The sequence below is a fragment of the Vreelandella maris genome, assembly GCF_013371085.1.
GTDB lineage: Bacteria > Pseudomonadota > Gammaproteobacteria > Pseudomonadales > Halomonadaceae > Vreelandella > Vreelandella maris.
Window position 1 is genome coordinate 1 of record NZ_JABWCV010000027.1, and the last position, 54,317, is coordinate 54,317.

67 protein-coding genes and 4 pseudogenes are annotated in these 54,317 nt (G+C 55.3%); 14 read left to right on the forward strand and 57 right to left on the reverse strand.

The genetic code is table 11. The features are described 5' to 3' along the window. Positions 1-116: 116 nt before the first annotated feature. The 19 genes and pseudogenes from HUO07_RS17900 to HUO07_RS17990 all read right to left on the reverse strand — a co-directional run bounded on the left by HUO07_RS17900 (position 117) and on the right by HUO07_RS17990 (position 16,335). Entirely contained in the window at positions 117-1,106 is a 990-nt protein-coding gene (locus HUO07_RS17900; protein WP_217908958.1) for a type IIL restriction-modification enzyme MmeI, read from the reverse strand. Between the two features lie 498 nt (positions 1,107-1,604). After that, entirely contained in the window at positions 1,605-1,886 is a 282-nt protein-coding gene (locus HUO07_RS17905; protein ID WP_008958302.1) for a helix-turn-helix domain-containing protein, read from the reverse strand. A gap of 5 nt (positions 1,887-1,891) precedes the next feature. Next, positions 1,892-3,061, reverse strand: coding sequence for a ParB/RepB/Spo0J family partition protein (locus tag HUO07_RS17910; protein ID WP_113270575.1), 1,170 nt, complete (start codon positions 3,059-3,061; stop codon positions 1,892-1,894). Between the two features lies 1 nt (position 3,062). Further along, a complete protein-coding gene (locus tag HUO07_RS17915; protein WP_113270641.1) occupies positions 3,063-3,839 on the reverse strand; it encodes a ParA family protein in 777 nt (258 codons plus the stop codon). 195 nt (positions 3,840-4,034) lie between these two features. Then, positions 4,035-4,742 (reverse strand): recombination-associated protein RdgC, encoded by a 708-nt coding sequence (locus tag HUO07_RS17920; RefSeq protein WP_274542011.1) that lies wholly within the window; start codon positions 4,740-4,742, stop codon positions 4,035-4,037. A gap of 677 nt (positions 4,743-5,419) precedes the next feature. Continuing rightward, a complete protein-coding gene (locus HUO07_RS17925; RefSeq protein WP_113270576.1) occupies positions 5,420-5,770 on the reverse strand; it encodes a hypothetical protein in 351 nt (116 codons plus the stop codon). Beyond that, a complete protein-coding gene (locus tag HUO07_RS17930; RefSeq protein ID WP_052703851.1) occupies positions 5,767-6,225 on the reverse strand; it encodes a hypothetical protein in 459 nt (152 codons plus the stop codon). Before HUO07_RS17930 ends, HUO07_RS17925 begins: the two co-directional genes overlap by 4 nt. A 450-nt stretch (positions 6,226-6,675) precedes the next feature. Continuing rightward, a complete protein-coding gene (locus HUO07_RS17935; protein ID WP_035557923.1) occupies positions 6,676-7,491 on the reverse strand; it encodes a DsbC family protein in 816 nt (271 codons plus the stop codon). A gap of 94 nt (positions 7,492-7,585) precedes the next feature. Further along, positions 7,586-8,149: a hypothetical protein gene (locus tag HUO07_RS17940; protein ID WP_035557920.1), complete on the reverse strand. Its 564-nt coding sequence runs from the start codon at positions 8,147-8,149 to the stop codon at positions 7,586-7,588. Between the two features lie 64 nt (positions 8,150-8,213). Next, positions 8,214-8,555 carry a single-stranded DNA-binding protein gene (locus tag HUO07_RS17945; protein ID WP_035557917.1) on the reverse strand — a complete coding sequence of 114 codons (342 nt, stop codon included), beginning with the start codon at positions 8,553-8,555 and terminating at the stop codon, positions 8,214-8,216. A gap of 153 nt (positions 8,556-8,708) precedes the next feature. Further along, on the reverse strand, positions 8,709-9,170 hold the full coding sequence (locus HUO07_RS17950; protein WP_035557913.1) for a hypothetical protein: 462 nt from the start codon (positions 9,168-9,170) through the stop codon (positions 8,709-8,711). Positions 9,171-9,342: 172 nt separating this feature from the next. Next, positions 9,343-10,518, reverse strand: a pseudogene (locus HUO07_RS17955) (ISL3 family transposase). Between the two features lie 190 nt (positions 10,519-10,708). Beyond that, positions 10,709-12,055, reverse strand: a complete 1,347-nt coding sequence (locus tag HUO07_RS17960) for a dihydrolipoyl dehydrogenase family protein (RefSeq protein ID WP_035557901.1) — start codon at positions 12,053-12,055, stop codon at positions 10,709-10,711. 138 nt (positions 12,056-12,193) lie between these two features. Beyond that, positions 12,194-12,451 (reverse strand): hypothetical protein, encoded by a 258-nt coding sequence (locus tag HUO07_RS17965; RefSeq protein WP_176304693.1) that lies wholly within the window; start codon positions 12,449-12,451, stop codon positions 12,194-12,196. Beyond that, positions 12,452-12,778: a hypothetical protein gene (locus tag HUO07_RS17970; RefSeq protein WP_127059530.1), complete on the reverse strand. Its 327-nt coding sequence runs from the start codon at positions 12,776-12,778 to the stop codon at positions 12,452-12,454. It abuts the gene before it with no gap. 431 nt (positions 12,779-13,209) lie between these two features. After that, entirely contained in the window at positions 13,210-13,659 is a 450-nt protein-coding gene (locus tag HUO07_RS17975) for a glycoside hydrolase family 15 protein (RefSeq protein ID WP_176304694.1), read from the reverse strand. A gap of 219 nt (positions 13,660-13,878) precedes the next feature. Beyond that, positions 13,879-15,513, reverse strand: coding sequence for a mercury(II) reductase (gene merA / locus HUO07_RS17980; protein ID WP_035557898.1), 1,635 nt, complete (start codon positions 15,511-15,513; stop codon positions 13,879-13,881). Between the two features lie 63 nt (positions 15,514-15,576). Continuing rightward, the gene (merP, locus tag HUO07_RS17985) at positions 15,577-15,882 is read right to left on the reverse strand and encodes a mercury resistance system periplasmic binding protein MerP (RefSeq protein ID WP_035557896.1); all 306 of its coding nucleotides are present in this window, start codon (positions 15,880-15,882) and stop codon (positions 15,577-15,579) included. Positions 15,883-15,915: 33 nt separating this feature from the next. Then, positions 15,916-16,335, reverse strand: coding sequence for a mercuric transporter MerT family protein (locus HUO07_RS17990; RefSeq protein ID WP_176304695.1), 420 nt, complete (start codon positions 16,333-16,335; stop codon positions 15,916-15,918). Between the two features lie 78 nt (positions 16,336-16,413). On the opposite strand from HUO07_RS17990, the gene HUO07_RS17995 reads away from it, so the two are divergent. Further along, positions 16,414-16,812 carry a MerR family transcriptional regulator gene (locus tag HUO07_RS17995; RefSeq protein WP_035557890.1) on the forward strand — a complete coding sequence of 133 codons (399 nt, stop codon included), beginning with the start codon at positions 16,414-16,416 and terminating at the stop codon, positions 16,810-16,812. A 605-nt stretch (positions 16,813-17,417) separates the two neighbouring features. Here HUO07_RS17995 and HUO07_RS18000 read toward each other — a convergent pair. From HUO07_RS18000 to HUO07_RS18020, 5 genes are all read right to left on the reverse strand, one after another. Next, positions 17,418-18,200 carry a hypothetical protein gene (locus tag HUO07_RS18000; RefSeq protein ID WP_035557885.1) on the reverse strand — a complete coding sequence of 261 codons (783 nt, stop codon included), beginning with the start codon at positions 18,198-18,200 and terminating at the stop codon, positions 17,418-17,420. A gap of 125 nt (positions 18,201-18,325) precedes the next feature. Next, complete coding sequence (locus HUO07_RS18005; RefSeq protein WP_035557883.1) at positions 18,326-18,904, reverse strand: hypothetical protein; 579 nt, start codon at positions 18,902-18,904, stop codon at positions 18,326-18,328. A 195-nt stretch (positions 18,905-19,099) separates the two neighbouring features. After that, entirely contained in the window at positions 19,100-19,690 is a 591-nt protein-coding gene (locus HUO07_RS18010) for a DUF6927 domain-containing protein (RefSeq protein ID WP_052703853.1), read from the reverse strand. A gap of 236 nt (positions 19,691-19,926) precedes the next feature. After that, on the reverse strand, positions 19,927-20,337 hold the full coding sequence (locus HUO07_RS18015) for a DUF6573 family protein (RefSeq protein ID WP_035557880.1): 411 nt from the start codon (positions 20,335-20,337) through the stop codon (positions 19,927-19,929). Beyond that, positions 20,330-20,686 carry a hypothetical protein gene (locus HUO07_RS18020; protein WP_035557876.1) on the reverse strand — a complete coding sequence of 119 codons (357 nt, stop codon included), beginning with the start codon at positions 20,684-20,686 and terminating at the stop codon, positions 20,330-20,332. The genes HUO07_RS18015 and HUO07_RS18020 overlap by 8 nt, the downstream gene beginning before the upstream one ends. Before the next feature lie 141 nt (positions 20,687-20,827). On the opposite strand from HUO07_RS18020, the gene HUO07_RS18025 reads away from it, so the two are divergent. Further along, positions 20,828-21,670 (forward strand): hypothetical protein, encoded by an 843-nt coding sequence (locus tag HUO07_RS18025; RefSeq protein ID WP_083024693.1) that lies wholly within the window; start codon positions 20,828-20,830, stop codon positions 21,668-21,670. A gap of 243 nt (positions 21,671-21,913) precedes the next feature. Here HUO07_RS18025 and HUO07_RS18030 read toward each other — a convergent pair whose 3' ends face one another. From HUO07_RS18030 to HUO07_RS18040, 3 genes are all read right to left on the reverse strand, one after another. Then, entirely contained in the window at positions 21,914-22,189 is a 276-nt protein-coding gene (locus HUO07_RS18030) for a hypothetical protein (protein ID WP_035557873.1), read from the reverse strand. Between the two features lie 192 nt (positions 22,190-22,381). Next, positions 22,382-22,576, reverse strand: a complete 195-nt coding sequence (locus HUO07_RS18035) for a hypothetical protein (RefSeq protein WP_035557869.1) — start codon at positions 22,574-22,576, stop codon at positions 22,382-22,384. Between the two features lie 415 nt (positions 22,577-22,991). After that, a complete protein-coding gene (locus HUO07_RS18040) occupies positions 22,992-23,618 on the reverse strand; it encodes a class I SAM-dependent methyltransferase (protein WP_035557867.1) in 627 nt (208 codons plus the stop codon). A gap of 705 nt (positions 23,619-24,323) precedes the next feature. Here HUO07_RS18040 and HUO07_RS18045 point away from each other — a divergent pair. Then, on the forward strand, positions 24,324-24,596 hold the full coding sequence (locus tag HUO07_RS18045; RefSeq protein ID WP_035557864.1) for a hypothetical protein: 273 nt from the start codon (positions 24,324-24,326) through the stop codon (positions 24,594-24,596). Between the two features lie 153 nt (positions 24,597-24,749). Here HUO07_RS18045 and HUO07_RS22060 read toward each other — a convergent pair whose 3' ends face one another. Next, the gene (locus HUO07_RS22060) at positions 24,750-24,872 is read right to left on the reverse strand and encodes a hypothetical protein (RefSeq protein WP_268762340.1); all 123 of its coding nucleotides are present in this window, start codon (positions 24,870-24,872) and stop codon (positions 24,750-24,752) included. A 440-nt stretch (positions 24,873-25,312) separates the two neighbouring features. On the opposite strand from HUO07_RS22060, the gene HUO07_RS18050 reads away from it, so the two are divergent. The 5 genes and pseudogenes from HUO07_RS18050 to HUO07_RS18070 all read left to right on the forward strand — a co-directional run. Next, complete coding sequence (locus HUO07_RS18050; RefSeq protein ID WP_157826461.1) at positions 25,313-25,459, forward strand: hypothetical protein; 147 nt, start codon at positions 25,313-25,315, stop codon at positions 25,457-25,459. 287 nt (positions 25,460-25,746) lie between these two features. Continuing rightward, positions 25,747-26,658 carry an MBL fold metallo-hydrolase gene (locus HUO07_RS18055; RefSeq protein ID WP_035558003.1) on the forward strand — a complete coding sequence of 304 codons (912 nt, stop codon included), beginning with the start codon at positions 25,747-25,749 and terminating at the stop codon, positions 26,656-26,658. A 20-nt stretch (positions 26,659-26,678) separates the two neighbouring features. Further along, positions 26,679-27,107: a protein tyrosine phosphatase family protein gene (locus tag HUO07_RS18060; protein ID WP_035557861.1), complete on the forward strand. Its 429-nt coding sequence runs from the start codon at positions 26,679-26,681 to the stop codon at positions 27,105-27,107. A gap of 69 nt (positions 27,108-27,176) precedes the next feature. Next, complete coding sequence (locus HUO07_RS18065; protein ID WP_176304696.1) at positions 27,177-27,350, forward strand: hypothetical protein; 174 nt, start codon at positions 27,177-27,179, stop codon at positions 27,348-27,350. A 110-nt stretch (positions 27,351-27,460) separates the two neighbouring features. Then, a pseudogene (locus tag HUO07_RS18070) lies at positions 27,461-27,826 on the forward strand (YeeE/YedE family protein); the annotation flags it as partial. Positions 27,827-28,454: 628 nt separating this feature from the next. On the opposite strand, the gene HUO07_RS18075 reads toward HUO07_RS18070, so the two are convergent. The 3 genes from HUO07_RS18075 to HUO07_RS18085 are packed head-to-tail and all read right to left on the reverse strand — an operon-like array spanning position 28,455 to position 30,824. Then, positions 28,455-28,982, reverse strand: a complete 528-nt coding sequence (locus HUO07_RS18075; protein ID WP_127059532.1) for an EAL domain-containing protein — start codon at positions 28,980-28,982, stop codon at positions 28,455-28,457. A 9-nt stretch (positions 28,983-28,991) separates the two neighbouring features. Further along, entirely contained in the window at positions 28,992-29,315 is a 324-nt protein-coding gene (locus HUO07_RS18080) for an EAL domain-containing protein (protein WP_101145389.1), read from the reverse strand. A gap of 33 nt (positions 29,316-29,348) precedes the next feature. Continuing rightward, positions 29,349-30,824: a sensor domain-containing diguanylate cyclase gene (locus tag HUO07_RS18085; protein ID WP_127059533.1), complete on the reverse strand. Its 1,476-nt coding sequence runs from the start codon at positions 30,822-30,824 to the stop codon at positions 29,349-29,351. 640 nt (positions 30,825-31,464) lie between these two features. On the opposite strand from HUO07_RS18085, the pseudogene HUO07_RS18090 reads away from it, so the two are divergent. Then, positions 31,465-32,034: pseudogene (locus tag HUO07_RS18090) on the forward strand (recombinase family protein); the annotation flags it as partial. A gap of 445 nt (positions 32,035-32,479) precedes the next feature. Here HUO07_RS18090 and HUO07_RS21830 read toward each other — a convergent pair. The 19 genes from HUO07_RS21830 to HUO07_RS21580 all read right to left on the reverse strand — a co-directional run bounded on the left by HUO07_RS21830 (position 32,480) and on the right by HUO07_RS21580 (position 48,831). Further along, positions 32,480-33,103, reverse strand: a complete 624-nt coding sequence (locus tag HUO07_RS21830) for an RES family NAD+ phosphorylase (RefSeq protein ID WP_232774555.1) — start codon at positions 33,101-33,103, stop codon at positions 32,480-32,482. A 39-nt stretch (positions 33,104-33,142) separates the two neighbouring features. Then, entirely contained in the window at positions 33,143-33,562 is a 420-nt protein-coding gene (locus HUO07_RS18100) for a hypothetical protein (protein WP_035557849.1), read from the reverse strand. A 96-nt stretch (positions 33,563-33,658) separates the two neighbouring features. Continuing rightward, a complete protein-coding gene (locus HUO07_RS18105) occupies positions 33,659-36,640 on the reverse strand; it encodes a hypothetical protein (protein WP_035557846.1) in 2,982 nt (993 codons plus the stop codon). After that, a complete protein-coding gene (locus tag HUO07_RS18110; RefSeq protein ID WP_113270589.1) occupies positions 36,637-37,419 on the reverse strand; it encodes a M48 family metallopeptidase in 783 nt (260 codons plus the stop codon). The genes HUO07_RS18105 and HUO07_RS18110 overlap by 4 nt, the downstream gene beginning before the upstream one ends. Before the next feature lie 9 nt (positions 37,420-37,428). Then, complete coding sequence (locus HUO07_RS18115; RefSeq protein WP_113270590.1) at positions 37,429-40,041, reverse strand: TraG/VirB4 family ATPase; 2,613 nt, start codon at positions 40,039-40,041, stop codon at positions 37,429-37,431. Position 40,042: 1 nt separating this feature from the next. Continuing rightward, the gene (locus HUO07_RS18120) at positions 40,043-40,540 is read right to left on the reverse strand and encodes a TraV family lipoprotein (protein ID WP_035557838.1); all 498 of its coding nucleotides are present in this window, start codon (positions 40,538-40,540) and stop codon (positions 40,043-40,045) included. Between the two features lie 4 nt (positions 40,541-40,544). After that, entirely contained in the window at positions 40,545-42,032 is a 1,488-nt protein-coding gene (locus tag HUO07_RS22140; RefSeq protein WP_101145385.1) for a TraB/TrbI/VirB10 family type IV secretion system protein, read from the reverse strand. After that, positions 42,025-42,717, reverse strand: coding sequence for a TraK domain-containing protein (locus tag HUO07_RS18130; protein WP_176304698.1), 693 nt, complete (start codon positions 42,715-42,717; stop codon positions 42,025-42,027). Before HUO07_RS18130 ends, HUO07_RS22140 begins: the two co-directional genes overlap by 8 nt. Beyond that, entirely contained in the window at positions 42,714-43,271 is a 558-nt protein-coding gene (locus HUO07_RS18135) for a TraE/TraK family type IV conjugative transfer system protein (RefSeq protein WP_035557829.1), read from the reverse strand. The genes HUO07_RS18130 and HUO07_RS18135 overlap by 4 nt, the downstream gene beginning before the upstream one ends. Next, the gene (gene traL, locus HUO07_RS18140) at positions 43,271-43,564 is read right to left on the reverse strand and encodes a type IV conjugative transfer system protein TraL (protein WP_008958346.1); all 294 of its coding nucleotides are present in this window, start codon (positions 43,562-43,564) and stop codon (positions 43,271-43,273) included. Before traL ends, HUO07_RS18135 begins: the two co-directional genes overlap by 1 nt. Positions 43,565-43,581: 17 nt before the next feature. Continuing rightward, entirely contained in the window at positions 43,582-43,944 is a 363-nt protein-coding gene (locus tag HUO07_RS18145; protein ID WP_035557825.1) for a TrbC/VirB2 family protein, read from the reverse strand. After that, on the reverse strand, positions 43,941-44,354 hold the full coding sequence (locus HUO07_RS18150; protein WP_045812323.1) for a lytic transglycosylase domain-containing protein: 414 nt from the start codon (positions 44,352-44,354) through the stop codon (positions 43,941-43,943). The genes HUO07_RS18145 and HUO07_RS18150 overlap by 4 nt, the downstream gene beginning before the upstream one ends. A gap of 10 nt (positions 44,355-44,364) precedes the next feature. Further along, entirely contained in the window at positions 44,365-45,144 is a 780-nt protein-coding gene (locus tag HUO07_RS18155) for a hypothetical protein (protein ID WP_035557823.1), read from the reverse strand. Continuing rightward, positions 45,141-45,785: an OmpA family protein gene (locus HUO07_RS18160; protein WP_176304699.1), complete on the reverse strand. Its 645-nt coding sequence runs from the start codon at positions 45,783-45,785 to the stop codon at positions 45,141-45,143. Before HUO07_RS18160 ends, HUO07_RS18155 begins: the two co-directional genes overlap by 4 nt. Further along, positions 45,785-46,393, reverse strand: coding sequence for a thioredoxin domain-containing protein (locus HUO07_RS18165; RefSeq protein ID WP_035557821.1), 609 nt, complete (start codon positions 46,391-46,393; stop codon positions 45,785-45,787). The genes HUO07_RS18160 and HUO07_RS18165 overlap by 1 nt, the downstream gene beginning before the upstream one ends. Beyond that, positions 46,390-46,698 (reverse strand): hypothetical protein, encoded by a 309-nt coding sequence (locus tag HUO07_RS18170; protein WP_035557818.1) that lies wholly within the window; start codon positions 46,696-46,698, stop codon positions 46,390-46,392. Before HUO07_RS18170 ends, HUO07_RS18165 begins: the two co-directional genes overlap by 4 nt. A 172-nt stretch (positions 46,699-46,870) precedes the next feature. Beyond that, positions 46,871-47,089 carry a hypothetical protein gene (locus tag HUO07_RS18175; protein WP_127062877.1) on the reverse strand — a complete coding sequence of 73 codons (219 nt, stop codon included), beginning with the start codon at positions 47,087-47,089 and terminating at the stop codon, positions 46,871-46,873. 84 nt (positions 47,090-47,173) lie between these two features. Beyond that, positions 47,174-47,959: a hypothetical protein gene (locus HUO07_RS21575; RefSeq protein ID WP_217908959.1), complete on the reverse strand. Its 786-nt coding sequence runs from the start codon at positions 47,957-47,959 to the stop codon at positions 47,174-47,176. An 86-nt stretch (positions 47,960-48,045) separates the two neighbouring features. Beyond that, positions 48,046-48,831, reverse strand: coding sequence for a DUF4942 domain-containing protein (locus HUO07_RS21580; protein ID WP_217908960.1), 786 nt, complete (start codon positions 48,829-48,831; stop codon positions 48,046-48,048). A 169-nt stretch (positions 48,832-49,000) separates the two neighbouring features. Here HUO07_RS21580 and HUO07_RS18185 point away from each other — a divergent pair, with 169 nt between their 5' ends. Beyond that, on the forward strand, positions 49,001-49,318 hold the full coding sequence (locus tag HUO07_RS18185) for a hypothetical protein (RefSeq protein ID WP_127062879.1): 318 nt from the start codon (positions 49,001-49,003) through the stop codon (positions 49,316-49,318). Between the two features lie 95 nt (positions 49,319-49,413). Here HUO07_RS18185 and HUO07_RS18190 read toward each other — a convergent pair whose 3' ends face one another. Genes HUO07_RS18190 through HUO07_RS18205 form a run of 4 tightly spaced genes read right to left on the reverse strand, consistent with a single transcriptional unit; the run spans position 49,414 to position 50,803 of the window. Continuing rightward, the gene (locus HUO07_RS18190) at positions 49,414-49,782 is read right to left on the reverse strand and encodes a hypothetical protein (RefSeq protein ID WP_127062880.1); all 369 of its coding nucleotides are present in this window, start codon (positions 49,780-49,782) and stop codon (positions 49,414-49,416) included. A gap of 7 nt (positions 49,783-49,789) precedes the next feature. After that, positions 49,790-50,272 carry a PH domain-containing protein gene (locus HUO07_RS18195; RefSeq protein ID WP_052703859.1) on the reverse strand — a complete coding sequence of 161 codons (483 nt, stop codon included), beginning with the start codon at positions 50,270-50,272 and terminating at the stop codon, positions 49,790-49,792. Positions 50,273-50,277: 5 nt separating this feature from the next. Continuing rightward, complete coding sequence (locus HUO07_RS18200) at positions 50,278-50,598, reverse strand: hypothetical protein (RefSeq protein WP_035557806.1); 321 nt, start codon at positions 50,596-50,598, stop codon at positions 50,278-50,280. Next, positions 50,582-50,803, reverse strand: a complete 222-nt coding sequence (locus HUO07_RS18205; RefSeq protein WP_035557803.1) for a hypothetical protein — start codon at positions 50,801-50,803, stop codon at positions 50,582-50,584. Before HUO07_RS18205 ends, HUO07_RS18200 begins: the two co-directional genes overlap by 17 nt. A gap of 259 nt (positions 50,804-51,062) precedes the next feature. Between HUO07_RS18205 and HUO07_RS18210 the strand changes: the two genes are divergently transcribed. Further along, a complete protein-coding gene (locus tag HUO07_RS18210) occupies positions 51,063-51,563 on the forward strand; it encodes a hypothetical protein (RefSeq protein ID WP_052703860.1) in 501 nt (166 codons plus the stop codon). 50 nt (positions 51,564-51,613) lie between these two features. Then, positions 51,614-51,835, forward strand: a complete 222-nt coding sequence (locus tag HUO07_RS18215; protein ID WP_101145380.1) for a hypothetical protein — start codon at positions 51,614-51,616, stop codon at positions 51,833-51,835. Positions 51,836-51,960: 125 nt separating this feature from the next. Here the strand turns inward: HUO07_RS18215 and HUO07_RS18220 are convergent, their stop codons facing one another. Further along, positions 51,961-52,230 carry a hypothetical protein gene (locus HUO07_RS18220; RefSeq protein ID WP_157826458.1) on the reverse strand — a complete coding sequence of 90 codons (270 nt, stop codon included), beginning with the start codon at positions 52,228-52,230 and terminating at the stop codon, positions 51,961-51,963. Between the two features lie 4 nt (positions 52,231-52,234). Between HUO07_RS18220 and HUO07_RS22290 the strand changes: the two are divergent. Continuing rightward, positions 52,235-52,562: pseudogene (locus HUO07_RS22290) on the forward strand (IS1595 family transposase); the annotation flags it as partial. A gap of 98 nt (positions 52,563-52,660) precedes the next feature. On the opposite strand, the gene HUO07_RS18230 reads toward HUO07_RS22290, so the two are convergent. Continuing rightward, on the reverse strand, positions 52,661-53,125 hold the full coding sequence (locus HUO07_RS18230; RefSeq protein ID WP_101145378.1) for an RES family NAD+ phosphorylase: 465 nt from the start codon (positions 53,123-53,125) through the stop codon (positions 52,661-52,663). Then, complete coding sequence (gene parS, locus HUO07_RS18235) at positions 53,122-53,574, reverse strand: type II RES/Xre toxin-antitoxin system antitoxin (protein WP_101145377.1); 453 nt, start codon at positions 53,572-53,574, stop codon at positions 53,122-53,124. Before parS ends, HUO07_RS18230 begins: the two co-directional genes overlap by 4 nt. Positions 53,575-53,786: 212 nt before the next feature. On the opposite strand from parS, the gene HUO07_RS18240 reads away from it, so the two are divergent. Further along, on the forward strand, positions 53,787-54,314 hold the full coding sequence (locus tag HUO07_RS18240; protein ID WP_101145376.1) for a hypothetical protein: 528 nt from the start codon (positions 53,787-53,789) through the stop codon (positions 54,312-54,314). Positions 54,315-54,317 lie beyond the last annotated feature (3 nt).

A 54,317-nucleotide genomic window follows, 5' to 3' on the forward strand; every position in this document is an offset into this window, starting at 1 on the left:
TAATCGGGTATTACAGCCAGCTTAGGCCTCACCAGCATAACGGTGGTATGAGTCCGAACCAGGCAGAGGAAAAGTACTGGGTTAACTATAAAGCGGTGGCCAGTTTTACTTGACCACTACATCTCAAGCTCTGTATAAAGTTTGTCGAGGAAGAGAGGCTGGATCACTTTCATGATGTTGGAGACAGAGGTGTAATGCTGCCCCAGGCTTCCCCGTTGTTCTTCGTCAATGACCGCCTGGAACATTGAGCCAAAAATGTCTGGATTGATCTCAGACCAGTCCATGCTCCCGCAATCAATCAAAAGTCGTCGAGCTTTTCTTCCAAATTCTGGAATGGGCTCATCCGCCTCAAAGAGGCCGCCATTGACGTAAGGGAACTCCTGGAAGTGAGCAGCCATAGATGCTCGCTCAGGAGCTTTATCATCCAGATTCAAGACAGTGAAGAGATCTGAGAAAAACTGATCTACGTCAGAGCCATCTTCCTGTGTCGTTGACTGAATGGCAGATGTCATCTGACCCTGAGCGAAGATGCCGGTGTCTTCGGCGTAAAAGCAGAACAAGAGGCGGGTAAGGAAAACGTTGAGAGCGTGAATGTCCTCAGGCTTCGAGAGGTCATTGCGCTCGCGGATCAAATCAAACAGCCGACCCATCTTCTCAGAGGCTTTAACGTCAGCTGGATGCTCTGAGTACATTACTGCCTTCTCGTATCCGGCCAGCGGGAGGAAGAAGGCATATTGCTTATCCAGCTCATCCATCGTAGTTTCAAGGCGCTCTTCTGCCTTGAGATCTAAGGCAACCAGGCTCTTAAAGTCAGTGACGATGACAAAGCGGATATCGTTCCGTGGCACGACCTCGCTTGCCTTGAGCGAGTCGGCTTCAGTATTCAAATCCGTCCCCTCTGGAACAGATCGGAAATAGAGCTTCTTCTTCAGCCCAATATCATCACCGCTGGCAACGTTTCGGCTATCGTCACCTTTGCGAAGGCGGGTTATGGTGCTCTTCGGAAATCCGTAAGCATCTAGGAAGGAGAAGATGAACTCATCCGGATTGAGGTTGGAGCAGGCCTGCTCCATGGATTCGATAATGCGTGCCTGACTAATCGCCATGTTTCCACTCCTGGCCAGTCGTTCGTCGAGCCTTCGACTATGTGCGAATTCTGACGACAGAATACACACTTAGTTCCGGTTTAGAAACTCAATGATACGACAGAGGCATCACACACGCAATTCCGGTTTACGGGTTCGGTGACACACTGTAGGCTGGAGTGGAATTACACACTGGATTCCGGATACCCGTTTAAAAAAGGTATCAGCACAGCTATTAATGAATCTGGGTGTAGTGCGCAGGTTCCTCGATCATTGTCCACTATGTCATTAAGCAACGGTTGCCCAATTGTCTTACGTGCGTATCTATCCAGCTCGACCTTAAAAGTAGCAAGCTCTTTAACTACGTCTTCATGACCAATTGAAACAGGTTGCTTGATGAGATTCAGTGGGGGATGGTCGGGTTCAGGCACTGCTGATGACTCCGTGTTGACTGGCTCAGAAAGGTGGGGCTGGTTTGACATAATTCGGGGAGCTATTTGCTCCCCGGGTGTCAGCTGGCTAGGAAGTGCTGTCTCCAAAATGCACTCGAAAGGAGTTTGGGTCCAAGATTCCCCAGCCTTCAAGTGCGTAATAGCCCATTGCACCTTCAGGTGAGCTAGGGTCACGAATAAAGAGGATTTTTACCTTAAACTCTTCCCGGATCGAAGTCAGCTGCCGTTTAACCGTGCCAGCCGGGATGCCCGTAGCTTCAGAGATGTCCTGAAGGCTTGGGCGATCCATGTGGTCAATAGCACGGATAATGTCGTATTTTCGCTGTGTGTCACGCGATAGGCTCGGCATAGAGGTCAGTCCTCACCCTCGACACCAAGTAGCTGAACGTCAGAGACTCTTACCCTCAGTGTGTCTTTTTCATCATTATCTAGTCGAACCCAGCAATAGCCAGGCTCATGATCGATACGATCAGTCTGTAGCATGCCACTACGTTGTGCGCCCTTCACGGTAACGCCTACCACGACCCGAGCCCGGGTGGGCTCCTTTGCCATTACTGGCGCTGGTGTATCAAGTTCGGCGCCAGCAGCCTTTTTAGGCTGGGGTTGCTCAGTATTAGTGGCCGATTTAGGTCTCGGTGGCTTTTCCTGTGCAACATCCCCCTTACCAAGAGAGGAGTCATCTTTCTCGTTAAACTGGGGCGGCATTGCGGGCTGGACATCATCAACAGTGTTCCCCATGCCAGAGTTTCCAGCGGAGGGGGATGAGTCGAATCCGCTCAGTGGTGGCTGGTCATCATTCGTCCCTAGAGCTGGCGCTGGAACCTGAGCCTCCATGGGAACTGTTTCAGGGTCTTCAGCCAGAGTGCCACCCTTTGCCTGTTTCAGCAGCTCACGGCAGGCTTTTCGGCTGATTCCGTCTACTAAGGCCTTTTCGCAAATGCGTTCAGCCTTCTCTGGCGCAATTTGATAAATCTGCCTGAGCGAATTCAGCGATTCGGGGTCAGCCGTGACATCTTCCTCGTATAGCTTCTGTACGCATTCGGGGAGCTTGAGCAGCGATAGGTGCTGCGAGATATAACCACGCGATTTACCTAGACGCTTAGCCACATCGACGGCCTTCCACTTAGCGTCAATGAATTTCTGAATCCCCTTGGCGATTTCCATCGGAGTCAGGTTTTCCCGCTGAATGTTTTCAATCAGCTCGCCGGCTGTTTCGTCCAGCTCCTCCTGGTCCTTTTTGTTGACGATCGCCTCAACCGGCACACCGGCCAGTTTACATGCACGCCAACGGCGCTCACCTTTCTGAATTCGATACTTACCGTTAGCATCCTTAGGAGATACGATGATCGGCTGTTCCTGGCCATGCGACTTAATTGAGTCGGCTAGCTCCTCAATACCGCCGAATTTCTCTCGGACTTGGCCATTTTTCGGCACCACTTCAGCTGTATCCAGCACCAATACTTCCTTGGCGCCTTTAGAGCGGCGTGAGAGGCTTTGCAGGTTGTCTAGTTGTCCTAATGCCATGTCAGCCCACCTTTTCCATGAGTTCTTCGATAACTGCACGGATCTCTTTGCCAGCCTCTCGTGCCGATGTCTTTTTTATGCTCCAAACGGGTACGCCATTGAGGTTGGCCACGTCGAGTTGCCCTCTAACGCCAATCTCAGATTTGTAGACCAGATCCGGCACCGCCTTGCGAAGCTCATCTCGCGTGATCATGTCCTCCTCGAAACCGCGTTTGAGGTTATTGATCACCATCCCGGTGTTTTCCAACTCGGGATTCAGCTCCTCCTGAACGCTTATGATCGTGTTCAGCAGACCCTCTACGCCATCCAGTGCGAAACCACTTACTTGCACCGGACAAATGACATGAGTGGACATAGTGAGTGCAGCTACTAGCTTACGGCCCAAACTAGGGGGGCAGTCGACAAGCACGTAATCGTAATTATCCAGTATGCCGCTAGCCTTCAGGTTTGTGATCGGGTTGACCACACAGTTGAGCGGTAGGGACTCAATCTCAGATAGCTCTGGATCGTTCTTGGTTGTCCAAATCAGATCCATTCCGCGCACGCACTTCATCGGCTGGATTTCATGCATGTTCTCATCGAACAACCGGACTGATGGTGTGCCTGTATAGGTTGCCTCATCGCTCTGGCTCAACCGGCTAGATGTGTTGCCCTGTGGGTCGAAATCAACTGCTAGTACGCGATAGCCCGCCTCCACGAGGTAGAAGACTGTTTGAAGGCAAATGGTCGATTTTCCGACCCCGCCTTTCTGATTGGAGAAACTGATTATTTTGGTCATGGAGTTCCCGGTAGCCGACCTGGAAAAAGACAGGTTGAGAATGTCCTTGTGCAAACGGCGGCGATCCTTGCCAAGTTACGCATGCGAAACATGATAATCCACATAAACTGATACGGCAAATAGTATAAACCGATCTATCTAGCGCATAAAAAAGGCCTGGACAGAGCCAAGCCAAAGACAGGATATGAGTAGGGTTCAGGCTGCTTTAGATGCCTGAACAGCATCCTCAGGGGTATCCTCTAGCGTAGGGACTGATTCACCCCCTAGTAGGGTTATCAGCTCCTCGACAACGGCCGCAAGAGCTGGGATGTGAATATGGGCATCCGCATCAAACCTTGATGCTTCATCATCACCCGAATCAGCATGCTCAAGCAGTGCATCATCGAATTTGATCTTCTTTAGGCCTAGATCATCCTGAAGCTGCATCGCCAGTTGACCTGTCCGAGCAATCGAAAGGGCTGAACAGATGCGGCCTCCATCAAGGTGCTGCTGTATCTCGTCACTATCGAGATCGACCTCCGAAACCTTAATCACACCATCATTGCCAGAAGGCGATTCGAGCTGGCAGAACTCTCCAAGAGCCCAGCCTTCAGCACGCTCAGTCGAGGCAGCCAACCAACGGGTCATCAAAGCTGTTGGACGATCGCTAGTTGCCATTGGCGTGACTTTGAGCGATCCCAGTGTAAGGCGCAACAGATCGAGTGCTTCTTCTGCTTTCTTACGACTGGCAGCGTCAATGAGTATCCATTTACGCCTGATGTCGATAGCCATCAGAAAATGCCCGGTTCGCTTCAGGGAGGTGGGCAGTAGCTCTTCGTATACCTGCTCTTTGAGCAATTGTTTCTCCGCACGGCGCAGGTGACTTCCTGAGGCCTTCTCCATTTCAGCCGCCCTCTCCTCCACCAGCTATTTGACCGCGGCTACTGGGAGCAAACGCTGCTACTGCCGAAAGCGAAGAATGAGATATTGAGACTGGAGTGTGTATGCCAATACTTCACCGCAAACAGCCGACCACCCTACCCTTCGAGCCTCTGTGGGCGCGCAGGCCCTGGAAAGTTTTTTTCGATGAGGCTGGTCATTTCGTCAGCCCCAAAGAATGAGCTATGTGCCCTATATGACAGTGCGTTGTCGAACACGATTAGGCCCTACGATCTTATTATTTTAGGCAAGGGAGCATGGTATTTAAATGGTGAAATAATAGATAACGGTATAACTCCCCCCCTCCCCTAGGCGCTATAGTAAACTGGCCAGTCATTTACCTCGGATAGTCAAGCGCTTCAACACCCAAGGCCTCTCGGAGAAAGGTGTTGGCTGCCCTCCTCCCAACGTTATCTCTTTGCGGATAGTCGCTGATTCAGCCGCATTGTTCCAACACAGCTGGTATGCCGCGAGGACGGGTTGGTAGTCGACCACTCCGCCCTCACGGAGGCAGCGGAGTATGAAGCGCTGATCTTCTTTGGTAAGGGGAAGCTCATTCAGCTGGTCCAGTCGGTTATCATTGCTATCCATATTATATCTATGCCAGACGACGAATTATATTAAATTCAAGCAGAATGAAACATTTAGTGTTTGCCACTTGACTAAGGGATGTACAACCGTTGCCCATTGCCACTATAGCTGGCGCTTATAGTCTCCCGAGCTGTATGGCCATAATCCACGACACCATGAACCGCCTCTTCCATCCGCCAGTGATTTCCATCCCGCGGGGCGAGGCTAACTCTCGCCAAGCCAGGGGGAAGCCTTACAGTGAAACAATGTAGATGGATGTCATCCAGGCCTTCAATCATCTTGAGATTGATCTCATCAATCTGATCCGTCTCGACCGCATACACTGTGTAGCTCCCATCCAGGCCAAGCTGTTCCTTGGCCACGGTGGTCAGCAATTCATCGAACTTCAGAGGGGCATCTGAAATGACCTTGGTATCAATCATCCTTCACCTTGTCCCCACTGAGTGCCACCGTTCGGGCTGTTTATGCGATGGTCTGTCAGCAAGCATAGGCGCCGCCCATCGACCCATAGCTCTCGAAAAATACCCTCGTGGGTATACACACCTACAAGCACATCTAAAGGCTCTTCGTAGTACGTGGATGAAGGTGCCAGGGTGCTATCGTTGAATGGCTCTTGACGGACTTGTAACGCTACAGCAGTTTGCCTGGCCAGCGGCACGCTCTTGTTCTTCATGCCCCATTTCCATGAGACACGATCTTTAGGCTTGAAACGCTCGTGCGATTGCTCTTCGTTTAGGAGATCCAGTGCCAGGCTAATTGTCATCTTCGTGATAGCTGGGTCACTTGGATCAACTTGGTCAGCATCCATCGACTGCTTACGCAGGCCGGATATTACGCGCCCCAAAGAGGCGAGCCAACTTTTGTTGCCTTGCTTCATGCATCTATCCTCGGAGTCTTTCTATTCCGCCCGACAGCCACGGCCACACCTATTAATGTCCATGCAGCAAGTAGCGTAAAACCTAAGTGGAGGAATGCTCCGTAAGGCGGTCCCAATTTGACAGAGAGATAAAGAGACGCACCAAACGCGATGAGCCACCGGAACCAATAATCAACTGACCTACTTGCGACCCAGCGCGCCTGCTCAAGCGTCAGAGGACGGTGCAGCCAGCGAAAGGGGTAAAGGGTCTTCTCCCGTGTACCACGGCCTACCTTGAGTGGCTGACGTGGAAATAGACGGTTCACGGCGAACTGCGGAAACATTCCTTCGATTGCTCGCCGCATAATACTAACAGTGCGTTGGTCTTGTAGAGACATGGGGTGCCCTCTAGCTGGGCGCCCGGACTGCCGGAGAGGGAGCCAGGGCGCATTTCTTCAAGGTGCAATAAGGTTACAGGCTACGGATTTCAGCCGCACGAAGAGCACCACGCATGATATGAGCTTCACCGTTCTCATCCTTGTAGAGCGTATTCGGTGTAGACCGGATACCCAGCTGCTGGATCAGGTTGCTGTTCTCACTCACGATGTTCATAGCTTCGGCGCTCGGGGAGCCAGACACACTGCCGCCTCCCTCAAATGTGGCCAGCACTTCGGTAGGGTTCTCGGCGTCGACTATTTGTGCAGCCTGGTGGAGCGAGCCCTCGCCCATGAAGCCTACCGGAATCCAACGGATGGTGACTTCATCCAGAACCGCCCGGGACTCTTGATACATTTTCTGGCAGTAACCACATTGAGTATCAAAGACGACATACAGAACCTTGTCGCCGCTCCCCTCTTCAACGTAGAAGGCATTTTCCTCAACTTGCGCAAGCGCTGCGGCCTCATCCTCATCTGTAAATCCGTTGTCCTGAGAGGCAGCTCGCTTCGGCATGCTGGCCAGCGGGCTATTCTCCATGTGCTGCTCCATGTGAGCCTGCGTCAAGTTTTCGCCACCCTCGCCCAGAATCATCCCGATAAAGGCATGCGTACCATCCTCAGTGGTATAGATCACATTAGTGTCGTTCTCGACACTAATAACCCAGCCATTGATGCCATCTAGGCCGGTATCGAATGTTTTGTCGACCTTGGCTCCAGGGATGCCCAAATCGGACACGGCCTTGGGAAGCTCTAAGCTGGAGCCGGCATTGTCGTCATTGGCGACGGTAGTTCCCGCGAAAAGTGCGGAGGCGACTGCAACAGCGGAGGCGATCAGGGTAAGGTGTTTCATCAATAAGCTCCTTGAGCAAAGTTAAGCGCCAGTGGTGCTGGCGTAGTCTTCGCCATGCAGGGCATGGCCACATCAGGTTCTAATCATCTGCTGTTTATGGCAGCAGCTCTTCAATTCCCGCCTCGCGCTGCGAATCGGCACGCTCACGCGCTTGCTGGTTAGCACGACTGACCAGCTCTCGAGCCTCCTCATAAAGGTTCGATGCGCTGTAAGTGGTGTCTCCATGACGATCAAGACTTGTCTCGATCGTGGGGGCATCTGTTGGCAGGCCTAAACCAGCCAGTACGGTGTCAGTGATGTCAGGAATAGTGCCGTCCAAGACGGCTGCTTGACGGACGATGACCAAAGCGCCATCTGCTGCATCAACGATCGCTGGGCGAACGCCATTGTCGACGCGAGCCAATGTGGATACGGCTGAATCTCTTGCCTCACCGTCCCCTAGCAGCTCACTGGCTGCTGCACGGCGAGCATTAACGTATTTGGCCGTATCGAATGTCACCACGGCTGGTGATTCAGCGTTTGACGAGGCCCATGGGAGGTCTAAGGGAATGACGGTTATAGCGAACGCCATCGCACCCAGCACACCACCTGCCAAAGGCAATACCCTAGCCAAGGGGTGCTGAAATCGGGATCTGGTTTTTTGGTCTGTCTCGCTCATGTGCCTGCCTATCGTCTACGCATGAAAAAGCCCCAGGAATAAACCAGGGGCTGTGAATAGAACATCAAAAGGGAAATTCCACTCCTTCGTCTCCATCACCTGCAGCACCAGCGCTACGCGGATCACGGAGGATGCGGCAAGTGTCCACCATAAGGTTGGTATACACAGTGCCGTTATCAGCCTTACGGAAGGACAATTCGCCCTCGACAAAGACCAACTGACCGCGCTTCAAGCGATCCTTCATAACCTCGGCGAAGCGACCACCAAGGATGCAGTTAAGCCACATCGGATCATCACCCACTTTCTTGGCCATGTTGATACCGAACCGAACGTAAGTTTTGCCATTGCCGTTGGTCCGAACTTCTGGTTCGCCAATGTGACCAATCTGTAGAGTCTGTCCCCACATGTTCAAATCTCCTCTCTCTCACATTCCCAACGTAATGGGTCTCGTTGGGGGATAGGGGCGCTACTGACACTAAGGAGCGAACCTGGGCGGTTTATTTTCCTAACGCATGAAAAAGCCCCCTGACTCAGATGAGTCGAGGAGGCTTTGAAGTGGTCACCTCGGGAGGTGACGAACGATTCTTGCCTTGGGCTGGAGATAACTCCAGTGCGCCAAGTTAAGGAGGAAGTTACCAAAAGCTCTCTTGGTGAAGCTCACAATGAATGTATCTTCGGCGCTCTCTATGGCCTGTAAAGTGCTTTCCCGATGCAATTTGCGATCAGGGCGACGCACCTGGATGACAGGTCCATCCTCGACAGAGAAAGCGAACCCCTCAAGCTCACCAAGCGAGAAGACCTCGAAGGCCACATTCACATCCGTTCCCAAGTCAGCCATTTGACGTGGCGTTGGCTGGCGCCAGCGGCGACCGGCCTCACGAGGCAGAATGAAAAGAGAGCCTTGCGCTGAGTCGATGGCAAACGCCACCTTATCAGCACGGAGGTCATCTAATTGCAGCCCGCCGAACTCACGACCAAAAGCTATGGCATCTTCTTGATTAATAATCAGCTCAATATTCATGTCGCTCTCTCCTCTCATTCCTGCGATGCAGGTCTCAAAAGGAGATAGGGCGGGGACTGCCATAAGTGGACAGCTAGAGCGCCTGTAAAATGTTTCGCATGCAGAACATCCCTAGGCTGTAGAGGTAGTTTTTTACGGGGTTAAGAAAGGGCAAGCGACAGAATAAAAAAGTTCATCGCATTTTGCCGGGATATGCGACTTTGATCTTCAGAAAGAAATACGCCGTGTCCCGGTAGCCGTAAGCCATTCGCTTGATGACTTTGATGTGATTGTTCATTCCTTCCAGGGCGCTGGTGTTGAGTCGATAAAGGGCACTGGCAACGATACCTTCTAGGTGCTTGGCGAAAGCAACCAGCGACTTGAGCCCACTGTCGATGGCCATTCCAAACTACGCTTTACAGCGTCGGCGGGCCTCGGCTTCACTAGGTGCGTACCATAGCTCTTTGAGTTAGCTCTTAAGCAGGTAGACCGTGGTCAGCGGCTCTTTGGCGGCTAGCAATACATCCAACTTGACGGCCTGCTCAGGGTCCAGGTTGGTGCGGTTGCGCAGGAGCAACCAGCGACTGCGCTTGATCACACGCCGGCCAGCATGGTTCTCGCGTAGCCGGTTTGCCTGATAGACCCGCACCCGGTCGATCACCTCGCGACCGAACTTGGCGACCACGTGAAACAGGTCGTAAACGACCCTGGCTTTTGGGCAGTGTTGCTTGGCTTCCATGTCCATTGCCGTATTCATGCCCATGGCGACCGCTTCTTTTTGCTGACAGGTATCCCTGTCCAGCCATTCGAAGGCAGCGCATGCGCATGAACGCCCCTCGCCGACCCACAGGACTTGCTGTGTGTCGGCGCAAATAGCCACCATGGCATAGTGGTTCCCCTTGTGCAGGACAAACTGACGCCGCACCCGGGTCAGGTCTGCCTGGGCTGTCTCATGACTCAGGCGCCGATGATCCATAGTCTTGACCGTATACCATTGAAGCCCCACCAGCTCGGCCACATGCTTGATAGGTGAAAGTCGAACCAGGGTTTCGACCCAGCTCACCATGGCGCAGGTCAGTGGCTGACGTCCGGCTAGCCAGGCAATACGCTCTCATCGGGGGCCGCAGGCCGGACGACGTACTCGGCGCACAGGGATGTCTAGCCATACGCGATACTGGAACAGGTCGCGCTCACGCACACGGCGATAACTGACATCATGAATGAGCCAGGTGGATTGGCCACAGCGACTGCAGCAGGGCGGGTGTGAGGCGGTGAGTTTGAGCTTGATCAGCAGGCCATTGGCGCCGAGTGATTCATAGCAAACCAACTCGAAGTCTTCCCAGAACAAGGTAAGCAAACTAGCATCCATGGCACGGCGGTGGTCTGGTTGGGACATTTTTTTGGCTTAAACCTTTCTACCGCCGTCATTCTCGTTTACGGGTGCTATCCTGCAGTGAAACCTGAAAATGGTTTGGAACTCTTATCCTCAGTTGCCAAATAAAGATCTCAATGCTTAGGCATGAGGTCTAGCCATCTCAAGTTGCCGCTATCAGGCTCTCCTAGAGCATCGAGCCTATGTCTGAGGCCCCCGTTGGGTAGGCAAACATTGTCGTATTGAGGTCCGTGGTGGTGAGCCCATGACGAATGGCCAGCGCGAATACGTTGATGACTTCATCCACGTTGGGGCCGACGAGATGAGCGCCCAGTACCTTATCTGTCTCTTCTTCGATAAATATCTTGAAGCCATAGACCGGCTCGGCGGCCTGACGGGCGGTAAACCAGTTGTGTGTGTGTTGACTCGAGACGCGGAATTTCAGCCCTTGCTCACGGGCCTGCGCTTCGTCGAGACCGGCGGAGGCGATAGGCGGAATGGTGAAAGCGACACTCGGCACCCCTTTATAATTCGGTGTGCTACGTTTGCCATCGATCAGGTTGGCGGCCACCACCTTGGCATCGTGACTCGACACGGGGGTCAGGGGCGGCCCCACCTGGGCGGCATCGCCTGCGGCATAAACGGCGGGGTTCGAGGTACTTTGCAGATGCTCATTTAGCGATAACCGCCCCTTCTCGGTCTCGATACCGGCCGCTTCCAGGTTGAGGGCCTTGAGGGCTGGCTTTCTTCCGGCCGCGTGCACGACTAGGTCTACATCAACCGTGCCGGTCTCGCCATTCGAGGAGGTGCGAACACGATAGCCGGAGGCCGTCTTTTCGATGGCGTCCACGTTGGTCTGGGTTCGCACATCAATGCCCTGATCACGGAAGGATTCCATGAGCCAATCGACCAGGTCCGGATCGAAGGGCTTGAGCATCCGCTCGCCGTGCTGTAGGACGGTGACTTGAGCTCCAGCCCGGGCAGCCAGGTGAGAAAACTCTGCGGCAATATAGCCCCCGCCGACCAGGGCAATCCGCGGCGGCAAAGTAGCCAGTTCCAGAAATTGTTCGTTGTCTATGAGGTGTTCTTCGCCTGGAATACCCAGGGTGGCTGGCTCGGCTCCCGTGGCAATCAGGATATGCTGTGCTTCAAGTACCTGGTCCTCAACCTCAAGGCGGTTGGGGCCGGTAAAACGCGCCTGTCCATGGTAGGTATCGATGCCCTTGTCGCTGAACATGGCCTGGTGTTTTTCAGGCACAGGATCGGTAAACTCTCGCTTGAAGCGTAGCAGCTCGGCCCAGTCGATACGGACCTCTCCCTCCACGCCCTTGCCTTGCATGCGGTGAGCATGGTCCAGCGCCTTGGCCCCCTGGATCATCATCTTCTTGGGGTCGCAGCCGCGCAGGGCACAGGTGCCCCCAAAGGGGCGGGAGTCGATGATCGCAACACGCCAGTTGGCGGCTTGGGCACGCATGACGACTATTTTAGCGGCGGTGCCGGTACCGATAGCGACGAGATCGTAGGATGCTGCCATCTTGTTTACTCCTTTGCGTAGCGGCGACTTGGTAGCCGCTAGTCGCCGCGTTGAAGTCATCGCTGTCCAGGCTTCGTTCTACCGTGGCCCGAACAGCGATACCCTGGAAATGCGTTATTCCCCTCTGAACCGTGCCACTTATTCGGGGATCAGTGGCATGTCTTTCGGCTCCACGGTGGGCAAGGGGGCCATTAGCTTTTTCTCTACCGCGATTTCATGGAATGTGACATGCCAGCGGTTGGCCCGGTGATAGTTTCGAATGAAGGCGTCCCGAATATCCGTGCGCTGGCTCATGCTGGCGTAGTTGTGCCAGAGCGTCATGAACGCACGCGCCACGAACCACTGGGCATTCACGATCATCCGGTCATTGGCGACACAGGTATCCTGATCGGGCACCTAGTCAGGGCTCATGGTTTCTTCAAGCGGCGCCGGCAGGGCGTAACCGCCAACTTCCAGAATCTTCTTCATCTCATGGATGTTGGGGTTGCATACATCCTCAAGGTAGGTCTTGATCGCTTCCTTGATTTGCGAGTCTTTCGTCGCGGCGAGGTACAAGTTGCACTGCCCCATGCAAACGACTTCACGCCGAAAGCCCTCGACGACGGCCACGTACTCGCTTGCGGAGAGGCTGTTTCTTCCCGCCCCCGCTTGAGCATAGTAGCGTTCGGCGTAGTCACTGTAGGACGTGCGGCCTTCGGGGCGGCCTATTTCCACTTCAGACATCGTCGTTGCCTCCTTTCATTGACATTGGAGAGCCTCTTGCTCCGATAAATCAACGGCCATCCTGCAGGTATTCATGGGAGCGAGCTGGCAGGGATAGGCCCTCCTCACTCGTTGGCGAATCTGAAAATCCTGACCTTGCTGACTTCAACGTAGACCTGTAGTTATTACAGGGACAAGGTGGTTGTTGTTTATGTCTGGTAACTGAAGAAGCCAGCCTGCCCAAGGTCGACTCGGTAGCCTTGTGGGCAGGGGCAGACTTTGTCTGGCTCGCCTCACTTGCCTGGCCAGGAGGTCGGGTGCAGTTCCAGAACTGTGTCACGAACCCCGGCCTCCTTGACCGAGGCAGCGCCGCCAAGGCGCATTGGTTGCGACCGAGGACAGGCTTGAAGCAGTACGCCGGACGCAATCCGCATGGGTGCCGTCACGCTACCTTATTCGTAGAGCTGTATATGCAGGGCACGGTTGATCAGCGCAAGATGGGTAAAAGCCTGCGGGAAGTTGCCAAGGAACAGGCCCGTCGTCGGATCGCTCTCCTCGGCATAGAGCCCCGCATCGTTGGCGTTGGCGTTGGCGTTGGCCAGTAACCGCTCGAACAGGGCGCGAGCCTCCTCGGCTCGACCAAGCATTAGAAGTATATCGACCAGCCAGAAACTACAGATCAGAAACGCATCTTCGCTGCCGGAAAGCCCATCCGAAGCCAGGTAGCGGTGTACGACATCGCCATGACATAGGTGCTCTTCCACTGCTGCAGCCGTCAGTTCAAGTACGGCCTTGTCGATAGGAATGCCCATCAATGGGATCAACAAAAGCGCGGCATCGAGATCGTCATGACCGAAGGCCTGCGTGAGGTAGCCGCCACTGAGCTTGATCCCCTGAGTCACGATGGCCTGGAATATGCCATCTCATGCCAGTTCCCAGGCGGGCTGAGGACCCAGCAGGCGCAGTGTGCGGTCGAGTGCGACCCAGGCCATGGTATTTGTAGACGTGATGACGCGGTTCCCCACGCATTTCCTAGATCCCTTGATCGGGTTCGTGCCAGTGGGCGGCGACATGATCGGCCATTTCTCGAACAAGGGTCGCCAACGTCACATCAAGGCTTGTCACCCCGCGCAGCAGGACAGTTGTTTGACGTCCTTGGTAAAGGTCTGGGCACAGAGCTTGAGCCCCTCGACCATAGTCAAGTAAGGAAAAAGCTCATCAGCGATGTCTTGTACCGTCATCCCGGCACGCAGGGCCATGACCGCCGTCTGAATGAGCTCGCCGGCTTCGCCGGCCACGGCCTGGACCCCGAGCAGGCGCCCGCTGTCGCGTTCGGCGACGATCTTGATGAAGCCGCCGGTCTCAAAGTTGACCAGCGCACGGGGCACGTTATCCAGGGTCAGGGTCCGGCTGTCGGTAGCGAATCCTTGAGCCTCGGCCTCGGCTTCGGACAAACCGACGGTTGCGATCTGCGGGTCGGTGAAGACCACCGCCGGCATGGCACTCAAGTCCAGGCGCGCCTCGCCCCCCGTCATATTGGTGGCGGCGCGGCTGCCGCCCGCAGCGGCGACATAGACGAACTGCGGCTGGTCGGTGCAATCCCCAGCGGCATAGATAGTGGGTACGGTGGTACGCAGAGAATCATCGACCAGAATCGCTCCGCGGGCAGTCTCTACGCCGATGGCGTCAAGGTTCAGCGTTTCGATATTAGGCGTGCGGCCCGTCGCGACCAGCAGCTTGTCGGCCTTGATGCCCCCCGTGTCCGTCGTGAGCACGAACTCATCATCGGTATGCACCACCTGGCTGATCTGGACGCCTCGTAATACATCAATGCCCTCGGCCTGGAAAGCGGCTTCCAGGGCCTCGCCAATGGCCGGGTCCTCGCGGGAGAACAGGCGGCTACGCGCCAGGATCGTCACTTTGCTGCCCAGCCGCGCGAAGGCCTGGGCCAACTCCACCGCGACCACCGATGCCCCGATCACCGCCAAACGCTCGGGAAGGGTGTCGCTGGCCAGGGCGTCGGTCGAGGTCCAATAGGGCGTGCCAGCCAGCCCCGATACCGGTGGAATGGCGGGACGCGCGCCGGTCCCGATGAAGACACGATCGAAAGCGACCTCGCGCTCGCTGCCATCGTTCTTGTCAACAATCAGGGTCTGGGCATCACGGAAGCGGGCCCTGCCGCGGATAACCGTAATGGCCGGGTTGCCTTCTAGGATGCTTTCGTATTTACCGTGACGTAACTCTTCCACACGGCTCTGCTGCTGGGCCAGTAAACGGCCACGATCAATGGTTGGTGCCGTTGCCGTGATGCCGTCATCGAACGGGCTTTCGCGGCGATGATGGGCAATATGCGCGGCACGGATCATGATCTTAGAGGGCACGCAGCCGATGTTGACGCAGGTACCCCCTATGGTACCTTGTTCGATCAGGGTGACACGGGCACCCCGCTCGACACTTTTCAACGCCGCTGCCATGGCAGACCCGCCACTGCCGATCACGGCAATATGTAGACCCTGTTCGCTGCCTCGGTCACTGCTGGCTCGCTCTGTGGCCTGCGTCAGATCGGCGCCGTAGCCCTTGGCACGGATCGTCTCAAGCAGACGCTCGGTACCCACCTCGCCCGGGCGCATTATTACCGCGCGGCCCTGGTCATAAGAGACCTCAGCCTCGACCCCGGGCAGTGCATTGAGCGCCGCCTGAGTCGAGTCGGCGCAACTCGTGCAGGTCATGCCGGTAACTGTAATCGTGGTTTGCATAAAAATTCCTCGGTAATCCTTTCGCACAACTCCCGCAGCCCTCGATGAACGTGGGCTAGGTGGTTACTGGGCTTGTTTAGTTTTCTCGGAGGCCAGGCGCGACGGATAGCCCGCATTGGTCGTAGCGGCGGTCAAGTCCGCCACGCTCGCCTCGGCATCTTCGAAGGTCACGGTGGCGCTTTTTTCCTCGTAGGAAACCGTGGCGTTCTCCACACCGAGCACTTGATTGAGCGCTTTCTTGACGGTGTAGGGACAGGTCGAACAGGTCATATTGTCAACAGCCAGGGTGACGGTCTGTTGAGCGGCGAAGGCCGTCCCGGCACTTGCCGCGGACAAAAAAAGCGTACCGATCAAGGTGCTAAATTTCATATAAGAAAGACTCCAGGAAAATTTGAAGGTGTATTAGCCAAGGAACAGCGGGGCGATATACGGCCAGGCAAGCACCAACACGACGAGTGCCGTCGCACCCCACAACGCTATCTTGATCACTCGCTCGGCAAGCGGCGTGCCGCAATAGCCATCCACATCACAAGCGTTGGCCCGGCAGGCGCTCTTGGGCTTGCGATAAACCTTATAAAAACCGATACCGAGCATTGCCAGGGTGACGGCGAGAAAGAGCGGCTGGTAGGGCGCAAGCGCCGTGAGATTGCTCATCCAGGCCCCGCCGATGCCCAGTGAGAGAAATACCACCGGCAGAATGCAGCAGGCGGAGGCGAGTATCGCGCCAATGACACTACCGCTTGCCAGTAGGCCTTTGCGCCCTGATCGGCTCGTCGTGGTTTGCTCGCTTCGATCAAGCGTCTGGTCTTTACTGTCTTGCATAGTGATTCTCTTGCAATTTGGGTATTCATAGCTACTGTAGCCCCTGTAGCTACTACAGGATCAAGAGGAAAGTAGGCCATGCCATTACGCCGAGGGGAGCTAGCCAGACGAGCCGGTTGCAACATCGAGACGGTTCGGTACTACGAGCGCATTGGGCTTATGCCGAATCCGCCCCGAAGCGAGAACGGCTTTCGTAGCTATGAAGAGCGCCACCTCACACGGCTGACGTTTATCCGCCGAGCGCGCGAACTGGGATTTACGCTCGAAGAGGTGCAGGACCTTCTACGACTGGTTGATGGCGGGCATTACACCTGCGCTCAGGTACAGGAGCTTGCACTCAGGCATACCGACGATATCCAGCGCAAGATAAATGACCTGCATCGCATGCAACGCGCCTTAAAAGAAATGTCGGCCCAATGCAGCGGAGAGGAAGTTCCCAAATGTCCCATCATAGAAATTCTTTCTGAGACCTCTTAGCCGAATACCTATTACTGCGGTGTGGTTCATCTTTTACCTCTTCGCATCAGAGCGGCTTAAGGCAATCTCTGTGATTGACGTCCTCCTTCTCTTTCTCGCTGATCGGCGAAGAACCATAAAAAAGCCCCTGACCGAAAGGTTCAGGGGCTAGTGAATCATGTAGGTCTAATTGAGCAGCGTGTCACGACAGTCTGGGAAATCCCGCGGTACTCGCCGTGTTCCTTGACTCGCCCCTTCAGTACAACCTTACTCCCCTCAAGGGCCTTACCTGTTTTCCAGACAATGTACCGACCTTCGGGGTCGCAGAATATGTGCTTCCACATCAGCTCCCATCGCGTATCTGATGAAAAGGACCGCTTACGCACAACTTCCATCTCCAACTGATCGCCAGGACCTCCAGCATAGCCGAGAGCCATCATTGACTCGGTGTTAACAGCTGACTCCTCATGTCGATCGTAGGCAGTGACAGCCGCCGTCATAACGCCGACTCCGCGTTTAAGCTTAACCAAGTCGAAACGAGCATGATGAACAATCATCGTCTCGAAATCGTTATGCTCAGTCTGCAGAGGGATCACTTGCCGTGCCCAAGCTATTACCGCATCAGCCTACGCCACGTCCTCAGAGACACACGCCTTCATTCGCTTGCTGACCATCGGGACTGAACGAGCCATCTCACCCACAATTTCTGCTGTGGCCAGGTCGCCAGTTTCTTCTGCTCGAGCACGAGACACGAAGCCTCGCTCCCGAATCTGCCTTACTGCCGCGGCAACCAGCCATCGCAGCTCGACAACAGCATCTGGAGGGCGACCGCCGCATATGCCCACCTCATCGATCTCTTCCATCATATTGATAACAGAGACCAATAGTTGAGCACGGGCCATCATCGACTCAGCGCCTTGGTGGCCAAGATAGTCCTTGAGGCATGTCTTTCCGACCTCTAGGACAACGCCAATTGCCATCTCTTCCATCAGAAAGAGATAACGCCGCTCACGCCGTTTGTTGCAGTGGCTGCAGTCGCCCGTGGCGTCGCCCGATCTGTATGGCTCGGGCAATCGGCTATATGCCCACTCCAAGGGAGTGCCCCGTGCTGCCTGGTTCGCTGCCATGTCGATTCGCGCCAGCAAGCGATACCCGTCCAGCTTCGGAGGTTCGCCACTGACTGCGACTTTCACGGCAACGATCTGCTCCAGCTTAAAGTGCGACAGTCGATCTTCAAGATCCAACTTCTCACGAGCCCAGGGCTTTACAGCCTCTTCCAGCACGTTGATCTCGAAGGACGCCATGCCAAGTTTCTTTGCCTTGCGATCGAGCCGTTCTACCATTTCGCGCAGTGCGGGAAGTTGGCACTTCGGTATCCAGCAGGTGGTCTTGTCTGTCTGTGTCGTCATGATCCTTACTCCTCTCTCATTCCTGCGTAAATGCAGGACTCAAGATGAGGTAGGGGAGTAACTGACGAGCTAAGTGTTTCGCACGCGAAACAAAGAGGGTTCATAGTACTGTCGCTATGGCTGTGTCAGGCAGCGCATTTCGTCCTGTGACGAGAAAGGGTGAGCAACTGCTGTAGCCGAGAGGCCTGCCGATGCAGCCTTTGGGCTGTCGAAAAATTGTCCCATCCTGACTGAAAGCTACCCTCTCGATTCAGCTCCTCAATCTGAACTGCCGTTTCGGTCCATTGGCTAGGAGGCATTGTGTCCACGAGCCAGCCCCCTCGTTCGTAAAGGTCTATAACAACCCCACCACTATTGCAGATACGCATGATCAAAGGCCTAAACAATCCTTCATATACGTCTTCGGCTTCACTCGATGCCTGATAAAACTCAGCAAAACCAGCCTCAGCCAGCTCACGCAGTTTGTAATACTCAGTGTATGGAGGTACAGCCACAGAACGTGAGGTTTCCTTCTCAAAGAATGCGAGCCCTGGCGCGTGATCGTACATGTTCATCTTCACCTCACCCTCAATGGTGATCGAGGCGCCGGTTGCGGGCAGCACATTAGTGCCGAACGCTTGATCAAAATAGCCGGCCAAACTAGCAGCGATATTTTTCTGTAGCTCTCGAAGAAACAAGCGGTCTTCATGCGTTAAGTCAGTCATAACGGCTTCCATTTGGCTAAGGTGAGTTTCAGTATCGGGGGGGAGGGGAGGGTGATGCAAAGGGGCTTCATGAGGTGAACACGAACACGGCCAAAGCCTCAGGAAGTGATAGGGCTTGTGTGTCAGGTGGTATAGCGCGGCTGGCGCCAGCGTGAAAAAGCCCCATGCTGAGAACAGCAGAGAGGGCTTGAAATACTACGCGAGCACTACAGCATCATCCAGGTGGCGGGCCTGAAGCCTTACCAAGCTGGACGAGCCATCTGGCCTGAAAACATTGCGTTTGCGCGGCAAGTCCACCTTGGTGAATGTGTCGCACTCCAGGCCTCCAACGAACCGTACTGTGTACGGTAGTTTTATCCGATCGCCATTTTGCAGACGCACACGCTGCTTTTTCGATTCAGCATGCTTTAGGCATCTCTCACGCCATTCGCTGGCATACTTCAGTCCGACTCCCACTACTACCCCCAACTGCTCCAGCTCCTCAAGCGGAGATAGCAGTTTGAGAATCGATGCAGGGCACTGTGACAAGGCTGGCCCCATGGTTTCATCCATCGACTTGTAGCAAAACTCTCCCTGCGAACAGCTAGTTTTCACGACCGCCGCTATCGTGTACTCAATAGACGCATGATCCGTGGCCTCTCCCCTCCGCTGGACCTTAATCGCAGCGTAATAGGTAGAGCCCACGAAACTCGACTTCAGCACTTCGTTAGATCCATCCTGGTTGGTGTATTCCTTGTCCAGGTAGGCTTTACGGTCGGACGGCTTTGGTACGCATAAAGTACCCATAATCTTACTCCTCTCTCATTCCTGCGGTATTGCAGGTCTCAGGAGGGGATAGGGGTGAAACTGACAGAAAATGTTACGCATGCGAAACATAGCGTCTAGCTCCCATTGCAGTGCCATATAGGATCGAAGCCGCAAAATCATGATCCTGGCTCATGGGCATCATAAATAGAAAAACCCCCAGGCAGCACAAGGCTGACTAGGGGCTTAGAAAGAGGAGTGATAACTGCGCGATCGCGTCAGTCCTCCTCGGGTAGCATGATCGTTATCACAGGCTTAGGGGTATCCCCAGGACCTATAGTCATAACAACATGTTTTGGCACAACGATAGAGCCGGTTTCGGATTGCTCAATCACATCAACGATGAAGTCGATATATCTCTCGTTGCGCTCTCTCGCAGCAGCCTCAAGGGCGACAAGCAATACATCGCCTAACCGCTTATCCTCTTGCTGCTGCATCTCATGAGGGCTTCTACCGTCATGCCACGCCACCAAAGCCTCCCAGGCTGCAGCAGTCATGGCAACAGGCACCTTGAAACCCATCATGTTGCCGGCGGCGTGCTCAGCACGTTCGCTGACATCTACCAAATTGCCATCTTCGATGGCATCCGCACGGGAATAGCTATGGATCATGTCAGTTTCATCAAACATGAGCTGTAGCCCCCTGTTGGCGTGACGCCAAAAAAGCAGCCATTGGGATGGGTGTAACCTCAGGCCCAGTCGGCAACTTCCAGGCGCTCTCACGTCTAACAACGCGAGCCAGTCGATCAGCAGCAAAGCATAGCCCCCAGCGTTCATTAGAACGCTCAGACAAGCCGCTTGGTTCGTGCGTAACCTCCCACATCCAGTCAGAATCCACATCCACACATGAGCGGACTTTGAACACCTGCTCGCTTATTCGCACCCTCCGGCTCAGACCTTCAACGCCTAAGTATTCACCGAAGTTACCGCCGCGACGGCTGTAGATGATCGTTTCCAAACGCTCGCCAAATGTTTCCATTGGGATTCTCTCTCTTCTCTCTCTCACATTCCTGCAAAGCAGGTCTCAAGAAGAGATAGGGGCCTTGCTGACGTTGAAAAGTATGGTATTGGTAGCCCCCTACCTGTTTCGCATGCGAAACAATCAATTCAGGAGATGCCTATGGTCGGTAAAGCAACAGCCCAGGACAGCACTACTGAGGGAGCGCCCAGAGAGAATCTGCGTGTTATCCAGGTTCGCCACCGAGAGACACCCAACAGCGAGACCCCAGACGCGATTTTGATGATCCAGCGGATAGAACAAATTGTTGGCCAGGGCGCTCGACTCACGCTTAGAGTCAAACGGATCGATACCCAGCGGCCTCCTGAGGGAAATGAACTCGAATGGTCAGCTGCATATTCGCCTTCAAGCTCAACAGATAGGGAGCGGGTCAGACTCACTCACGGTGAATGCAGAGGTCCCGCAGATATTCAAATGATTCTTAACGGTTTACGCGGGTTTCGTATCGGCACCTACCTGATGGCAGAGATCGTCACTTGGGCCAGGCAGTGGCCGTTGGCAGAGGTAATGAAGATCGAGCTGTCGTGGCAAGATGAAAAGCCAGGCGCACACGATGGAAATAACAAGGTTAGGCGTGATCGGTTCTATGAGCAGTTCGGTATTGAATTCATCCCTAGTGAAACCGAATCGCAGATAACCGCTCGATCAAAATACATGCTTGCTGAAAACCTGACGACTGACGATGCCGAGCGTGCCTGGCGATTGAATATCCAAAAGGTGAATGCGAGTGACTGGCTAGTTGATCAGCAGCGAAAGCTGGAAGAACAGGAAGGGCAGATAGCGAAGCTCAAGCGAAAGGCTGCAAGCCTGCAGACCACGAAAGACCGCATTGAAGCCCATCCATACCGCTATGCAGTGTGTCGTTTTCTTACCAATCCTCTGGCGTTGGGCTGCCTTGCACTGGTGGCTGTGGCCTTTTCCCTCGCCAAGGAAGTGGTTAGCTGAACCATCCGCCAGCCTCTGGTAACCGGAAATAAAAAAGCTCTTCGCGAAGGAAGAGCTTGTTGAATGTGAGATCAATGTCTCTTGTTCTGACGAGAATGACAATCGCCAGAATTCAGCTAACTGCTGCTGCCGTCCTGATGGTGATGATGCTTGCTGCGTTCAATTTGAACGAACGTGAATAAACACACGGCCGCCATAAAGACTGCAAAAGCTGTAACTAACCATCCAAAAGGGCTCATAAATTCAATCCTTTTCTGCACTGTTGCGCTCAATTCTTACAAGAAACGCAATACCTGTTACCCAAATGATAGCACCTACGAAAAACATGGCAACTGATGCACCAAGAGTGATTTTCTCGCTAGGAGCGAAGAAACCCAGAACTCCGGCACCCATAGCGCCAAGACCGAGTTTTCGTACATCGTCTGTCAGTGCCTGCAGGCTGTCCGGCCCCAGCAGAGGCTGGCCATCCTGCATCCTTCGTCGTACCGTGGCGACCCATTGTTGAAACTTTACGCTCATGATCCTACTCCTCTCATTCCTGCTGGATTACAGGTCTCAAGAGGAGATAGGGGGGCAGGGTGACACTCAGGTTCGTAAATAGGGTGCACAGCGAATTTTCCGTGAACGATAGCTATCACGCGGGCGACTCGACTAGCGCGGTTCCGCCTGCCGATGCCAATGTCCGGCTCGTTGCGTCGTTCTTGACCAGCGTCAGGTGAGACTGGTCTGCGTCAGCAGTTCATCGAGCAGGCCGTTCAGAGTGCGCCGAAGGTAGATCAACAGACCCTTCTCCTTGGCCACCACCGTTACCTTGGCGAAGAGATTAGAGGCGGCGGGGAAAGGCGTTCGCACTACGGGGCCCATGACCAGTTTCACCCCCCCACAGCAGGCCGAGGCCGCACACATCGCCGATCCAGCGATAGCATAGACCTACCGTCCTTAACATGCAGAACGGCAGATGCAAAAGCAGTGGCCTAGCGAAAGACCACACTGGCGATTAGGGCAATGCCAATTAAGAAAAGCACCATAATGCCGATAGTTTGCCGGGTACTGGGCCTGTTGAGCCTCGTAAACCACTGTTGAACCCGAGACCTCATTACCTGGGCTCAAGATAAAAACCAGAATGTCACTCCGAGATAGAGCCGAGGGTGACCGTACCGAGACAGGGGTGGAGAGACATAACATGCTGGCGATCACGTTACTGGGCCGCTGGCTCCGCCATGCATGCTGGGCTACACCAGCAGCTATGTAGCATGTAATTGATTTTTTTCACATCTCGCGCCCCGGAGTTCGCCATCTACCGCCAGCGAACCCAGTTCACTCACCCGACAGCGGGAGGCTTGGCCGCGCCTTCATACATGAACGTCATGGTCTTGGGACGACCGAGATAGCCTGTAGCCAGATCCTGGAGTACAAAGCCGGCATTGAGAAGCAACACATCTGTCTGCCGATCCAGATGGCAGCCACCGGCGCAACGCTTCCAATACGGAGTCAGCCGTTGCTGCCAGCTGGCAACGCGGGTTTCTGGCGCGAGTCCATGCTCGACAAAAATCAATTGTCCCCCGGGCTTGAGCACCCTTCGCGCCTGGGCTAGAGCCGCTTCTATGTCCGGAATCGTGCAGAGTGTCCAAGTACTCAGGACCGTGTCTATGCTGTCATCAGGTAGTATTATCTGCTCTGCGCCCATTTGCAGCACTTCCACCTTGAAAGGGGCTTTGTTAATACGCTTTTGCGCAAGCTTTAAAAGGCCACCATCCGGCTCCACTGCATAGTACTTCTCTATAAGCTCAGGGTTGTAATAAGGTAGGTTAACTCCAGATCCAAATCCAAGTTCTAAGACACTCCCCCGAGCTTTGGCCACGGTACGTTGACGATATTTCTTAAGCATCCCCGCTCCCATCGTCAGGTTGATCAGATGCGGTAGTATGTGGCGGCTATAAAAACCCATGGCACTTCCTCCACATTCGATAGGGATAAAACTCATATCATTGTGTTGTAAGCCTATAGCACCCCCGCTAAGCCAGCTTGTGCCCTTTGTTGCCCTCCATCTCTGGGGCACTACAACGCGCTCTTTCCCGTCCTAGGTGTTGAACTTTCCGGCAATGTCTACTGCTACGACTATTGCGCCCAAGACCCATCGGGCAAGAAGAAGGAGTGATGCTCGTCATGTCTTTCTCCTTTTTGGCGCGGGCGTGACCGGGCCTATGGGCAAGGAGATGGTCGGTAAATCACTTCCCAGCTTGGTTAGGGATCCAGCTGCGCTGAGACCGTGCGGTGATCTGGAGTACCTCCTTCATGCGCAGCGTCGAGAATAGGCCCGAGGCGAACGTCAAAGCCACCACCACTCACAACGCCGCAGCCAGTCCCAGTGTATCCGCTACCACCCCTGCGATAATAGCGCCTAAGAAATAGCCAAGATCACGCCAGAGGCGATAGATGCCAACCGAGGATCACCACGCTGGATGCACGACATCACCGATGACGACGAACAGGGTAGGATAAACCATCGCTTTACCTATCCCAATAGGAACGCGCCCGTCGCAAATCCCGAAAACCCTACGGAGACAGCAAACACCACAATGACCACTGCTGGCAGACGATGAGCCCCTGACGCCCCACCCGGTCTGACCAGGCACCGGTAAAGAGCTTACCGATGCTCCAGACGGCGGGGTATATCGCTGTCAGAATACCAATCTTTTCTAAGGCGATAAGCCTGACCGAGGGCTATCCGCAGTGGAAAGCCGCCGGACATCCGGTGCAGATTGAAATGCAGGAGAAACCGACACTACAGGGAGAAGAACTGACGATGGGCGAAATGGTGGCTTGCGGCGGATTGATGATGTGGTGGGATGGACCTGCTCTGTCTGCTTGTAATCCTGCTCCTCGTGCTTGGGGTTGCCGCACTCGTATAGTACTTGTTCTTTAGCAACAGGCAATGAGTGGCTGCGGATGTCCCGCGCCTCAGTTGGAATAACATGGCACTCGTATATGCCGGCTATCTGCCCTTGTGTGAACTTGGGAAGCAAATGGTTGTACTCACTGAGAGCCCTCAGTATCCTCACCGCTTTTAAGGTCTCGCTTATTTTTTAAATAGATACTTAACGAGAGCCCCAATACCGAGCACAAGCAGTATTAGGACAAGAAGCCCTATCAGCCCCATCCCCCACATCATTGCATCACCGTTCATCATTCCATCCATCATTGTTTCTCTCCCTTTCTATCTCATTTACAGTAATGGTTACGTTAAGCACACCTCGCTTAGCTTTTCCTGCCGATAACGCCACGCCTTGAATTTCATCCTGACTTGGATTCGCTTTTTGTCGATTTGCACGAGCTATCTTCTTACCCTTTCCTCGTGGGCTGATTGTTACAAAGTCAGTACTTCAGTCCCTGTACAGCACCTATAGCGCATACTCCTCGAGCTCGTTGAGCCCGAATTCCACGCTGCAGAAGGGTAAATGGACAAAAATCACGCTAGATATCTAATGGTCACAGTTGGCAGAAGTCAGCACTGTTTCTCCTAGGAAGACCCCAGCCAATCTAAGCTTTGCGACGTTTGCTTCAGTGCATGCTCGATATCTCCTCCCGGTCCAGTTCGTTGGGCCGACGGAAACCTGCGTAGGAATGCTTAGGAAATCAGTCATGTTTAGTCGAGCCGCATACCCAGACTGGCGGTTGATTGTGTCAGCCGTGTTGGCTGCGATCCGTGAAGCCATGGATGGCAAAGTATTTGTCGAGCATGCCCTTGTAGCTACGCACGCACCCAAAGCCCGCCGTACACGGCCATGATCAGCTATAACAAGCCTCCTTACCAATGGGGATTTTTGCCATTGCAAGTATCGTCAGCTTGGCCCTGCATGATCTAGCACAGGTCGGCAAACTTCATCCTCATCAGGATTTCTATCGCATCATTATAGTCCACGAAGCCCTGAAATGGGTCAATCCAGCGAAACAGAGTAGGTGTTTCTCCTTGAAGGCTGCCGCGATAAATGATTTGTGCGGTTTGGTTGCTGATGCTAGACATTATGTTTTTTTGTTCTAACCTAGTAACGTTTTTACCAACAACCGAGGATGCCATGCAAACGTTTCGACACTCGCCAGGCAAGCCAGATGTTGTCGGCTTCTACGACATGCGGACCTCTAGCGTGCAGTACGTTGTTAGCGATCCTGTGACTCGGCGCTGCGCAATCATCGACCCAGTCCTAGATTTCGATGAAAAGTCCGGCGCTATCGCAACGCACCATGCGAATGAATTGCTGGGCTACGTTGCCAGCCAAGGGCTGAAGGTCGAATGGATTCTGGATACCCATCCGCACGCGGACCATTTTTCGGCAGCACAGTATCTAAAGGAAAAGACAGGAGCACCAACGGCTATAGGAGCTTACGTTACACAAGTGCAAGCGCTATGGAAGGATATATACAACTGGCCCGACTTTCCGGATGACGGCCGCCAGTGGGATCACCTTTTTGTAGAGGGCGATACTTTCCACGTGGGCGAGATAGAAGGCCGGATTATGTTCTCGCCCGGCCATACCAAGGCGTCGATCACCTACGTCATCGGCGATGCGGCGTTCGTGCACGACACGCTGTTTCAGCCGGATGGTGGTACGGCCCGTGCCGATTTCCCCGGGGGCAATGCTCACAAACTGTGGGATTCCATTCAGGCCATCCTGGCACTGCCGGACGACACTCGGCTCTTTACTGGTCACGACTACATGCCCGGCGATCGCGAGCCAGAGTGGGAAAGCACGGTGAGAGTCCAGCGCGAAACCAATATTCATCTCCGAGACAGCCCGACAGCGGACAGCTTCATCGCCTTGCGTAACGAGCGTGACGCCAAGCTGCCCATGCCTAAACTGATCCTGCACGCCTTGCAAGTCAATATCCGGGGCGGCGACCTGCCAGAGCCAGAGGATAATGGTCGTCGTTACCTAAAGATTCCCCTCGATGCTCTACCGGGGGCCGCCTGGGATGAGGCGCGCTCCTAAAGCGACCAAGGAGGTAACCTATGGATATCAAACCGCTCGATGATCGTCTTTATGTGACAGCACAACCTCGCCTCGACGAACTTGAACAGCTCGCCGAGCAAGGGTTCCGCACCATTATCTCCAATCGCCCGCGTGGGGAAAGTGATGACCAGCCGGATCCCGATGCTCTCAAGGCTAAGGCAGAATCACTGGGTATGGTCTGGCATGAAGTTCCCGTCAAGCCCGGCAAGTATTCCCAGCAGGACATTGCCGCCTTTGCCGATGCCCTGGAGTTATCGCCGACTCCCGTGATCGGTTTCTGCCGGACCGGCACACGGGTCGCTCATCTCTGGGCCTATTCACAGGTCTCGCATCGTCCGATTTCGGAACTCGTCGGTGCTGCCAAGTCGGCCGGCTATGACCTAGAGCCGCTTCGCGAGAGCCTCGAAAACCAGGCCAATGACAACTAATAGCGCTGACCGGCATGGCCAGTTTGCGCCGCTATTTCCCCATCGCTCAGTGGCTGCCAGGCCGTCAACTTGATCGATGCCTCGGCACTGGATAGTTTGCAGTCGATCAACCCGCGTTTGAGTGATGCGGGGTTACAACTGCACCTTTGCGAGGTCAAGGGGCCAGAGATGAACCGCCTGCTGAAGACAGCATTCCTACGCAATTTCAGCGGTAATGTCTTCCTGAACACGTTCGATGCTTGACATGCCTTGCACGCTCATTCTTCTGCAGAGCTGAGCGATCCCGACAATGACGATGCTTCGACACGGCTTGTCCGGCATATTTCAAATACCTGACATAGAGGAGACACAACGTGGACATAGCGGCAAGTCTTTCCGGTTTGATCGGCGGTGTGCTGATCGGCCTGGCAGCTGTATGGCTGATGGCAACGCTGGGTCGTATTTCCGGCGTCAGCGGAATCCTCTCCGGACTATTGCTGGAGCAACCCGCAGGAGATTCGGCTTGGCGCCTGGCCTTCCTACTGGGTCTGTTCAGCGGCCCACTCATCCTTATTTTACTGGGAGGTGGGCTAGGTAATGTCTCCGGCGCACCGGATGAGGTCATCGGTCAGCCGGCGGGAGATATCGGGCTGATGCTGCTGGCAGGTCTATTGGTCGGCGTCGGGACAAAAGTCGGCAGCGGCTGTACTAGTGGTCACGGCGTCAGCGGTCTGGCCCAGGGCATGGACCTGTCCGCCAGCGTCGCGCCCTTTATCCTGCGCGGCGTGCCCCTGGCGGGGATCGACAGCGTGATGCGCGCCTACGCGGATCGCGTCGAGTCCTGGCGGCGTCTGGGGCAGCTGCTGGTTCCCGAGCAGCTCGATGCTATCACCAGCTCCATCGCCCTCGACGACGCCATCGAGGCGGTCGATGATCTGCTCGCCGGCCGCATTCGCGGACGCGTAGTAGTGACCATGGCTCTATAAATCCGAATAATAGGTACGTTTTCTTTACGTAGAAAATTTAACGTAATTTATTTACGCAAAATTGCCCCTCCAGGAAGTCCTGGTGTCATTTTCAGAAGACGGCTGCACCAGCGCATCGAGCGGACCGCCCGGTGTGCAGTGGTCTTCTGAAAGAATTGTTTCAGCAATCGCCTTCACCAACCTCGACTATGCTCAGTCCTCCTAAGCACCATGGGCGGGTCGAGGCATGGCATCAGATACATCACCAATTGCAGAGCAAGGCGTGACCATCCTGTCCGACCTGAGCACAGGCCCAGTTCCGAACGTCCATCATCGGAGCCTTGGTGACACTTGAATTGGGGCATGAGGCCGCCGCACGCATCAAGGTCAGCAAGACGGCCCTCTACGCCGTTTTGAAGGCCAGCCAGCCCGACACGCCAGTGGGCCTTGGGCGGGGCAACGGGCAACGGGCAACTACAATGCTCGACCATGCACCACGATAGTGCATGGCCGGACACAGGGATGACTCCCTGGCGCCTGATGGGGCATGCCCCGAGACCGAGACGCTCTCGTTCCAGGACGCCGTTGGGGAAGGCGAGGGCGGGGCCATCAGGGCAATGATGTCGGCCACCGAGGTCGGACGGCTGAAGAGGAAGCCCTGGCCGTGGGTGCAGCCGGTATCGCGCACGAACGCTTCCTGCTCGGGGGTGTCGATCCCCTCGGCGATGGTCTTCATGCCACAGTGGTTGGCCATGAAGACGATGGTCTTGACCAGCGAGGCGTTCAGCGAGGAGGCTTTCGGGCCGGACACGAACGACTTGTCGATCTTGACCGTTTCCAGGGGATAGCGGCCCAGGTCGCCAAGGCCGTAATACCCCGTGCCGAAGTCATCCAGCACCAGGCGGTATCCTCGCTTCGCCAGGTCGAGCAGTACACGGTGCTAGTTGTCACTTTCCAAGATCAACAGGCTCTCGGTGATCTCGAGCTTGATGCTGGAAGACTCCACGCCGTGTTTTTCCAGCAGCTGTTTCAGTTTGAACGGAAACGTCAGGTCGCGCAGCTGCTTGGCCGAGATATTGATCGAGACCGTGATATTCCGGCCCGTTTCTTCCGCCACGGGAATGAATTCGGCCGGCAACACCTCCCCCAGTTCCTTGTGGCGCCACCGGAGCAGTGCTTCCATGCCGGTGATCTCACGGCTCACCAGAGAATAGATAGGCTGATAGCGCAGGTACAGCTCTTCATGGGTCAGGCAATGAGCCAACAGACCCTTCAGCCTTGCATGTTACTGCGAGCGCTACTCCATCGTTGCATCATAGAAGCAGAACAGGTTTGTGCCCCTCGACTTGGCTTGGTACATGGCGATATCGGCATAGCGGAACACATCGGAGAGATCCTGAGTGTCGTCGGGAATCATCGCGATCCCGATACTCGCCCCGACCAGCATGTGCTTGCCGCCCACCTCAACGGGGCCCGCCAGCAGGGCATGAATCTTGTCGACGACCCGTGACACATCTTCCTCAGAGGCGACGTCGGTCAGCAACAGACAGAATTCATCACCACCGAAGCGTGCCACATCGTCCTCGGTGCGCACGAGCTTCGCCATGGATTTGGCCACCCAGCACAGCAGCTCATCGCCGGCGGTATGGCCCAGGGTGTCGTTGACGGCCTTGAAACCGTCCAGGTCAACGTAGAGGACTCCGGCCTTCAGCTTATGGCGGATGCAGCGCGCCAACTCGTGGTTCAGGTGCTCTATAAACAGCGACCGGTTCGCCAATCCGGTGAGAAAATCGTAGTTCGCCTGACGAAAAAGCAGTTCCCGACTGGTGCTCAATTCCATGAGGTGACCATGGGCCAGCCTGACATAGGCTCGCAGCCGTCGATAGAAGAAGAGGCTGCCCGCGAGGATCAGTAGCACGCCTCCAATCACCCAGGGTAGGAGCTGTGTGAGGAGGCTCTGGCCAGGATGCTCCGGACGCCATTGAAGGGTGCCCAGCGGCTCGCCGCTCGGTGTTGCCAGGGGGAGGGACGCCAGTTGGCCTGTCTCCCGAGGGGGAGCTGCCGCTGCAGGCAGCAGACGCAGGGCCTCGATCTGAAAATCACGACGCCAAGCGCCCAGAATGGCCTCGTCGATGTAGTTGACCAGGATCAGATAGCCATGCGCCTGATCGGTGGCATACGGGGTCGGGTCGTAGGCCACATACGGCGACACGGCGACCAGGGCAGGCGCTCCCTGGATATCCAGGATGTCAGATGCGGGCTCGGGGTCGGCGAAATCGGTGTCGATGGCCTCGGCCATGAGCTGCTTGAACTCGGCGGTCAGCAGGCCCTCGGGCAGCGCCTCCAGTTCCGTACCCTTGTGTACGCCGTGGATCAGTGTCGCCTCGCGATCCAGACTCACTACCCAGTCGGTACCGTACTGGTTCTGCAGATAACCGCTGACGTTTTCCATGGCCCAGTCGGTGTCTCGCTGGTAGATTACCAGCTCGACGGCCTCGTTCCACCAGCTATAATCTCGGCTGCGGTTGGCCAGTTCCTCGAGCTCGAGATCGAGCAGTCGCTGCACCTGCTCCCGCGACTTCGCTTCGGCATAGCGATCGAGCGACTGCGACGACAGGATCACCACCCCGAAGACCCCGGCCACGGCGATCAAGATCGTGACCAGGCTGATTAAGAGACCGCGCCCCAGGGCTCTCATAAGCCGTTCACTGGACTCGATGGAGGCCAATTCGTCCTGAGGGGCGCTATCCCCGCGTTCTTGTTCGGCGTGCACTTACACGTTGTCCATGTCGAAGCCTTAAGAAGAGTATCCGCGTGCTCTTTCGCCAAAGAGCCTTCGTCGCCCGTCGCTTGTCGCGCTTGTGCGAACAGACTGTGATATAGCTCATAACTTATCTGTAAGGAAGTTACACTGAAAGCGTCTCAAGAGTAATTTTATTCACCCGTAATCGGCCACCACTCCCTTTAACGCTGGATAGAGAAGCACTGCTGGAGGCACCGCGGCTGCCGGCAGTCAGGGCAGCGAGCGATGGTGACGGAACGATGAACCCGCCATATTCATCAGCGCATCGAACGCGTGTGTTGAGCCCATTGATTGCCTGTCGTTGTCAGAAGGTGGTTGTACCCATACATTGGGCGGTTCGCCCGGTGTGCAGCGGACTTGTGAACGAGCCGTGTCAAACGATCCTCGAATTGGTTCAGCATGGCGGCGCACAATGCAGCCTGTCCGAGAAACGATCATTAGGCGGCCAATCCGGACATTGTCCGACAACAGCTTGTTTGATGTATTTTGGGACAATAAGATAAACGGACGGATTAGCGGACAAAAGGGGCAGTCAATGGCGCTGATTGGCTATGCGCGGGTCCCGACGGCAGAGCAGAACACCGCCTTGTAGACCGATGCGCTTCGCAAGGCGGAGTGCGAGCGAATCTTTGATGACACCGTCTCCGGGGCCAAGGAAGAACGACCCGGCCTAACAGCCGCGCTGGGGTTCCTGCGCGACGGGGATGTGCTGGTTGTGTGGCGACTGGATCGACTGGGACGCTCACTGCCGCATCTGATCGAAGTGGTCAGCACTCTGGACGCGCGTGGCGTCGGATTCCGGTCGCTGACCGAAAGCATCGATACCACCACGCCGGGTGGGCGGCTGATCTTCCACGTGTTCGGCGCCTTGGGGCAGTTCGAGCGTGATCTGATCCGTGATCGCACCAAGGCGGGGCTGGCCGCTGCCGCCGCCCGTGGGCGCAAAGGAGAATGCAAGCCCGTTGTCACCGACGACAAGCTGAAGCGGGCAAGGGAGCACCTCGCCAATGGGCTGAGCATCCGCGAGGCCGCCGCACGCATCAAGGTCAGCAAGACGGCCCTTTACGCCGCTTTGGAGGCCAGCCAGTCCGAAGCCCCAGACCACAGTGCAACCGACTTCAGACACGCAGTGCGATCGTCTTCTGAAAATAACACCTGGAGGGGCAAGCTTCATGTGTAAAGAAAACTGGACTGCTCTGTGTTCTCCGGACACTTCTAGCCTAATAGTGATGCTTTATATCGACTTTATGATCAAAGATGGCAGAAAATCAGCCGATATGTGTAAGCATAATAGTATTAAACTTGGAGCATTTAAGGATAGGCCAGTAAGAACTTGGACTGGCTGCAGTCCCCTGAACCCAATTGATACTGATTTTTAAGAAGGCACCACCGAGCTAGCAACTTATTCCACTTAGCGCTGTTCATAGCTTTTCTCATTATTCGAGCTTTCAAAAAGCATGACTGACCGGATGGATCAAGCGGTTTTGAAAATGCCTCCCTCAGCAGACAGCCTGGGGAAGCGTGAAATCAACAGTCTGGGCGAACTACAAGCCCGTATAACCCATGCTTAACGGGCAGGTTCTCCGTTTGCCATCAATTGATAGCCTTACTGTGGCAGAGTAGGATCAGTCCCAAGTAAGGAACCTTACCTGCGCTTTCTGCCGCTCGATCCCGAACTCCGCTGGCTCGACATCTGCAAAGGGCTGCCCCTCCATCGCTAGCCAGTAGCAACGTAGATCAGCATCGCCTCGGACAATCAGCACATCATCATGATTTTGCATCCTTCTCTTCTCATTCCCGTATGACAGGTCTCGAAGAGAGGTAGGGGCGGTGTGACGTGAAATGAAGGCGTCGGTGTAGACTACGAGGTTTACACCCCGTGGATTGGCCAACGACGGGAACAGTATGCCGCTAGCACCAGCCTCCAAGGCTAGGTCAGCGAGCAACCAGCTGGGCGGTTCAACGCGATCATTAAACAAAATTCTACGCCAGTCACAACCCATTTCCTGCCAGAGAGAGTCCCAGTCAGCCGTGTACCCATGGCTGAAGTCCACTACTGTGGCCAACGCTACCGTGTAGCTCACAATAAGACCGGGTGGCATCAGGGTCGAGAGCTGCCGGCACTCCTCAAGCGCGGTCAGCTCTTCCAGAGCAAGGTAGAGTGCGGGAACCCCGATACGATTGAGGCGACCGCCATGCTGGGCGGCGCCTGCGCCACTTGTGGGGGGCGATGGCCCAGCGGGGGACATGGACACGATAGGCTGGTTGATCTGCCAGGCTGGTAAGGATCATCCAGCCGCGCCTGCGTGAAGTGATTGAACATAGTTCAATAGATCCTCAGCTCGTCCCTCGCTGACCAACTGCTCTGGTGTCCTGAAATTGAATGCGCTGATCGGTTCATTACGAAACCAGAACGCGGCATCCTGAAAATTACCATTTATGTCAGCCGCTGCTCCCATGACTCGCACCGCATCCCGTAAGTAAGTCTGCAGCTTCTCAGCCCCCTGGGCGCGGTTTACAGTAACGCGGTGGACATGCGCCCGCGAGGCCAGCGTCTGTACATCCATGCCCAGGGCAAGGCAGAACATCCTCGGGCTGATGATTGGGCTCTTGGTTTGCCGTGCCCGAGCTTTCAAGTCAGCGAGGAATTGATTGAAAGTGTCGGGAGCAACGTAATCGGACGGCTCGATGATTGCTTCAACGCTCATAGCCTATTTTCCCTGCAAAAATGCAGCGATGTTGCTACATAAATGCATCATATAACTTCAGCGCTTCGAAGTCCATCTCCGCAAGGTGATGTTTGGTCAACTGAACAGCTTAGGCACTCCTTTTACTTCCGCCTTGGCACCGGCAGGCTTGGATGACCCTCTGCTCGCTTTCACTTGGCCTGTCTGTTCGCTTTTATCCGCTGGCGCTTCGTTGTTTAAAGCCTTTTGGCGACCAGCCGAGGTCCCACCTCGCTTCTTCAGGCGTCGCTGGATAGGTGAGGATGTCCGTACATCTTTCTGCCCAGACACAGCCGATTTCTGCTGTTCTGTAGCACCTTGCGTCGTTTTATCAACCATGACAGTAGGGACTGGCTGATGGCTCGGCTGTGTCACTGGGGACTCATGCTCAGCTGTGGCCAGCATTGCCTCCCCCAGGCCAAGTTGAATATGGGTATCATTCGGTGCGTTATCGGCCTCTGGGCTCCAGTCACCCAGCTCAGCCGAAACATCACTATGGTTATCTGCGTCAGCCCCTAGCGTCAGCTGACTAATCTCTGAAAAGTCATTCGTGGGTTCGGCTTGCTCAGCGATCAGTTCAACATCCCCCCCGCTTGTTGTGGGCGAAATTTGGTCATTGGTCGCTATCTGTGCAACGTTCCCACCGGCCGCCTCAACAATCTCATTTAGTAACCAAGCTCCCTCTGATTCTCTTTTAAATCCTGCTGGAGTCTTAGTATGAATGGAATTACTCATCCCATCCTGCTCATAATGTGCAATATCCCCACCGACACCGGGGACATCCTCTAGCAGCCAAGCGCCAACTATAGCCTTTTCGTCGCCTGTTTCAGCTTTGGCTGAGGCCTGCTGATTCTGGGCATCATTGCCTTTCTGTGCAGCATCCCCACCGCAAGGTATTGGCTGGCCCGTGCCTTCCTGTGTAGTGTTCTCACCTGCCGTATGAGAATCGTCCAGCAGCCAGGCACCATCTATAACTTTTTCTCCGCCTGTTTCAGCCATTGCGGAAGCCTGCTGGTTCTGGGTGCCATTGCCTTTCTGTGCAGCATCCCCACCGCAAGGGGTGGGCTGGCGCATCTCTTCCTGTGCAGTATTCCCACCTGCCGCATGGAGATCATCCATCAGCTTGGCACCGGCTATATCTTTTTCTTCGCCTGTTTCAACCATTGCGGAGGCCTGCTGGTTCTGGGTGTCATTGCCTTTCTGTGCAGCATCCCCACCGCAAGGGATGGGCTGGCGCGTCTCTTCCTGTGCAGTATCCCCACCTGCCGCATGGAGATCATCCATCGGCTTGGCACCGGCTATATCTTTTCCTTCGCCTGTTTCAACCATTGCGGAGGCCTGCTGGTTCTGGGTGCCATTGCCTTTCTGTGCAGCATCCCCACCGCAAGGGGTGGGCTGTCGCGTCTCTTCCTGTGCAGTATTCCCACCTGCCGCCTGGGAATCATCTAGCAGCCAGGCGGAAGCCACGTCGGTATTCGTGAGTGATTCATGGCTGAATGTAGAGGTTTTGCTCGCTGCCCCTAAACTCTTCTGTGCAGCATTCCCACTGGTTTTCGTTGCATCACCCGTACCCGTAGGCACTGAAGCAAACAGGCTGACATCACATACGTCTGACGCTGGAATACCTTTAGGCTTAGTCATGCGCTCTTCCCGCTTACCACTGTCTTTTGTTGGCGCAACGCCAGCGTTGCTACTGTGCTTGCCCTGGGGGCCGAGGACGGTTACCTCATAAGCGGTTTCTCGCGGGTATAGGCCTTGGTGTTCTACTGGCAGCTCCACCGCGATCATTCCCCTGAACTCGATTATGCCGGAACGTACCCGCCACAACGCTTGGTCAGATGGCAACGTCCAGGTCTTCGCCGCTTCGCTCCCCTCTGGCACTCCCTCGATTTCAGTGATGAGCCAGCCGCGATCGGCCAATGCTGCCAAAAGTACCTGTGTAAACTCCCCTGATTTACCTGGGGCTCGAAAGTCACCGCCAAAGGCCGCGGCAACGTCATCATCCAGCTTGGAAAGGGCTGTCTCCCGAACATGATGTTCGGAGAGGTAAAGCCGCTCACCAACGCGGAAGCCTGCCGCTTTGACACGCTTCGCTAAACCTTTCACCTGATAGGGTACTTGGGGAACCACTCGCAAGAACGTTTCGATCGCCAGCTCCTGGACGTTCAGATTCTCAAGCACCTTGCGTTTCTCGCCTCGTGTAGCGAGGCCGTCTATCTCTCGCAGCTGCTGGAGGAGAGTGACTGCGCGGCGCACCCCCTTGCTACTGAGGCCAGGGAAAGCCACTGGCATCAGGTTGGGAGAATGCTCGTATTTTACTGCCAGCAACAGTATGGCTCGCTCATCCTCAGGCAGCTCCCACCACGCGGGGAACTTTGCCAACAGACGCCCGCTCTGTTTATCGTGGTAGGACAGGCGGACCCACTGCCCGTCCTGTTTCGCATGCGAAACAGTCTTGCCAATATCATGTGCTGCCGCGGCAAGAGGGAGGAGGGGATCGGCACCTTCGTACTCGAAGGCCTCATCGATCACGCCTAGATGGTGCTCAAGCAGTGTCGTACTGTGGCCGTCACCGCAAAAAGCATCAGGGTGAGCCTGGAGGTAACCGAGCAACTGGTTAATTAGCGGCATGTGATGTGCCGGAACGTTACCCGACAGCTGCGCTTTCACTGGCTTGAAGTTAATCGGATCAGGATAAGGCATGTACGTAATTGAGAGATCCATGCCCCGGAACTCACCGCGAGATTTAGCGCGCTGTCGACGTGTTATTAATCCCATTCCCACTATGAGCAGAACGATCACAGAGCCAGCAGCCATTCCCCCGGCTAACCATGGCCAGACAACACGCAACCTTGCCAGGACGACCTCAGTGGCCGCTGATGCCGCGTTCGCGGGGTTTATCTCTTCGTCACCCTCTACCCAAAAGCCAGCGCCAGCTAGCCACTCCTGCAGCGTTTCCGGCCCCATGAAGTAAAAAGCAGTAGCCGCGGCGAGACTGTAGAAGATAGTTAGAGCAATAACGGATCTTAGCAGTGTCGAGCGATACCCCATCAAACTCATGTCATACGCTCCAGGCGCTTGATACGCCGATATGTCGGCGGATGTGTCGAGAAAAGCCCCCAGCTCGATTCAAGACCCGTAGAGAGCCTACTGAGAAGCCGGCAGCCTGCTATTGGAGAGGCAACACGCGCCGCGTCACGGTCGGCACGATATTCCATTAGATGCCCTAAGTGGCGGTCCAAGACTTTGAAAAGCCCTAATGCCAAGCGAATCCCCAAGCTCGCCACAGAAAAGTACAAGCCGCTCAACAGGCCAATCAGGGGAATGGGACGAAGAATTGTATAGATCAACCGCGCCAGCCAAAGCGCCACCCGCAAAATGCTGTGCTGCGTCCACCAGTATAGGCTCGCAGACGCATCGCCGCGGCGAAGGTGTGACCTCTCGTGCGCCAGCAGCCACTCAAGCTCATCAGGAGGCAGATTGAGGGCGCCCCGGGAAACGATTACAACGCCACCCGTAAGGCTCGGTATTGCATAGGCCTGAAGGGCAGGGGTCTCGTAAACCCAGACATGATCTGCAATCTCACGAGCCCCTGGGAATAGTCGGCCGATCCGGTAACTGGCTGGCGCCAGCCTAAGCCCTAGCCAGGCGAGGGCAGTCAGGCCCCCACCTGCGAGGAAGGTGGCCTTGGCCAGCCAAGTGACAGTCATCAGCTCGCCAGGGGGGCGCATAAACTCCAGGGGCAAGCCAATGAAGACCACGACCGGCAATACCACCATCACAGTAAAACCAAGCGCCCCAGCGAAACAGGCCGAAAAGGCAGACAGAAGCGCTAGCATAGGCCAAGCCTACCCTTTGCCCTCGGCCAGCATGCGGATGGCCTCCTGGGTGCTGTGGCCCTCCTCGGCGAGCTTCATCAGACGCGCCTGGTCCTTGGGATTGGTCGAATATAGGAAGTAGGAGTAAGGATCGACCACAAAGCGGAAAAGGCCACCCCCGCTCTCGTGCTTGACGAAGACCTCCGAATAGCCGGCACCGGGCTTCACACCGCGCAGCATATCGAACAGGAATTCATCCTCACCGCCCAATTTACCGTTCTTTTGGGCGTAGTCCAGCGAGGGACCAGACTGCTTGAGTACGAATGTCCATGGCGCGTTGTCGAAGGCAGCCTGAGCGGCCGGCGACAGGTCGGTATCCTTAAAGCCCTGAGTAATGAAGCCGGCACTGCCGTAATACTTACGGATGCGCCGGAAGGCGGTTTCGATAAACTTCCCGCTTTTCGGGTCCGCGAGTAGATCCCATGCCTCATCGATCAGCATCATTTTCGGGATGTTGCGTGGGCGCAGATACATGTCCCGCGTCGTCCGAGCCATCAGGAGTGTCATGACCACATTCCGAAGCTCACGATCGACGTTTAGCTCTTCCAGCTCGAGTATGGTGAACTCATTGGAAAGATCCAGCTGGGGCTCACCGTTGAACCATGCGGCATGCCGACCTACGGCATACGGCTCCAACTGCAACGCAATACTCTTGGCCACCGGATCACTGTCTGCCCGGGACTCAAGCCACTGATAGACATGCTTGGTTTCCATGACCTCGCCATGTTTATCGTGCGCCTCAAGGATGCCTTTTTCGATCAACTGGTATTCGTAGTTGTCGGGCTCACCTAGGGGGAACGCCATCTGAGATATGGCATCCTTCAGCACCGGGATCATTTCTGCGATCTCGCTGCCACCTTCATCATCGTCGTAACGCTGCTTGCCTTTGATACCCCAGAATGGGTTAAGTGAGACCGGATGGTTAGGATCAAACCTCAGTTCCTGACCGCCCAGCAGTTCACACAGCTCCTTATAAGAGCCGCCCACGTCAATGATACGGACCACGCCATCACGACAGCGCATGTCGGTAACGAATTCGTTGGCAAGGAATGACTTACCCGCACCCGAGGTCGCGATCACCGAAAAATTGTATGAGGTGGCCGAATCAAAAATGTCGATACACGACATTTGACCGCGGCGAGAAACCAGCAACAGTCCGTTTGCGTAGAGGTAAGGGTTCCCCTGTGGGTCTTTGCGTACTACTGGCCCGTTACCGCCCCAATCGCCCTGGCAGATTGAGGCGCAAGCGCCGTTTAGGCTGGACACCATCTGTGCCCGCTGAAGGCCTGATGTAGGCTTGTCCATGCGTGGGTTGTAGCCCCATGGCAAAGACGACAACCAGATAGGCAGCGAGATATAGCGTTCACGCGAGGCTCTGAAGCCTGCTTTCCGCCACAACGAGGAAACATAGTCCGCGTCCGAAGCTGCTCGCTCGGGTTCGGTGATGATATTGATCCCCGACCACATGCGTACCGGGCAGTAGTTTGAGCGAGTATCGTTGAGCAGCTGCTGGGTATCTCTACGCCGCGTGAAGAGGTGCGGCATCATCCCCTTGTACCACTCGGAATCACTCATGCATTGCTTTGAGATCATGCCCATTCGCATGGTGATGTCATCACGAGCCTTTTCGGTGTTCGGCTTGTAGATGGTGGTATACATCCAGTAGGCCGGCGCGATCCGATCGGTCGCCGACTTCAACTCCCCAAGCATGTCACCTGTCATGTAGAGACGCAGGTAGTCCGGGTAGGTGTCGATGGTCAAAGGGACAACATCCACCTCCCTTTCATTGTCGCTAAACTGGACTGCACCCGAGGACTTCACTCGAATGCGTGTGCGCTTATCGAAAATGGAATCAATGAAGTGACCACCTTCCTCCTCCAGGCGTTGAAGCTCCCCTGGCACCATTTGTGGGTTGGCTATGCGGCGCAGCACACGTCGCGTACCCAATTCGTTCATCAGGGCAGGGGACAGGCCCATAGAGCTGAATGTCCCCATCACCGACTGCCGGAATTCGTCGCACATGTGCCGCCATGAACGAATCTCTTCAGCATGCTCTGGGTCACCGCCAAAGGTCATGGTGAAAAAGGCGAAGTAATGCACCTCCCGGGGATATAGACGCTCATTCGGTAGGAGGCTTTTGTTCCCGGCCGCGGCGTCAAGCATGTGCTTGCTACGGCGCTCTACCAGCTCTTGGAGCATAGGGTCTTTGCAGTAACGTAACCGCCGTGCCTGCCAGGTATTTATCCGGTCCTCAATGGCCGGCGAACTATGGGCGACGAACTGGATAACCGTGTCCGCTGGCGCTCGCGTAATCAGCGACTCGATTTGCTCCTCGATGTCCTTGCCAGCCACCATCAATGGCGCAAACTGGACGCCGAAGCCAAGCTGAGGATGTTTACCATCATCCCGGACACAGTAGTTATCTTCATAGTCGATGTAGGGGAGCAGGCTCGCGGGATCATCCCGCTCAGTCAGCGCCTCGGCTGCCTGGAGGGGGAGGGCGCGATCGCCATAATCGGGAGCGCCCTGCTGGATCATGCGGCGCACTTGGTGCCGCATACGAGTCATCGCGGTTATCTTCATATCAATTCTCCGGGACGATCTGCATTTGCGGCTGAATGCGATAAGGATTCACGCTGGCGTCTTGCCCTCTCGGCGCGATGTGTTGAACACCCGGAGAAGGTCCGATCATGCCTGCCCCAATGCCATCGTCACGCAGCTGGCCATAACTCCAGTCATCAGGCAGAGTCACATACAGGTATTCGCCCGATCGTAGAATGCCGTCATCACCGCGCCATGGCGCCACCCAGATACGCACCGGTTTACCTGGCTGGTAGACAGGCATATCGGTTAGGCCTCCCCCGCTATAGGGTCGCCATTGCTCGATCTTTTCTTCTTCAGCTTCTGAGCCATCCTTACGGCCCTCCATCACTGTTTCAGAGGAACCACTATTTGCCACCGCAGCTTCATAAACATCGCCGGTACCGACACACTCGCTTCCCAGCTCACAATCATGCTGGACAGTGGCACACCCACCGAGGAACAGCAGGGCGGTCAAGGGGATCATCAACTTTAAGCTCATCGTATTAGCCCTCGCTCGGCATCTTGTCGGCCAGCTCGTAGGCTTCCCACTCGAGCTTCTGGCCTTCCTGGATTACAACAGTGCCACGGCGCCCTGATGGAACCTCGATCACCGGGAACATGGATTCAGCCTCTTCGATGTAACGCTCTGCCAGTATCTCCATCGCGCGGCCTGCACCGCCGTACATGCCAACCTCGGCGACACTGTTCGGGTCGATGGTGGTGACAACGCCGCTGCCTGTGACAGCCGATTCAGCACCTTGAGCTGCTGTTGCAGCAATGCTGCTGGCGCCTTCTGCGAAGCCAGCAAGCATGGCCTTACCCAGCAGGGCGCCAGCACGTCGCTCAACTTTGCCGCGAAGCCCCAGACGGCCATCCGAGTCCACGATGTAGCCATTGATTGGAGACTCAAGCATCATTCCAGTCCGTGTATCGACACAGGAAATACGAGAGACGTTGATATGCGCTCGCTCGCTCGACAAATCACCGTAGCCACCGCCCATACCAAAGCAGTCAGCGAGGCGATACCGCGCACTGCCAGGTAGGAATGCATCGTTTTGAATGCGGAATAGCACCGGCTGAGGGTTGTTGCGGGTACGCTCGGCAGCGCCAAAGTCAGCGCCAGTCAACATTGCCACCTCAGAGAACGACCCCATAGGGAGGAACCCAGCTTTAGGTGGCCCCAGATCCTCTTCTTCGTCATCCTGCTGAGCCGCTTCATTACGTAAGATGCGAGCGCTGGACTCACCACTTGAGCCATTGAGTACGATCGGGTCAGCCGGTCCTTCTTCCTTCTGGAGCTGTGGAAACTGTGAAGGAATGACGCCGCCCTGTGTCGACGATTGTTGCCTCGGGGGTAAACCGGCACGGCCAGAGTCACCATCTCGACGCGCTACCGGGGGCGGAGGTACCGCGCTAGCGTCGTCGCCTCGGGGGGGGCGAAGATAGTCAGACGGGGCACGGTTGGCGTCGGTGCTTCTGTTTGAAGATGTGCCAATGCGAACCTCACTGGTGCCATCATCTCCGCTAGAAATATCGGCTAGTCGTGTGCGCAGCGACTCCATGGTTTCCCGCGTTTGCTCGCGTTCGGATTCCATGCCAGCCTGCATTTCTTCGAGCTGCGCCTGAAGTCGTGCATCCCTCTGCTCTTGACTCTCGCGCTGGTCTGCCAATTCTTCATGAGCCTCCCTTAACTGTTGTTGAAGTCGGGAAATAGTGACTTCCTCCCCATGCCGTGTATCCGGCGTGGTGTCCATAAATTCCGGGGGAGGGGGCGCTTTATTGCTACTGTTGTCTCGTGCGCTAATAGCGTTACTTGCCACAAGCCAGATGACTAGGCAGGCCCCACCACCATATAGAAGCCACTTTCTTCCCTGCGCTCGCTCCAACAGGCTCTGAGAGACTACCTTGGACTTAGCTCGGGCCTTGGCCACCCTAGAAGGCTTGTCCTGGCCCGATTCATTCGGCTGCTGGTTGTTCTGATCTTCAGCCACGGTCAACCTCCACGACGATCATTCGGGGCTGATCGCGCTCACTTACCGTGTCCCCTTCCAAGGAAACAGCAACGACGCCATCGCGGTAGAAGTCACGAGGCTCGACTTCAAGGGAGGTATCAGAAGACAGCCGGTAAATATTCACGACATGGCCGGAACCACGGTACTGGGTTTCCGCTGTGAGCTTGAGCGTGCCGCCATTAGGCATTTCAAGTCGGGCACTAGGCGGGGCGCCAGCCGGCTCAAACCCGCTAGGGCGAGCCCCCTGGAAAACGGACAGGATAGTGTCAGCAATCCAACGATCCTTGGGCCGGCTTTCCCTTTCGGGCTCTGCGGATAGGTCAGGGGCGTTTCGATACCGGAACACCTGGGCATCGATGCCGCTTTCCGGCGCTAGCTTCACCGTGAAGGCCTCGCCGCTTCGCAGCTGGATGAAGATAGAGAACGGGTCGGCTTCGTCTGCAGGACGGATGAGGAGACCACGTTTGCCATCAGTCGGCACAGGGTTGTCACGCAACTCGGCCTCGGGGGGGATAACAATCGTAGAGTACGGCTCTGGGAATACCAGCCGGTTATAAGCATCGGTGGATACAACCACCTTCTGGACATCATCGCTGGCGCTGACAAAGGTGGCGACGGCAAGCGCCGCCACCATGACCAGCCCCTGCATCTTAGGCTTTTTCATTCGTCCTCCAAAGAGAAACCAGCGACATACGGAACGCCACCGCTGAAGGAATAGCGGACACGGTAAGCAATCGGTTCGTCTTCGATCTGTTCGGTGCCATGCCAAGCCCGCAAGCGCCCATAAACTCGCACTGTGCCGTCTAGGACTTGGGTCCCTTCAATGAACAAGGCCTGGGTACGCTCAGATTTCTCCAGGTCTGGAATCCGTGCTTGTAGATCATTGCCGACCTTGGCATAGAGGGCCGGCGTCATCCGGTTCTGGAACCGAGCGTATTGGCTTCTCACGTTCCTTGGGGTCCAAGAGCTGTGCAGCTGGGCATCCGCCATGGCTATCTCAGTGAGGTAGCTCGCATCGGTATAACCAGCGCTGGCGCCCACCTCGACCGGCCCATCCACGACGTGCAGGTTGTAGGGAACCAGCCGGGTTGGCATATTGGCGCTGAGCTGGACATAGCTCTGCAAGACATAGATCAGCAACCCAGTCAGGAGCAGGGTGCAGAACATCCAGCCCCTGGCAGCGACCCACTGATTTCGCAATGCATTGAGGTATTTCATCAGCGAATGTACTCCAATCGCATTGGCCTAGGTGCGTATTTGCCAAGCAGCGGGTCTAACTTGAGCCCCATCCGCCACAAGACATGCTGCACTTGTCCCCGCTTCTGGCCGGCACGCATCTTCTTAGCCATCATCATGAGAAAGATCCCCGCAAATAGGCCTGGGATAAAAAACCGCATGATGATGCCCACGCCGATCACCATGATGGCGACAACCACCTCGGTCATCTCCCAGGCGAAGATGGGGATAGGGGCATCAACATCCTGCGGTATCCGATAGGACTCGTTAGACATGACCCGCGACTCCTAACTCAGGTGCCTGAGAACCAGCTGAAGATTTCCTTGATCATGAAGGGGCCGACCGCAAAGGCACCGGCGATCCCTAGACCCAGGAACGCAGGGGCAGCAGATTGACGTCCAAGGCCCACCAGGCAACCGATGATCAGCGCCAGAATGGAAATGCCGATACCGAAGGGCCCATGCGCCAGCTCTTCAACCTTGTCAGCGAAGTCTTCAAAGTCTTCCTGTGCCCATGCTGGCATCGCCAGGAAAGCGGTAGTAGCAACCAACAGTGAGCGCTCTGCTGCTCGCTTCTTGTTCATGCGGAGGCATTCGACTAGATGAGCGAGCTTGCCCTGCTTGGTTGTGGCCTGGGTATCTACGGAAGTAGTCATTGGTACTGATCTCCTAATGTCGCGAGGACTTCGTTTGCGTATTGCTGGCCTGCCGGACTATTCGGCGACCCAGCGTTGTAAGCGGCCAATGCCGCCTCCCACTCGCCGTAGCGCGTGATGTTGTCGTAGAGAATCCACGTCCCTACAGCGAAATTCGTACACTCATTTTCCAACAACTCACGCTCGGTAATTCCCCATTGCTGGAGGTAATTCCGGTTGGTTTCCTGGTCGAGCCACCATGTATTGACTTGCATAGCGCCTAGGTCGTAAGTGCCATTCTTGTTCGGACCTATGCGACCCACTAATTGCCCTCGGCTGCCGCTCTCTTGAAGACGCACTGCCGCGACAATCTCGATGGGTACTTGGTAGTAATCAGCGATTTCAGGGACACAATCAGGTAGGGCAATCATTGACCACCTCCTAGCGCTGTTCTTCAGCCACTGCCGCGGATTCCCCAGCGCCAGCTTCGTCGTTGGTTTCTTCGGGGGTGTTCTGCGCTTCAGGCTTGGCCACATCAAACGGCGTCATCATCCGCTCAGCGACCATGGCAGTGGGGCTGACACGATCCATCACCAGCCCGACCTCCAGACTTTCCTCGAAGCCGCCTTCTGCTCCTGGTTTGGGGATCTTTCGCAATAGGCCGGTAACTCGTCCCTCAACATGAAGGGCGGTGCCGGCCTCGTACTCGACAAGTCGATCGACAACGCGCCCAAAAGCAGCCATGGACACCACGCCGGTATGCTGAAAGGAGCGCCCCAGGTCCGGTCGGTCAGGGCCGATCTGCAGGTACGCTGTGGAGGGTGGTCCCTCCTTCTCGGGAGTTTTCACCCCCCTCAGCAAGCCAATAGCAATGAAACGATTGAAAAGATGTTTTTCGATGTTGCCCTCGATCATCGGGGCAGCCGGCTGGATGTTGTTGGCCACCAACTCGGCACTCAGGTGCTGCTCACCCGTGTGGTGTGCACGGCGCACAATGCCGCCAACATGGCCGAAAATTTCAATGTAAGAATCAACATCCAGCTTGGCTGCGCGATCAGATAGATGATTCGGAATTCGGACAATGATCTGATTTACAGATTGGATTAGGGCTTCTGTGCTTCGCTTGTTCTTACCAACCTTGAGCACCATCAGGCCAGAACGACCGCGCTCCTTTGGCGTCTCTTTTCGTAGGATCTGGGCGTGGGCGATAAAGACGTTCATTGGTCTGCCTCCAGGTAAAAAATCTCGGCGCGGCGGTTTGCCGCCCGCGCTTCATCAGTCGTGCCGTCAACCAACTTGGGATAGATGCCATGCCCTTCCGTCAGGAACCGGGCCTTTGACCAAGCCAAATGGAGCTGTCCCGCGATCGCATCAGCGCGGCGCTGTGAGAGTGAAATGTTGTAGGACTCAGGGCCGATATGGTCGGTGTACCCAACAATGAGCACACGGCCAGCCAGGTCTTCTCCTTCCAGGAAGGAAGCCATTTCACGCTGAGAGGTAGGCGTCAGCGTTGTTGAGTCGAACTCGAAATGGAAGCGCGCCAGAGGCACAGACTCCATGGCGTCCTTGTAGTCATCCAGCATTGAGGCATGGCGCTGCTGCCAATAGGCCTCGTCGTAAACGGTGCCGCCGTAAGCGTAGCGATCAAGCCCCTGGCCAGCCCCGTAGTACCAGTTGGTGGTACGGGTCGCGTTGACCCCTTGAAGCGTATAGGCAGGGATCACCACATGCCGACTGGTCATCGTGTTATACGAATCAGGTAGCGTTGACGTGCGTGCGTGCTCCAGAGCCGGAGGATGTGCTGCACAGCCAGTGAGAACAGCTGTCAGCGCGACAGCAAGCACAGGGTTTCGCAGTGTCATCAAAGGTTCTCCAGGTACTTGATTACCGCCTCGGCCCTCTCGGCAACGTCTCCCGACAGGCTCAATAGCTTCACTTCAGAACGAGACACAGCGACAAAGGCAGGGTACTCACGAAGACCTGCCCGACCAGCAAGCCTCGCTGCTCGCTCAATCGCCTCGACAGAGCTGGGATCGCTGATATGGTCGTCCGCAAACTCGTTCCACCGAACTTGGGGAACATGCAATTGGAGGTGCGCCAGCACATCGTCATAGTCCTTGAGGGGAACCCCGGTTTCGCCAGCCGTGAGAAAGGCTTTCCGAACGTCATTGGCGACCCCTGGAATAGAGCGAGATGCGTAAAAGGCGCGTTCACGCCATGCTCGTTCAAGGCCGGTATGGGAAGGCAGGGGGGCGTAGCGGTACTCCAGGCCCGCCGCTTCGACGGCTGCCTGAATAGAAGAGTGGTGTTTGTCCATGGCCTGGCAGTGCGGGCAATCGAAGCTGGCAAACTCAACCAGCGCCAGAGGCTGATCATTTCCGGCATGAGCGCCAGCAGCGAGCCCCAAGGTGGCCACGGTGACACCGAGAATTCTACGGATGGGGTGTAGCAGGCGGGTAGGGGAAATCATTGGTCGCTCTCCCCCGACTGATCACTAGATTCGTTACCTTGGTGGCTTTCGATCCAGGCGTCTTCGTGCAGCAAGCGCCACACGGTAAAGCGACAAGCATAGTCAGCTGATTCAAACGCCTCATGCACCGATTCCTGTTGCTTAGGAAAGGTTAGCTGCGTCAGTGAAGTTGCCACATTGCCAAACCACAGAACGGGCTGACAGGTTCGCTCAATTCGAGCTTCTGAATCGGTCGCCAGGACAATCCATGCGACCCAAACTAATATGGCCACGCCAATAAGCGTGCTGCCTCGCATCGCCATCATCTCAATTCCGCCTCCCAGCGGTGCTCTCTCATAGGTGCCCTTATTGGGCCTCGCAGGTAGATAGGGCAGCCACTGACACTTAACCGGGGGAAGTAGAGATTTTTTTGCGCGAGTCGCTTTGCTGGCGCATGCCAAGGCTTAGAGGGAGAAGAAAACGACTATCGAGGGAGGCTTAGAACAGGGAGAGCTGGGTTTCTTGAGATTGAGGAGAGGGGGAGGCGCTGCTTTGCTCATTATCGGCTTTCAAATACTCTCCAGAGGCATCATCAACACCAGCGAGCCACGCCATATCCTCAGGCGACCAAGGACGATAAGGAGAGGGCTGATAGTTGCCCAGCGTTTTGTGTATTTCATGAGACAGGAGGTAAGCCTCGTAGCACCCTTGATCCATTACCTTTCCGTTAGGATGTGTTTTCGGAATGCTAACCCAAATGCTAAAGCTGGCGCGATCGCATCGACCGCGCTAGCTTACTTCTTACTGGGCGGGCTTATCAGCCACCAGGATAGTCACGTTTACGCCAGTCCCAGCGAACTCACCCTGATAGCTAGCAGTCCATTCCACCTCCCAGCCCGGCAGTAGATCCTTGTCGAGCATGCTGCCGGGGAGGATAGCCACAAGGCGCCCGCCAGGAGCTAGACAACTCGCTGCGGCTTCAAGATGATGCAGGGCTCGACCTTTGCTGTACGGAGGGTTCATGACTATTTTGGTGTAGCTTCTGGCCGTATTTGCCCACTCCAGAAAGTCGGCTTGATGGCAGCGAAACCCCTTCGCCGCCAGCACCTTGCAATGCAGCGGTGCCAGCTCGACACAGGTAGTCCGATCTTTGGGAAGCATATCAGCAATATGGCCCTGGCCAGCACTTGGCTCCAGCACCGTATCCTGGTCGTTGATCTCGGCCAATTCTACGACCTCATACGCCAAGCGCTCCGGGGTAGGGTAATACTGGTGGCTCTTATGGTCAGGGATGCAACCACTGGCAACAATCTCATCCAAAATCGGCTTGGTGTGGTAGTCGAACTCGAACCACGACACTGCGCCGTTATCACTGAATACCTTAACCCCACCGATGGCCTTGAGCACCTGCTCAGCCTCAGCCAACGCTACCTTATCCTTCACTCCATAATCGAACTCAATCGCCCAAGGGTTTTCTGTCTTCGGCGACCGTGTTTCGAGATGTCGAAGGTGGCTAGGGCAGCGGGTAGGGACGCTGCGCATGGAACCGAGTAAATTGATAACCGCAAATTGAAGTGGGCGATCCATTAGCACAAAGTCTTTAGGCTTGCGCTTAGGCGGGGTGCGGAACTGGGAAGGAATTGCTGTCGGGTGCAAATGCGCCAGCACTTGGTTTAGGCGAAAAGCGATTTCGGGGTGTACCTCAGATGCGCCGTGCCTTTTTTAAAGACCTTCAGGTACAGAGCGCCACCATCAACCATAAACCGCTTGCCTGGGGTGCGCCGTGCAATATCAATCAATCGGCTAGAGGCCTGCCAGTTTGGTTCATCCCGGCCCATAAATTTAGCAATGACTGAGCGAAGGTCATTGATATGGCCTGCCTGGTCATGATTCACCGTCTCATAGGAAGTGACGACATAATTGAGGATCATCCGTTTGTAGAAACCTTCAGGCCGATTGGTAACATGCTCACGGCTTAGGGCACGGAATATACCGTCGACACGCTCAGCTAGGAAGGTGCCGCGCATCATTAGCAGCTCGGTCAGGGTTGCCCTTACGGTTTCCTCAGTGAAGTCAGGGGTTTTCATCTCGTTAATCTGCTCCCACCACTCGCTACGGCGAGTCTGAGGCATGAAGTCGAGAACATCGGTCATCTTCAAGGCCCGGACCCAATATTCAGCGTTCAGCGCTGCGATCGCGCCTTCTTCAATAAAAATATTCTCTGCGGACAGTGATGAGTAACGTGTGTTGTCGTGCTTGCGATTGCCCTGGATGAAGTAGTTGATGACACCTTTACGATCACCATCAAACAGTGCCGCCACTTCTTCCACACGCCTACGCATTGCGTTGTAGCGCCCCATCAGCCCATCGACCATATCTGTCGAGGCCGGGGCGAAGAACTCGCCCATATCTCCAAGATATTCTGTGCTGTCATGGCTATCAATGGCTTCGTGAATCATGGTGCCGTTCCCTATTTAGTGATCTATTACAAGCGAGTTTCCGAGGTGCCTGGCTTCCTGCGTAGGTGACGCCGACCGGCTGCCTTCGTTATGATGTAAACACTTTAATGCAGCATTACTGTTTACGGCAAGTAAAAATGTGTTCAATGCACACTTTTTAGGGGATACCATGTCCACAGATGACATCAGCACTCAACAGCTATACGCGGCACTGGCAAGGCTTAGAATGAAGGGTCGTGCATGTGATGCAGCTTCAGATGTGATTATGAAGGTGTGCGATACATACGCTAAAGCAGCCAATATGCATGGCGTGTCCAGAGCTGCTGTTTCTCAGGCAGCAAAGCGAATACAGGCGGAAGTAGATCGGGTGTTCGTGGCAGTCGAGGTGAGATTGCCCAAGGACAAGCTGCTGGCGCTGGATGAATGGCTAGCGAGCCAAGGAGGGGCAAGACTAACCAGCAGCGACGCTGAGAAAGGAGAACCGTAGTAGGTTAAGGCGGGGAATATTGACAGGGGAAGCGGGCTGGCAAGCCAACCCGCTGCATCACATCCTGGATGAAGGGGCTATATAGGCCCAGCAAGTCACAAAGAGGGGCGGCGCTCGCCTGCTTCGGGCGGTGCATACTGGCTAAGGGTAGCCTCCAACAGCTCGGGTATCTCAAGGCAAGAACGAAGCTCGCATTGAGCATGGATCAGTAGCGCCAACTTGGGTGTCCACTCAGGAAGCCCGAGATGGCCGACATACTCCTCAGCGACAGGGCCAGCCAGAAACTCAGCCGCAGAGAACTGGTGCTTGAGGTTGTTGCTCTTTAGGTCATCAATTGCTTTCAAAAATACTTGCGTGAGTAACTGACGGTGGGGCAGCAGCTCCTGCGACTGATGGCAATCGGTCGACACAATGCTCTGGCCTGGGATAAGCACATCAGCAAGTGCGGAAATTTGTGAGTCCATGATCTAACTACTCCTGCCCAGTGCCAGCCGCAAGGCTTTGAAAGTGACTGTTGATTGAAGCCATGACCTTCAACGGGTTGGCCACGCGATCAAATCGAGCTTCGCTTGTGCCAGTGCCTGCCGCAGACATTTTCACCGTCCCATATCCTAGCAATCGACCCAAGATCGTCTGGTTCACTTCGGTCGAACGAATGTGATGAATAAATAGGGGTGTAACACGCCTGGCAATAATGCCGTGCCGCTCTATCACGCGATCGGGGCCTATGACGTACTCGTGAGCAAGGCGCTGATAGGCGATGTTCAGCAGCCCCCAGGCGGCCAACCCCATCCCTGCCCAGGAAAGGATGTTCGTCAGAGTCTCTGGAGCGTTTGCCCCAGCGAGGGTAAAGGGGGCATGAGGAGCAAAGTGCAATGCTGCCCCCAAGGGTACAAGCAACCAGTGTCCCAGCAGGGCGCGGTGACTGACTCGGAAGGTGGTCTTGCTTATCATGGGTTTCATCTCCCGGCTGCTGCCACCTCCGCTTCTTTCAGTCGGTGGCTCAATTGTGATTCTGCCGTTTCAACGTGGAAAAGCTCGATGCTGTCATCCGGCCAGCGGATCAGGACGAACCCATCTCGAAGCAGGTGGGTTAGAGGGGTAGGGCCAGAGATGACAGGTAACGAAGGGCCTTCGAGTGTGTGGAGTTCCCACCGACTGGCTGAGCGGTCATGAAAAAGAGCCGCGTTGTCAGCGCCACCTGGCCAATCCAGGTCACAGTCGCGTTCAAGACGCCTAACAAGCTGTCTCGCCTGGCGGGAATTACGCGGCCCGCTCATAGGCAACCTCCAGCCCACACACTTTCTTTACAGCACACTCAATTTCTTGGCGCACCCGGTCCATCGTCAGTAACCGCGCCCCCTCCTCATCAATGATCAGCGTCAGTGTTTCGTTGGTTTCGCGCAGGGCCGCCCTATCAACGACAAGTCGTGAGAGTAGGGAAAGCTCGTCGTGCGCGTTCGCAATAAGAGCACCTGAATCCATAATACAAACCTTAATTATACTAGACGACATCTTTTAACTATGAATATGTGACAATTTTTACGGATTCTCCGCCATTACTAATTGCCGTTATTACTGATTTACGGCGCTGCGTTTGCGATGGTTCGGGATTGTGTAGAGAATACTTTGTCTGGAAATGCTTCGCAGAGTTTTAAATATAAAACGTCGTATGGTATAAATTATATATCTATAAGTAGCTTTGCCTGAAACCATCAAAACAACGGATTAAAAGGGGATCAAAATGACTATCAAGCGTACTCTCATGGGTCTGGCTGCCACATCAATGCTGCTGTTGGCTGCTGGTTGTGCTGCCCCGCAAGGGTCTGGCATGTTGCAGAACTCAGCCGTCAGCGCGATCACTGATGTGCTAGGAAGTCGCAACAACAATAGCGTCAGCGCAGCAGGAGCAGACTCGGCCAGTCACATGCAGGGCGTTCAGGGTTTGGTTAATGGCGGAAAAGCAGGTATGAGCGGTGCCGCCTACGGTGCTGTTGGCGCTGGCGCGCTAGGTCTGGCTGACAAGGGGATGCGAAGCGCTTTCACCGCATTGCAGGGCGAATCCGAAGTCGGGTTCGAGGACGTTGCCAACATGAAACAGAACATCGTCAAGAGCGATACTTATGTCGATGGTGAAGGCCGTACTTGCATTGATTACCACATCACTGTCACTGGTGGCCCCGAGGACAATGATCAGAATGTCACGACTTGCCAGAATGCCGGTGGCGACTGGGAACGAATCTGATTCGATCAGCGGCCACTCTATTAGTGGCCGCTCAGCTTTTGGAGGGCAAAATGGCTGACGATAATCTCAATACATCGCGGTTCGATAAGTCTGCTTTGGACATGACGAGACTGGAAGCCTTTACGATGACCGCCATGCACGCCATTCTGCTTGGTGAGGGAGGGGGTAAATTAAGCCCCGAGGAAGTCGGCGAGAGCGCGGCAGCCTTTGCCGAAGCATCGCTCTCCGCGGCCTCTGAAACGCTCGATGACCACGACACGAAACCGAGTTAACCCCATGCAAGACTGCAAGTACGCGATCGGGCAGCAACCTTAACGGTTTGCTGCTCGATTTCGTTGGAGGCAGGTTTAATTGTTTCGCATGCGAAACAGAGCAATGCCTACTAGGTCATTGACTATCAAGTTGATGCAATCACCTGAGCCGGAAATAGGTCACCGCGCAACTTGAAGCGCCCTACCATTGAGGCCAATCGTTCGGCGTGCTCGCTGAGCTGATCGGTCGACATGGTGGACAGCTCGGCTAGAGATGCGTTCTGCTTTGTCATGCGATCCAGCTCCGCCACGGCGATATTCACCTGGCCGATGCCGTCGCTCTGCTCGCCAGCGGCATGACTGATCTCGCTTAGCATGCCAGCGACGCGTTGTACGCCCGCCATCAATTCATTCAAGTAATCTACTGTTCATGAGTTCCTGGGGCCGATCATCAATTGCGACTCGATTTTATGTTCGGATGGGCATAGCTGGTATAACATCTTCTCTGCTAACCATGGTATTGCTCACGCTCGATAATCAGCGCGTGATCGGCAAGGAATATCACATTCAGAACGTCAACAGCTATATGAGCCGCTTAAAGGGATGGATGGGGCGCTTTCATGGAGTGGGAACGGTGTACTTACCCAACTATTTGGCATGGCGACGTTTGTTTGAAACCGCAGAGCCAACGGAGGAGATGTGGCTACGTATAGCGATTGGCTCAAACCAACAAAAGATACCAACATAGCCATATAAATACAGAATTCAGAGATTCGGCAGGTCTGCTGCAAGCTAGGCAGAAGGAGGGGGTCTCAAACCGTCCCTGTCCAAGGGCGGGGAAAGGCGCTACAAGCGCTTATCCGGGGTGAACGAGACTTCCCTGGCACTGTCAGCCAATGCCTGGAAATAGGAGTGACTGGGGTTGATCAGGTAGTTCGTTTCTCGAGGCACCACGACACTTGGGACTACTAGCGCGAGGCTCGATTGGCTCTCAAGCCAGCTGTCGCCGATCTCCGCGGTCGAGGCGGGCGCCGGCTCCTCCATCCAGTCTTCCGGCAGACTATCGGCAGGCAGGCGCATCAGCGCATTTTCCGGGATAGTCACCTCCAACAGCGCATAGTGTGTCAGCAACCGATAGTCATCAAGATGAACCATCACCTCAAGCATAGCCAGTGATTCAGCACTGGCGAGGTACACACAGGCCTTCCCCTTGCTATTCCATCGACCGCCGTACAAGCGGGCTCCCTCCCCATCGAAGGCCGTCTGGAGCCACTTCCGCTTTACGAGGCGGTAACCACGAACCGTACTCACGCGAAAACGCCGTGCTCAAGCCGTCCGATCAGATCCAGCACAGCTTCAGCGCCAGCAGTCGTCGCCACCATTTCCACCGGTCGCCGACCACCGAGACCGCGCACCGGATTGAGGAGCCAGCGCCTCGCCCGCTGTTGATCTCCTTCAAAGAGATCAACAGCGCTCTTGTAGACCTCGGCAAAGCGGTACAGCCGATCGCCTTCGTCTTGCTTGAAGCGCCCAGCCGTGGCTCTTCGCTGCAATGTCGCTGGCTTGATAACGACATAACGCGCCAGCTCCTTGCTTTCCAGGCCAGACGCCACAGCAAGTTCCGTGTAGACCTTGTACGGGACGCCTTTTTCCAAAGCCTCATGCAGTTGTGCCCCACGCGCTGGAAGACCCAGGGCCTTCCAAAAGTCGTCTTTCTTGGGCTTAGGCTTCGGCCGATACTCTTCGATGGCAGCTTCCATGGCCTCCCCTCCACTCATTTGATATAACAACAGTGTATCAGAAGATCGAAAGACTGCCACTGCGGTTGCAACTCCAGGCAGATCTAGGCGCGGGCACCTATAGCGCCTCTGCGCTACAGCTTGCCCAAGGGCTGCATCGCAACATTGCTTATCGCGTAAGCAAGGCCCCAACAGAGAGTGGTAAAGTAGACCGAAAGAACAGGAGAGGTTGCATGCCCACGTCCACCGATCATAACCAAGTGTTTGAAAATAGCGTACTTCAAGCGGCTAAAGAGCTATTGGAGACAAAGCTCGCGACCCTGCCTTGGCATCAGTTCGAACTTGAGTACCATTCGCCTACAGGCAGAGCGAGATTGCAGGTCCGTTGTCAGCAAGAAGCCGATTCTCCTGTCAGAACCTTGGTCCTCTCTGTCACCTTCTTGCACGACTCCGAAGAGCTTCAGCTTAGTAACATAATGATGCCGCTCGCCCTACGTTGGGAGCGGCTTGGCAAGCGCACTATTAAGGCCATCTTCGAGGTTGCTCATCCAGCCGGCTACGATCTCTTCCTCATAGATACGGTCCCGTCCTTCCATGATCGACTTCTGAAGCGGAACGCTCGAGCTGTGACCGATGACATTGTGATGATCACACCGGAAACTGACCTCGTGAGTGACATTGGCAGTCCAAAGCCCAATTCTAGCGAAGTGCGCGGCTATTCAATCTTCGACGTTCTCGATGAACTAGATGCGGACGCCTAGCTT

Coding starts and splice junctions, on each gene's coding strand:
- HUO07_RS17900 (WP_217908958.1), bottom strand. CDS start 1,106: ATGGCGATTAGTCAGGCACGCATTATCGAATCCATGGAGCAGGCCTGC.
- HUO07_RS17905 (WP_008958302.1), bottom strand. CDS start 1,886: ATGCCGAGCCTATCGCGTGACACACAGCGAAAATACGACATTATCCGT.
- HUO07_RS17910 (WP_113270575.1), bottom strand. CDS start 3,061: ATGGCATTAGGACAACTAGACAACCTGCAAAGCCTCTCACGCCGCTCT.
- HUO07_RS17915 (WP_113270641.1), bottom strand. CDS start 3,839: ATGACCAAAATAATCAGTTTCTCCAATCAGAAAGGCGGGGTCGGAAAA.
- HUO07_RS17925 (WP_113270576.1), bottom strand. CDS start 5,770: ATGATTGATACCAAGGTCATTTCAGATGCCCCTCTGAAGTTCGATGAA.
- HUO07_RS17930 (WP_052703851.1), bottom strand. CDS start 6,225: ATGAAGCAAGGCAACAAAAGTTGGCTCGCCTCTTTGGGGCGCGTAATA.
- HUO07_RS17935 (WP_035557923.1), bottom strand. CDS start 7,491: ATGAAACACCTTACCCTGATCGCCTCCGCTGTTGCAGTCGCCTCCGCA.
- HUO07_RS17940 (WP_035557920.1), bottom strand. CDS start 8,149: ATGAGCGAGACAGACCAAAAAACCAGATCCCGATTTCAGCACCCCTTG.
- HUO07_RS17945 (WP_035557917.1), bottom strand. CDS start 8,555: ATGTGGGGACAGACTCTACAGATTGGTCACATTGGCGAACCAGAAGTT.
- HUO07_RS17950 (WP_035557913.1), bottom strand. CDS start 9,170: ATGAATATTGAGCTGATTATTAATCAAGAAGATGCCATAGCTTTTGGT.
- HUO07_RS17960 (WP_035557901.1), bottom strand. CDS start 12,055: ATGGCAGCATCCTACGATCTCGTCGCTATCGGTACCGGCACCGCCGCT.
- HUO07_RS17970 (WP_127059530.1), bottom strand. CDS start 12,778: ATGTCTGAAGTGGAAATAGGCCGCCCCGAAGGCCGCACGTCCTACAGT.
- merA (WP_035557898.1), bottom strand. CDS start 15,513: ATGCAAACCACGATTACAGTTACCGGCATGACCTGCACGAGTTGCGCC.
- merP (WP_035557896.1), bottom strand. CDS start 15,882: ATGAAATTTAGCACCTTGATCGGTACGCTTTTTTTGTCCGCGGCAAGT.
- HUO07_RS17990 (WP_176304695.1), bottom strand. CDS start 16,335: ATGCAAGACAGTAAAGACCAGACGCTTGATCGAAGCGAGCAAACCACG.
- HUO07_RS17995 (WP_035557890.1), top strand. CDS start 16,414: ATGCCATTACGCCGAGGGGAGCTAGCCAGACGAGCCGGTTGCAACATC.
- HUO07_RS18000 (WP_035557885.1), bottom strand. CDS start 18,200: ATGACGACACAGACAGACAAGACCACCTGCTGGATACCGAAGTGCCAA.
- HUO07_RS18005 (WP_035557883.1), bottom strand. CDS start 18,904: ATGACTGACTTAACGCATGAAGACCGCTTGTTTCTTCGAGAGCTACAG.
- HUO07_RS18010 (WP_052703853.1), bottom strand. CDS start 19,690: ATGGGTACTTTATGCGTACCAAAGCCGTCCGACCGTAAAGCCTACCTG.
- HUO07_RS18015 (WP_035557880.1), bottom strand. CDS start 20,337: ATGTTTGATGAAACTGACATGATCCATAGCTATTCCCGTGCGGATGCC.
- HUO07_RS18020 (WP_035557876.1), bottom strand. CDS start 20,686: ATGGAAACATTTGGCGAGCGTTTGGAAACGATCATCTACAGCCGTCGC.
- HUO07_RS18025 (WP_083024693.1), top strand. CDS start 20,828: ATGGTCGGTAAAGCAACAGCCCAGGACAGCACTACTGAGGGAGCGCCC.
- HUO07_RS18030 (WP_035557873.1), bottom strand. CDS start 22,189: ATGAGCGTAAAGTTTCAACAATGGGTCGCCACGGTACGACGAAGGATG.
- HUO07_RS18035 (WP_035557869.1), bottom strand. CDS start 22,576: ATGTGTGCGGCCTCGGCCTGCTGTGGGGGGGTGAAACTGGTCATGGGC.
- HUO07_RS18040 (WP_035557867.1), bottom strand. CDS start 23,618: ATGGGTTTTTATAGCCGCCACATACTACCGCATCTGATCAACCTGACG.
- HUO07_RS18045 (WP_035557864.1), top strand. CDS start 24,324: ATGCTCCAGACGGCGGGGTATATCGCTGTCAGAATACCAATCTTTTCT.
- HUO07_RS22060 (WP_268762340.1), bottom strand. CDS start 24,872: ATGATGGATGGAATGATGAACGGTGATGCAATGATGTGGGGGATGGGG.
- HUO07_RS18050 (WP_157826461.1), top strand. CDS start 25,313: ATGTTTAGTCGAGCCGCATACCCAGACTGGCGGTTGATTGTGTCAGCC.
- HUO07_RS18055 (WP_035558003.1), top strand. CDS start 25,747: ATGCAAACGTTTCGACACTCGCCAGGCAAGCCAGATGTTGTCGGCTTC.
- HUO07_RS18060 (WP_035557861.1), top strand. CDS start 26,679: ATGGATATCAAACCGCTCGATGATCGTCTTTATGTGACAGCACAACCT.
- HUO07_RS21830 (WP_232774555.1), bottom strand. CDS start 33,103: ATGTCCCCCGCTGGGCCATCGCCCCCCACAAGTGGCGCAGGCGCCGCC.
- HUO07_RS18100 (WP_035557849.1), bottom strand. CDS start 33,562: ATGAGCGTTGAAGCAATCATCGAGCCGTCCGATTACGTTGCTCCCGAC.
- HUO07_RS18105 (WP_035557846.1), bottom strand. CDS start 36,640: ATGAGTTTGATGGGGTATCGCTCGACACTGCTAAGATCCGTTATTGCT.
- HUO07_RS18110 (WP_113270589.1), bottom strand. CDS start 37,419: ATGCTAGCGCTTCTGTCTGCCTTTTCGGCCTGTTTCGCTGGGGCGCTT.
- HUO07_RS18115 (WP_113270590.1), bottom strand. CDS start 40,041: ATGAAGATAACCGCGATGACTCGTATGCGGCACCAAGTGCGCCGCATG.
- HUO07_RS18120 (WP_035557838.1), bottom strand. CDS start 40,540: ATGAGCTTAAAGTTGATGATCCCCTTGACCGCCCTGCTGTTCCTCGGT.
- HUO07_RS18130 (WP_176304698.1), bottom strand. CDS start 42,717: ATGAAAAAGCCTAAGATGCAGGGGCTGGTCATGGTGGCGGCGCTTGCC.
- HUO07_RS18135 (WP_035557829.1), bottom strand. CDS start 43,271: ATGAAATACCTCAATGCATTGCGAAATCAGTGGGTCGCTGCCAGGGGC.
- traL (WP_008958346.1), bottom strand. CDS start 43,564: ATGTCTAACGAGTCCTATCGGATACCGCAGGATGTTGATGCCCCTATC.
- HUO07_RS18145 (WP_035557825.1), bottom strand. CDS start 43,944: ATGACTACTTCCGTAGATACCCAGGCCACAACCAAGCAGGGCAAGCTC.
- HUO07_RS18150 (WP_045812323.1), bottom strand. CDS start 44,354: ATGATTGCCCTACCTGATTGTGTCCCTGAAATCGCTGATTACTACCAA.
- HUO07_RS18155 (WP_035557823.1), bottom strand. CDS start 45,144: ATGAACGTCTTTATCGCCCACGCCCAGATCCTACGAAAAGAGACGCCA.
- HUO07_RS18160 (WP_176304699.1), bottom strand. CDS start 45,785: ATGACACTGCGAAACCCTGTGCTTGCTGTCGCGCTGACAGCTGTTCTC.
- HUO07_RS18165 (WP_035557821.1), bottom strand. CDS start 46,393: ATGATTTCCCCTACCCGCCTGCTACACCCCATCCGTAGAATTCTCGGT.
- HUO07_RS18170 (WP_035557818.1), bottom strand. CDS start 46,698: ATGATGGCGATGCGAGGCAGCACGCTTATTGGCGTGGCCATATTAGTT.
- HUO07_RS18175 (WP_127062877.1), bottom strand. CDS start 47,089: ATGGATCAAGGGTGCTACGAGGCTTACCTCCTGTCTCATGAAATACAC.
- HUO07_RS21575 (WP_217908959.1), bottom strand. CDS start 47,959: ATGGATCGCCCACTTCAATTTGCGGTTATCAATTTACTCGGTTCCATG.
- HUO07_RS21580 (WP_217908960.1), bottom strand. CDS start 48,831: ATGATTCACGAAGCCATTGATAGCCATGACAGCACAGAATATCTTGGA.
- HUO07_RS18185 (WP_127062879.1), top strand. CDS start 49,001: ATGTCCACAGATGACATCAGCACTCAACAGCTATACGCGGCACTGGCA.
- HUO07_RS18190 (WP_127062880.1), bottom strand. CDS start 49,782: ATGGACTCACAAATTTCCGCACTTGCTGATGTGCTTATCCCAGGCCAG.
- HUO07_RS18195 (WP_052703859.1), bottom strand. CDS start 50,272: ATGATAAGCAAGACCACCTTCCGAGTCAGTCACCGCGCCCTGCTGGGA.
- HUO07_RS18200 (WP_035557806.1), bottom strand. CDS start 50,598: ATGAGCGGGCCGCGTAATTCCCGCCAGGCGAGACAGCTTGTTAGGCGT.
- HUO07_RS18205 (WP_035557803.1), bottom strand. CDS start 50,803: ATGGATTCAGGTGCTCTTATTGCGAACGCGCACGACGAGCTTTCCCTA.
- HUO07_RS18210 (WP_052703860.1), top strand. CDS start 51,063: ATGACTATCAAGCGTACTCTCATGGGTCTGGCTGCCACATCAATGCTG.
- HUO07_RS18215 (WP_101145380.1), top strand. CDS start 51,614: ATGGCTGACGATAATCTCAATACATCGCGGTTCGATAAGTCTGCTTTG.
- parS (WP_101145377.1), bottom strand. CDS start 53,574: ATGGAAGCTGCCATCGAAGAGTATCGGCCGAAGCCTAAGCCCAAGAAA.
- HUO07_RS18240 (WP_101145376.1), top strand. CDS start 53,787: ATGCCCACGTCCACCGATCATAACCAAGTGTTTGAAAATAGCGTACTT.